Source organism: Paraburkholderia sp. GAS199, from assembly GCF_050436585.1.
GTDB lineage: Bacteria > Pseudomonadota > Gammaproteobacteria > Burkholderiales > Burkholderiaceae > Paraburkholderia.
The window spans coordinates 1-55,271 of record NZ_JBNDMM010000005.1; the positions used below are offsets into that span (position 1 = coordinate 1).

At 63.1% G+C, this 55,271-nt stretch carries 56 protein-coding genes (1 of these 56 running past the window's edge); 19 read left to right on the top strand and 37 right to left on the bottom strand.

The features are described from left to right. Nucleotides 1-325 precede the first annotated feature (325 nt). The 9 genes from P3T18_RS19530 to P3T18_RS19570 form a co-directional block, all read right to left on the bottom strand. Complete coding sequence (locus P3T18_RS19530; RefSeq protein ID WP_429301605.1) at nucleotides 326-886, bottom strand: phosphonate degradation HD-domain oxygenase; 561 nt, start codon at nucleotides 884-886, stop codon at nucleotides 326-328. A 4-nt stretch (nucleotides 887-890) separates the two neighbouring features. After that, nucleotides 891-2,342, bottom strand: a complete 1,452-nt coding sequence (phnY, locus tag P3T18_RS19535) for a phosphonoacetaldehyde dehydrogenase (RefSeq protein WP_429301606.1) — start codon at nucleotides 2,340-2,342, stop codon at nucleotides 891-893. Further along, entirely contained in the window at nucleotides 2,339-3,595 is a 1,257-nt protein-coding gene (phnA, locus tag P3T18_RS19540) for a phosphonoacetate hydrolase (protein WP_429301607.1), read from the bottom strand. The genes phnY and phnA overlap by 4 nt, the downstream gene beginning before the upstream one ends. Before the next feature lie 49 nt (nucleotides 3,596-3,644). Then, nucleotides 3,645-4,391 carry a phosphonate utilization associated transcriptional regulator gene (locus P3T18_RS19545; RefSeq protein ID WP_429301608.1) on the bottom strand — a complete coding sequence of 249 codons (747 nt, stop codon included), beginning with the start codon at nucleotides 4,389-4,391 and terminating at the stop codon, nucleotides 3,645-3,647. Between the two features lie 87 nt (nucleotides 4,392-4,478). After that, nucleotides 4,479-5,342, bottom strand: a complete 864-nt coding sequence (phnV, locus tag P3T18_RS19550) for a 2-aminoethylphosphonate ABC transport system, membrane component PhnV (RefSeq protein ID WP_429301609.1) — start codon at nucleotides 5,340-5,342, stop codon at nucleotides 4,479-4,481. Continuing rightward, nucleotides 5,332-6,273 (bottom strand): 2-aminoethylphosphonate ABC transporter permease subunit, encoded by a 942-nt coding sequence (locus P3T18_RS19555; protein ID WP_429301610.1) that lies wholly within the window; start codon nucleotides 6,271-6,273, stop codon nucleotides 5,332-5,334. Before P3T18_RS19555 ends, phnV begins: the two co-directional genes overlap by 11 nt. Continuing rightward, nucleotides 6,251-7,351: a 2-aminoethylphosphonate ABC transport system ATP-binding subunit PhnT gene (gene phnT / locus P3T18_RS19560; protein ID WP_429301611.1), complete on the bottom strand. Its 1,101-nt coding sequence runs from the start codon at nucleotides 7,349-7,351 to the stop codon at nucleotides 6,251-6,253. Before phnT ends, P3T18_RS19555 begins: the two co-directional genes overlap by 23 nt. 96 nt (nucleotides 7,352-7,447) lie before the next feature. Beyond that, on the bottom strand, nucleotides 7,448-8,539 hold the full coding sequence (gene phnS / locus P3T18_RS19565; RefSeq protein ID WP_429301612.1) for a 2-aminoethylphosphonate ABC transporter substrate-binding protein: 1,092 nt from the start codon (nucleotides 8,537-8,539) through the stop codon (nucleotides 7,448-7,450). Nucleotides 8,540-9,228: 689 nt separating this feature from the next. Next, the gene (locus P3T18_RS19570) at nucleotides 9,229-9,984 is read right to left on the bottom strand and encodes a DeoR/GlpR family DNA-binding transcription regulator (RefSeq protein ID WP_429301613.1); all 756 of its coding nucleotides are present in this window, start codon (nucleotides 9,982-9,984) and stop codon (nucleotides 9,229-9,231) included. A 205-nt stretch (nucleotides 9,985-10,189) separates the two neighbouring features. Here P3T18_RS19570 and P3T18_RS19575 point away from each other — a divergent pair, with 205 nt between their 5' ends. Both P3T18_RS19575 and P3T18_RS19580 read left to right on the top strand, forming a co-directional pair. Further along, nucleotides 10,190-11,749, top strand: a complete 1,560-nt coding sequence (locus tag P3T18_RS19575; protein ID WP_429301614.1) for an ABC1 kinase family protein — start codon at nucleotides 10,190-10,192, stop codon at nucleotides 11,747-11,749. Between the two features lie 168 nt (nucleotides 11,750-11,917). Further along, the gene (locus P3T18_RS19580; RefSeq protein WP_429301615.1) at nucleotides 11,918-12,790 is read left to right on the top strand and encodes a DMT family transporter; all 873 of its coding nucleotides are present in this window, start codon (nucleotides 11,918-11,920) and stop codon (nucleotides 12,788-12,790) included. 46 nt (nucleotides 12,791-12,836) lie between these two features. On the opposite strand, the gene P3T18_RS19585 is transcribed toward P3T18_RS19580, so the two are convergent. Further along, the gene (locus P3T18_RS19585) at nucleotides 12,837-13,946 is read right to left on the bottom strand and encodes a L,D-transpeptidase (RefSeq protein ID WP_429301616.1); all 1,110 of its coding nucleotides are present in this window, start codon (nucleotides 13,944-13,946) and stop codon (nucleotides 12,837-12,839) included. A gap of 272 nt (nucleotides 13,947-14,218) precedes the next feature. Here P3T18_RS19585 and nadE point away from each other — a divergent pair, with 272 nt between their 5' ends. Next, nucleotides 14,219-15,073 (top strand): ammonia-dependent NAD(+) synthetase, encoded by an 855-nt coding sequence (nadE, locus tag P3T18_RS19590; protein WP_429301617.1) that lies wholly within the window; start codon nucleotides 14,219-14,221, stop codon nucleotides 15,071-15,073. A gap of 37 nt (nucleotides 15,074-15,110) precedes the next feature. On the opposite strand, the gene P3T18_RS19595 is transcribed toward nadE, so the two are convergent. The 6 genes from P3T18_RS19595 to P3T18_RS19620 all read right to left on the bottom strand — a co-directional run bounded on the left by P3T18_RS19595 (nucleotide 15,111) and on the right by P3T18_RS19620 (nucleotide 20,370). Further along, the gene (locus P3T18_RS19595) at nucleotides 15,111-15,377 is read right to left on the bottom strand and encodes an RNA-binding protein (RefSeq protein ID WP_429301618.1); all 267 of its coding nucleotides are present in this window, start codon (nucleotides 15,375-15,377) and stop codon (nucleotides 15,111-15,113) included. Nucleotides 15,378-15,382: 5 nt separating this feature from the next. Next, a complete protein-coding gene (locus tag P3T18_RS19600) occupies nucleotides 15,383-15,532 on the bottom strand; it encodes a hypothetical protein (RefSeq protein WP_429301619.1) in 150 nt (49 codons plus the stop codon). Between the two features lie 303 nt (nucleotides 15,533-15,835). Then, nucleotides 15,836-16,186: a hypothetical protein gene (locus tag P3T18_RS19605; protein ID WP_429301620.1), complete on the bottom strand. Its 351-nt coding sequence runs from the start codon at nucleotides 16,184-16,186 to the stop codon at nucleotides 15,836-15,838. 142 nt (nucleotides 16,187-16,328) lie between these two features. Then, the gene (locus P3T18_RS19610; protein WP_429301621.1) at nucleotides 16,329-16,988 is read right to left on the bottom strand and encodes a hypothetical protein; all 660 of its coding nucleotides are present in this window, start codon (nucleotides 16,986-16,988) and stop codon (nucleotides 16,329-16,331) included. A 119-nt stretch (nucleotides 16,989-17,107) separates the two neighbouring features. After that, nucleotides 17,108-18,745: a S10 family peptidase gene (locus P3T18_RS19615; protein ID WP_429301622.1), complete on the bottom strand. Its 1,638-nt coding sequence runs from the start codon at nucleotides 18,743-18,745 to the stop codon at nucleotides 17,108-17,110. 68 nt (nucleotides 18,746-18,813) lie between these two features. Next, on the bottom strand, nucleotides 18,814-20,370 hold the full coding sequence (locus tag P3T18_RS19620) for a S53 family peptidase (protein WP_429301623.1): 1,557 nt from the start codon (nucleotides 20,368-20,370) through the stop codon (nucleotides 18,814-18,816). 358 nt (nucleotides 20,371-20,728) lie between these two features. Between P3T18_RS19620 and P3T18_RS19625 the strand changes: the two genes are divergently transcribed. After that, nucleotides 20,729-21,238: a DUF1993 domain-containing protein gene (locus tag P3T18_RS19625; protein WP_429301624.1), complete on the top strand. Its 510-nt coding sequence runs from the start codon at nucleotides 20,729-20,731 to the stop codon at nucleotides 21,236-21,238. An 84-nt stretch (nucleotides 21,239-21,322) separates the two neighbouring features. Here the strand turns inward: P3T18_RS19625 and P3T18_RS19630 are convergent, their stop codons facing one another. After that, nucleotides 21,323-21,643, bottom strand: coding sequence for a YnfA family protein (locus tag P3T18_RS19630; RefSeq protein ID WP_429301625.1), 321 nt, complete (start codon nucleotides 21,641-21,643; stop codon nucleotides 21,323-21,325). A gap of 131 nt (nucleotides 21,644-21,774) precedes the next feature. On the opposite strand from P3T18_RS19630, the gene P3T18_RS19635 reads away from it, so the two are divergent. Further along, entirely contained in the window at nucleotides 21,775-21,948 is a 174-nt protein-coding gene (locus P3T18_RS19635; protein WP_429302078.1) for a DUF1289 domain-containing protein, read from the top strand. A 74-nt stretch (nucleotides 21,949-22,022) separates the two neighbouring features. On the opposite strand, the gene P3T18_RS19640 is transcribed toward P3T18_RS19635, so the two are convergent. Continuing rightward, the gene (locus tag P3T18_RS19640; protein WP_429301626.1) at nucleotides 22,023-22,652 is read right to left on the bottom strand and encodes a LysE family translocator; all 630 of its coding nucleotides are present in this window, start codon (nucleotides 22,650-22,652) and stop codon (nucleotides 22,023-22,025) included. A gap of 155 nt (nucleotides 22,653-22,807) precedes the next feature. On the opposite strand from P3T18_RS19640, the gene P3T18_RS19645 reads away from it, so the two are divergent. Beyond that, nucleotides 22,808-23,275 (top strand): Lrp/AsnC family transcriptional regulator, encoded by a 468-nt coding sequence (locus P3T18_RS19645; RefSeq protein WP_429301627.1) that lies wholly within the window; start codon nucleotides 22,808-22,810, stop codon nucleotides 23,273-23,275. A gap of 88 nt (nucleotides 23,276-23,363) precedes the next feature. Then, entirely contained in the window at nucleotides 23,364-23,597 is a 234-nt protein-coding gene (locus P3T18_RS19650; RefSeq protein ID WP_429301628.1) for a hypothetical protein, read from the top strand. Between the two features lie 226 nt (nucleotides 23,598-23,823). On the opposite strand, the gene P3T18_RS19655 is transcribed toward P3T18_RS19650, so the two are convergent. Further along, complete coding sequence (locus tag P3T18_RS19655) at nucleotides 23,824-24,300, bottom strand: OsmC family protein (RefSeq protein ID WP_429301629.1); 477 nt, start codon at nucleotides 24,298-24,300, stop codon at nucleotides 23,824-23,826. A 124-nt stretch (nucleotides 24,301-24,424) separates the two neighbouring features. Between P3T18_RS19655 and P3T18_RS19660 the strand changes: the two genes are divergently transcribed. Together P3T18_RS19660 and P3T18_RS19665 are read left to right on the top strand one after the other, a co-directional pair. Beyond that, entirely contained in the window at nucleotides 24,425-25,066 is a 642-nt protein-coding gene (locus P3T18_RS19660; RefSeq protein WP_429301630.1) for a GntR family transcriptional regulator, read from the top strand. Between the two features lie 231 nt (nucleotides 25,067-25,297). Then, entirely contained in the window at nucleotides 25,298-25,669 is a 372-nt protein-coding gene (locus P3T18_RS19665) for a DUF4148 domain-containing protein (RefSeq protein ID WP_429301631.1), read from the top strand. Between the two features lie 154 nt (nucleotides 25,670-25,823). Here P3T18_RS19665 and P3T18_RS19670 read toward each other — a convergent pair whose 3' ends face one another. Then, a complete protein-coding gene (locus P3T18_RS19670; RefSeq protein WP_429301632.1) occupies nucleotides 25,824-26,162 on the bottom strand; it encodes a hypothetical protein in 339 nt (112 codons plus the stop codon). Between the two features lie 146 nt (nucleotides 26,163-26,308). Here P3T18_RS19670 and P3T18_RS19675 point away from each other — a divergent pair, with 146 nt between their 5' ends. The 3 genes from P3T18_RS19675 to P3T18_RS19685 all read left to right on the top strand — a co-directional run bounded on the left by P3T18_RS19675 (nucleotide 26,309) and on the right by P3T18_RS19685 (nucleotide 30,031). Next, entirely contained in the window at nucleotides 26,309-26,962 is a 654-nt protein-coding gene (locus tag P3T18_RS19675) for an HD domain-containing protein (RefSeq protein WP_429301633.1), read from the top strand. A 110-nt stretch (nucleotides 26,963-27,072) separates the two neighbouring features. Then, nucleotides 27,073-29,079, top strand: a complete 2,007-nt coding sequence (locus P3T18_RS19680) for a VTT domain-containing protein (RefSeq protein ID WP_429301634.1) — start codon at nucleotides 27,073-27,075, stop codon at nucleotides 29,077-29,079. Nucleotides 29,080-29,344: 265 nt separating this feature from the next. After that, nucleotides 29,345-30,031: a hypothetical protein gene (locus P3T18_RS19685; protein WP_429301635.1), complete on the top strand. Its 687-nt coding sequence runs from the start codon at nucleotides 29,345-29,347 to the stop codon at nucleotides 30,029-30,031. A 43-nt stretch (nucleotides 30,032-30,074) separates the two neighbouring features. On the opposite strand, the gene P3T18_RS19690 is transcribed toward P3T18_RS19685, so the two are convergent. After that, on the bottom strand, nucleotides 30,075-30,458 hold the full coding sequence (locus tag P3T18_RS19690; protein ID WP_429301636.1) for a nuclear transport factor 2 family protein: 384 nt from the start codon (nucleotides 30,456-30,458) through the stop codon (nucleotides 30,075-30,077). Between the two features lie 84 nt (nucleotides 30,459-30,542). Between P3T18_RS19690 and P3T18_RS19695 the strand changes: the two genes are divergently transcribed. Further along, a complete protein-coding gene (locus P3T18_RS19695) occupies nucleotides 30,543-31,334 on the top strand; it encodes a phytanoyl-CoA dioxygenase family protein (protein ID WP_429301637.1) in 792 nt (263 codons plus the stop codon). 12 nt (nucleotides 31,335-31,346) lie between these two features. Here the strand turns inward: P3T18_RS19695 and P3T18_RS19700 are convergent, their stop codons facing one another. Both P3T18_RS19700 and P3T18_RS19705 read right to left on the bottom strand, forming a co-directional pair. Beyond that, a complete protein-coding gene (locus tag P3T18_RS19700) occupies nucleotides 31,347-31,550 on the bottom strand; it encodes a hypothetical protein (protein ID WP_429301638.1) in 204 nt (67 codons plus the stop codon). A 128-nt stretch (nucleotides 31,551-31,678) separates the two neighbouring features. Next, entirely contained in the window at nucleotides 31,679-32,269 is a 591-nt protein-coding gene (locus P3T18_RS19705) for a hypothetical protein (RefSeq protein WP_429301639.1), read from the bottom strand. Between the two features lie 164 nt (nucleotides 32,270-32,433). Between P3T18_RS19705 and P3T18_RS19710 the strand changes: the two genes are divergently transcribed. Beyond that, nucleotides 32,434-33,240: an alpha/beta hydrolase gene (locus P3T18_RS19710; protein WP_429301640.1), complete on the top strand. Its 807-nt coding sequence runs from the start codon at nucleotides 32,434-32,436 to the stop codon at nucleotides 33,238-33,240. A gap of 45 nt (nucleotides 33,241-33,285) precedes the next feature. Here the strand turns inward: P3T18_RS19710 and P3T18_RS19715 are convergent, their stop codons facing one another. Further along, nucleotides 33,286-34,263 carry an SDR family NAD(P)-dependent oxidoreductase gene (locus P3T18_RS19715; RefSeq protein ID WP_429301641.1) on the bottom strand — a complete coding sequence of 326 codons (978 nt, stop codon included), beginning with the start codon at nucleotides 34,261-34,263 and terminating at the stop codon, nucleotides 33,286-33,288. Between the two features lie 121 nt (nucleotides 34,264-34,384). Here P3T18_RS19715 and P3T18_RS19720 point away from each other — a divergent pair, with 121 nt between their 5' ends. Next, nucleotides 34,385-34,963, top strand: coding sequence for a TetR/AcrR family transcriptional regulator (locus tag P3T18_RS19720; RefSeq protein WP_429301642.1), 579 nt, complete (start codon nucleotides 34,385-34,387; stop codon nucleotides 34,961-34,963). A 37-nt stretch (nucleotides 34,964-35,000) separates the two neighbouring features. On the opposite strand, the gene P3T18_RS19725 is transcribed toward P3T18_RS19720, so the two are convergent. The 6 genes from P3T18_RS19725 to P3T18_RS19750 form a co-directional block, all read right to left on the bottom strand. Next, nucleotides 35,001-35,366, bottom strand: coding sequence for a response regulator (locus P3T18_RS19725; RefSeq protein WP_429301643.1), 366 nt, complete (start codon nucleotides 35,364-35,366; stop codon nucleotides 35,001-35,003). A 202-nt stretch (nucleotides 35,367-35,568) separates the two neighbouring features. Next, nucleotides 35,569-35,907, bottom strand: a complete 339-nt coding sequence (locus tag P3T18_RS19730) for a carboxymuconolactone decarboxylase family protein (protein ID WP_429301644.1) — start codon at nucleotides 35,905-35,907, stop codon at nucleotides 35,569-35,571. Between the two features lie 121 nt (nucleotides 35,908-36,028). Next, nucleotides 36,029-36,640, bottom strand: a complete 612-nt coding sequence (gene gstA, locus P3T18_RS19735) for a glutathione transferase GstA (protein ID WP_429301645.1) — start codon at nucleotides 36,638-36,640, stop codon at nucleotides 36,029-36,031. 83 nt (nucleotides 36,641-36,723) lie between these two features. Next, a complete protein-coding gene (gene yghU / locus P3T18_RS19740; RefSeq protein WP_429301646.1) occupies nucleotides 36,724-37,590 on the bottom strand; it encodes a glutathione-dependent disulfide-bond oxidoreductase in 867 nt (288 codons plus the stop codon). A 56-nt stretch (nucleotides 37,591-37,646) separates the two neighbouring features. After that, a complete protein-coding gene (locus tag P3T18_RS19745) occupies nucleotides 37,647-38,753 on the bottom strand; it encodes an NADH:flavin oxidoreductase (protein ID WP_429301647.1) in 1,107 nt (368 codons plus the stop codon). Nucleotides 38,754-39,010: 257 nt separating this feature from the next. Further along, a complete protein-coding gene (locus P3T18_RS19750; RefSeq protein WP_429301648.1) occupies nucleotides 39,011-42,217 on the bottom strand; it encodes an efflux RND transporter permease subunit in 3,207 nt (1,068 codons plus the stop codon). Between the two features lie 322 nt (nucleotides 42,218-42,539). On the opposite strand from P3T18_RS19750, the gene P3T18_RS19755 reads away from it, so the two are divergent. After that, nucleotides 42,540-43,493: a LysR family transcriptional regulator gene (locus P3T18_RS19755; RefSeq protein WP_429301649.1), complete on the top strand. Its 954-nt coding sequence runs from the start codon at nucleotides 42,540-42,542 to the stop codon at nucleotides 43,491-43,493. Between the two features lie 26 nt (nucleotides 43,494-43,519). On the opposite strand, the gene P3T18_RS19760 is transcribed toward P3T18_RS19755, so the two are convergent. The 5 genes from P3T18_RS19760 to P3T18_RS19780 form a co-directional block, all read right to left on the bottom strand. Further along, a complete protein-coding gene (locus tag P3T18_RS19760) occupies nucleotides 43,520-45,193 on the bottom strand; it encodes an alkaline phosphatase family protein (protein WP_429301650.1) in 1,674 nt (557 codons plus the stop codon). 268 nt (nucleotides 45,194-45,461) lie between these two features. Beyond that, nucleotides 45,462-46,286 carry an SIR2 family NAD-dependent protein deacylase gene (locus P3T18_RS19765; RefSeq protein WP_429302079.1) on the bottom strand — a complete coding sequence of 275 codons (825 nt, stop codon included), beginning with the start codon at nucleotides 46,284-46,286 and terminating at the stop codon, nucleotides 45,462-45,464. A 191-nt stretch (nucleotides 46,287-46,477) separates the two neighbouring features. Next, nucleotides 46,478-49,063, bottom strand: coding sequence for a bifunctional aconitate hydratase 2/2-methylisocitrate dehydratase (gene acnB / locus P3T18_RS19770; protein ID WP_429301651.1), 2,586 nt, complete (start codon nucleotides 49,061-49,063; stop codon nucleotides 46,478-46,480). Nucleotides 49,064-49,413: 350 nt separating this feature from the next. Beyond that, the gene (locus P3T18_RS19775; protein WP_429301652.1) at nucleotides 49,414-50,340 is read right to left on the bottom strand and encodes a threonine/serine dehydratase; all 927 of its coding nucleotides are present in this window, start codon (nucleotides 50,338-50,340) and stop codon (nucleotides 49,414-49,416) included. Beyond that, nucleotides 50,337-51,326 carry a nitrilase-related carbon-nitrogen hydrolase gene (locus P3T18_RS19780; protein ID WP_429301653.1) on the bottom strand — a complete coding sequence of 330 codons (990 nt, stop codon included), beginning with the start codon at nucleotides 51,324-51,326 and terminating at the stop codon, nucleotides 50,337-50,339. The genes P3T18_RS19775 and P3T18_RS19780 overlap by 4 nt, the downstream gene beginning before the upstream one ends. Before the next feature lie 29 nt (nucleotides 51,327-51,355). Here P3T18_RS19780 and P3T18_RS19785 point away from each other — a divergent pair, with 29 nt between their 5' ends. Further along, complete coding sequence (locus P3T18_RS19785; protein WP_429302080.1) at nucleotides 51,356-52,192, top strand: IclR family transcriptional regulator; 837 nt, start codon at nucleotides 51,356-51,358, stop codon at nucleotides 52,190-52,192. A 75-nt stretch (nucleotides 52,193-52,267) separates the two neighbouring features. Here P3T18_RS19785 and P3T18_RS19790 read toward each other — a convergent pair whose 3' ends face one another. Next, a complete protein-coding gene (locus P3T18_RS19790) occupies nucleotides 52,268-52,465 on the bottom strand; it encodes a hypothetical protein (RefSeq protein WP_429301654.1) in 198 nt (65 codons plus the stop codon). A gap of 253 nt (nucleotides 52,466-52,718) precedes the next feature. After that, a complete protein-coding gene (locus tag P3T18_RS19795; RefSeq protein ID WP_429301655.1) occupies nucleotides 52,719-53,636 on the bottom strand; it encodes a LysR family transcriptional regulator in 918 nt (305 codons plus the stop codon). A gap of 122 nt (nucleotides 53,637-53,758) precedes the next feature. Here P3T18_RS19795 and P3T18_RS19800 point away from each other — a divergent pair, with 122 nt between their 5' ends. Next, a complete protein-coding gene (locus P3T18_RS19800; protein ID WP_429301656.1) occupies nucleotides 53,759-54,922 on the top strand; it encodes an alpha/beta fold hydrolase in 1,164 nt (387 codons plus the stop codon). 196 nt (nucleotides 54,923-55,118) lie between these two features. Further along, on the top strand, nucleotides 55,119-55,271 hold the 5' portion of the coding sequence (locus tag P3T18_RS19805) for an ArsR/SmtB family transcription factor (RefSeq protein WP_429301657.1). 150 nt of this gene lie beyond the right edge of the window; the window shows 153 of its 303 coding nt (coding positions 1-153); the start codon lies at nucleotides 55,119-55,121; its stop codon lies off the right edge, out of view.

Genomic DNA, 55,271 nt, shown 5'->3' on the forward strand with positions numbered 1-55,271 from the left:
ACTACCCAAACCGCACCGGAGGACTTCAACCTCACCACCCGGCACCGCTTCGTTCTGCGTCGCTGCATCAGCAGCAGAGAAACGAGATTATGAAGAACTTTCGCTTCGCCGTCAACAGGTTTCTTTAACTTCCCAAACCCGCCCGACTCACCGCAAACCCCCGCCATTGCTGGCTCTCCCGCTTCCCCGTGCCCCGGTATCCGAAGCACGAAAGAGCGAGATTCTAGCGACCCACGACGGGCCTGGCAAGCGTTATTTTGACGCACAGACATCGCGCCGGACTTGGCACGAAGTGTTGGAAACAGACTCGATCGAAGCTCGTTGCTCAGGCCGTCGCGCGACTGGTCATAACGCGTTCGACCACGCTCAAGAAATGGTCCAGATCCGGCGTGGCCCGATTCGCTTCTTTCGCAAGATCGTCCCATCTGCGGAGGCTCAATGCGTCGTTCGCATAGGGCTTCTGCATGAACGTCGCCGCATCTTCCTTGCTGAAGATGCCGCCCTGCAATTCCAGGCTGCGCACGGAGTCGGCGGAAAGCTGGCCGAAATAGGTTTCGTCGATGGCGCACAGGCAGCGCTTTGCGTCGACGTGCAGGCGGATCGGCTCCAGCACCGCGTCCGACAACACCGGCCGCAAAAACGGCAACGCAAAATATTGATGCAGATCGTCGATGCCGCGCTCAGTCGGCGTTTCGCCTTGCAAATTCAGCAGATGGCCGAGGTCGTGCAGAAACGCGGCGGCCACCAGCTCGTCGTTCGCGCCCGCGGCTTCGGCCAATGCGCCGCTTTGCAACGCATGTTCAAGTTGCGTCACCGGCTCGCCGCTATAGGCGAGGTTGCCGTACTGCTCGTATAGCGAGCGGATGTCGCTCAAACTCAATGCCACGTTCTTACTCCCACGGTAATGAAAAGGTCTTCAGATTGGTGAAGCTTTTCATCGCCTCCTGAACACCTTCCTTGTAGCCCAGCCCGGAATCCTTGATGCCGCCGAACGGCGTCAGCTCGGTGCGATAGCCGGGCACTTCCCATACGTTGACCGTCCCCACGCGCAATTCGTTGACGAAGCGCGTGATCGCGTCCTGTCGGTTCGTGCAGACACCCGACGACAACCCGAACGGCGTGCCGTTACTGATCGCGATCGCGTCGTCGAGGGTATCGAAGGCGATGATCGGCGACACCGGCCCGAACGTTTCCTCGCGCACGAGCGTCATCGACGGATCGACGCGGTCGAGCACGGTCGGCGAATAGAGCGCGCCGCGGCGCTGGTTGCCGCACAACAGACGCGCCCCGCTCGCCACCGCCTCGTTGACGCGCGCCTCGAACAGTTCGGCCGCGGCGACGTCGATCACGGTGCCCATCTGATTCGCCGCGTCGAACGGATCGCCGAACGACCACGCACGCGTTTTCTCCACGACGAGTTCCGTGAACTCGTCCACGACGCCGCGCTGCACGAGCATGCGCTTGACCGCCGTGCAGCGCTGCCCGCTGTTCTTGTACGAGCCTTGCACCGCGAGTGTCGCCGCGCGCTCGAGATCGGCGTCGTCGAGCACGATCAGCGGATCGTTGCCGCCGAGTTCCAGCACGACGCGCCGGTATGCCGCCTTCGACGCGATGGCTTTGCCGATCGCCACGCCGCCGGTAAACGTAACGAGTTCGACGAGCGGATGCGTAATCAGCTCGTCGGCGATTTCGCGCGGATCGCCGGTCAACACCTGGAGCATCGGCGCGGGCAAACCGGCTTCGTAGAGAATGTCCGCGAGATAGAAGGCCGACAGCGGCACTTTCTCGGACGGCTTCAGCACGACGCGATTATTCGTCGCGATTGCCGGCGCGATTTTGTGCGCGACCTGGTTCATCGGATGGTTGAACGGCGTGATCGCGACGATCACACCCGCCAGCGGCTCGCGCTGCGAAAACACCCGGCGCTTCTTGCCATGCGGCGTGAGATCGCAGGAAAAACTCTGGGCGTCGTCGCGCAAGGCTTCGATCGACGCGAACTTGAACACGTCGGCCACACGACCGATCTCGTAGCGCGAGTCCTGCTTCGACAAACCCGCTTCGAGCGAAATCAGATCCGACGCTTCCTCGCTGCGCTCGCGCAGCAGCGCTCCGGCCCGTTCGAGAATCTGCGAACGCTCGTAGCGCGTGAGCTTCGCCTGATACGCAACCGCATAATCGAACGCGGCCCGCACGTCGTCGACGCTCGCAAGCGGCGCCGTACCGACACGCGTTCCGCTATACGGATCGAACACGTCGAGCGTGCGTTCGCGCGTGGCGCGCTCGCCTTTGAGCCGCAGTGCTTCCGCGCGAAACGCCGGATGGTCCTGCAGCATCGCGTTCATGATGCCGACACGTGATTCAGCGCGACATCGAAGATATCGAAGTTGCGCAGACGCTTGCCCGGCGACAACCCTTCGATGCGCCGGTTGAACAGCAACGGCACTTCCTGCTCCGAAATACCGCCGTGCGAACGCAGCGGCACCGTCAGGCCGGACAGATCGTGTTCCACGCGACGCGTGCCGAGCACCACGTGCTTCGTGCTCACCACCACGATGTCGCCGACGCGGTCGTTCGGCAACTCGAAGCGTTCGCAAGCGGCGCGATTGTCGAGCACGGTTTCGATGCCCTGCAGCGCGCCGATCCGCTCGATCACTTGCGTAACACTCACGTCGTGCGGCAGATAGATCGTGGCGAACGAACCGAGCGCGCCGTGATGCACCACGTACGGGTCGGTAATCGGCAGAATCACGCGCGCCTTGCCGTGACCGAGCCAGTCGTCGAGTACGTCCTGCAGATAGATCACGTTCGGCTCGCCGGTCTGCGGGTCGTGCTTGGCGTTCATGCCGTGGTCGGCGGTCAGGCCGATCACCCAGCCGAGCGCGTCGAGCTTCGCGAGATAGCCATCCATCATCGCGTAGAAATCGTTCGCGCCTTGCGTGCCGGGCGCCCACTTGTGCTGGATGTAATCGGTGGTGGACAGATACATCAGATCGAGTTGCCGGGTCTGCGCGAGCCGCACGCCGGCGGCAAACACGAACTCGGACAAGCCCGCGCTATAGACGTCCGGCACGGGCAGGCCGACCAGATCGAGCACGTCGTCGATACCGTTTTCTTCGCGCGTCACCTTGTCGGCTTTCTCGGCGGAGAAGCAGATGCCGTTCAGCTGCCAGCCGAGCAACCGGCGCAACTTGTCTTTCGCGGTGACCACGGCGACCTTCGCGCCCGCGTTGGCGGCGGCAGCCAGCAACGTGCCGGCGCGCAGATAGGCCGGATCGTTCATCATGACTTCCGCGCCTTCGCCGCCGTTCGCGTCCGGGTCCCAGAAATAGTTGCCGCAGATGCCGTGGACCGACGGCGGCACGCCGCACACGATCGACAGGTTGTTCGGATTGGTGAACGACGGCACGACGCAGTCGCCCTTGAAGGCCGAACCGCGCTCCAGCATCCTGCCGATGAACGGCGCGACGCCGGCCGCGACCGCGGCTTCGAGATAATCGTATTCGCATCCGTCGACGCACACCACGACTGTAGGTTGCGTGGACAGCCGGTAGCTGCGGCCGTTGACGTCGATCGTGCGTTCGTCTGAATGTGCCATCGTTTCCTTCCATGCATGCCGGGCGTGAGCCCAGTCATCGAAAAACCCGTCAACCGCCCTCGTCGGACGCCGGCGTCAACACGACGCCGAGCGGCCCCGACGGCCCCGCCGTCTCGCACGCTTCGTGCGCGCGCCGCAACCCGCCGTCGACATGCGCCTGCATCAGCGCGGCGGCCTGCTCGGCGTCGCGCGAAGCGAGTGCCGTCAGAATCGCGCGATGCTCGGCGAGCGAACGCTCCATCGCGCCTTCGTGCGCCACCAGCGCGGCACGCCGAAACAGACTCAATTCGCTGACCAGCCTGCGGTACGTCTCGTAGAGCTTGACGTTGCCCGCCGCCGCGACGAGCGCGTCGTGAAACGCCACGTTGGCACGCGCGTAAGCGTCGTGATCCTGCACGTCGAGCGCGGCGCGCATGCCGTCGAGCCATTCGCGCAGCACCGCGAGCCGCTTTGCGTCGATGTTCGGCGCCAGCATCCGGCAAGCCGCTTCTTCGAGCACGGCGCGCACCGCGTAAATCTCGTCGGCCTCCGCCAGCGACACCGTCCGCACGAACACGCCGCGATTCTTCTCGGTGCGCACCAGACCCGCCTGCTCCAGCGCGCGGAACGCCTCGCGCACCGGACCGCGCGACACCTGCAACCGCGCCGCCCAGTCGGCCTCGTTGAGCTTGTCGCCGGGCGCGAGCGCTCCTTCGACGATGTGCCGCTCGATTTCCTCGCGCACCAGCGTCGTGAGCGAATGCCTGCGTACAACCTCAATCGGATCGACAGAAGCAGTGTGCATAAATTCGGTCATTTTGGCAACTTTTGCCACATCGCACATCGAAAGGTGAATGCGTGCGTGCCGTCACAGCACGCCGGCACATTCATCGGAAGTCGCGCGTCAGTCCGCCCGACGGCGTGGCACACGCGCGGCGATCAGCAGCAGCGCGGCGAGCGAGACCAGCAGCAGGATCAGCGAAAGCGCGGACGCCGGCAGGTAATAACCGCGCTCCACCTGTCCGACCACGACGATCGGCACGGTCGCAAAACCCGGCGGATAGACGGTGAGCGTGGCGCCCAGTTCGCCGAGCGAGAGCGCGAAGCCGAGCGCGAGACTGGCGCGGATGGCCGGCACCAGTTGCGGCAGCACGACGCGGCGCAACACCATCGAAGGCGGCGCACCGAGGCTCGCCGCCGCTTCGCGCAGGATGGTCAATTCAGGGCGCAGCGCGGCGGCCGCGCAGCGATAGCAGAACGGCAACACCAGTGCGAGCTGGACGAACACCACGATCGCCGCCGAGCTCGACAGATCGACCGGTCGCTTGTGATACGCGATCAGCACGGCGAGCCCGAGCACGACGCTCGGCACGCCGTTCGGCATCATCGCGATGGTGTCGACGAATGCACCGAGGCCGCGCCGGTCGCGTCCTTCGAGCGCGAGCGCCAGCCACAGGCCGAGGATCGTGCCGAGGACGGCCACACCCATGCCGATTTCGAGGCTCGTGGTGAGCGCGTCGAAGTCGCTGGAGCCGAGACGCTCGAACCAGCGCATGCTGAAACCGTCCGGCAGAATCGTGCCGGACCAGTGCGCGGCCACGCTCGAGAGCGCCACCACCAGCACGGGCAGCACGAACAGCCAGAAGCACAGCAGCGCGGCGAAGCCGAGAAACAGACTGCCGAGCACGCGCACCAGCAGGCTGCGGCGCACCGGCCGCGCCTTCTTGTGCATGACCGGCAGAACGGTCGGGTCGAGTTCAACGGCCATGGCCCGCTCCTTTCACCTTGCGACGGTTGACCTGGCGGTACAACGCGTACAGCGACAAAGACATCAGCAGCATCACGACGGCGCCGGCGGCGGCCGTCGGCAGATCGAGGTCGACGGTGGCGGAACTGTAGATCGCGACCGGCAACGTGATCAGATGCGCGCTGCCGAGCACCAGCAGAATGCCGAACTCGTTGAGCGTCAGCAGAAAACAGAGAATCGTGCCGGCGGCGATGCCCGGCCACGCGAGCGGCAGGATCACCTTGTACGCGACCATCCAGCCGTTCGCGCCGAGGCTGCGCGCGGCTTCGATCAGACGCATGTCGAGCGTGGCGAACGACGCCAGCGTGGGACGCACCACGAAGGGCGCGTAAAACACCACCTCGGCGAGAATCACGCCGCCCACGCCGAACAGGAAGTCGAGCGGCGGCGCCTGCAGATGAAACAGCCGCTGCAATCCGATACTGACCGACCCTTGCGAGCCGTACAGAAAGATCAGCGTGAACGCCACCAGAAACGACGGAAACGCGACGAACAGTTCGAGAAAACGCGTCACCATGCGCGCGCCGGGAAACGGCTTGAAGAACAGCAGCGAAGCCAGCGCGACGCCGAGCAGCGAAGCAAGACCCGCGCTCGCAAAGAGAATCCACAGGGTCGTGCCGACCACGCCGCGCGTCTCCGGATTGCCGAAGAAGTTCGAGTAGGCCTGCACGCTCAAACCGTGCGGCCCGCTCAGGCTCAACAGCACCAGACGCACGAGCGGATAGATCACCAGCGGCCCGAGAATCACGACCGCGATGAACAGCAGATGCCATTGCGCGGCGCGCTCGCGACGCTTCACCGAGGCTGCGTGCGAAGCCGCGCTCGCATCGCGGCGCGCCTGAGCGTCGGCGCCGGACGACGCGGACAGATCAGGGGTTGATAAGGACGACATCGTCAGCCTCGTAACGCAGGGAAACTCGCGCGCCCTTCTCCGGCATCATGCCGTGACCGCGCTGCATGGTGACGAGCACCGGTTCGTTCGGCATCGCGTCGAGCGCGACCGACACCGACAACACCGCGCCATACCATTCCACCGAAGCAATCGCTCCGTGCAACTGGCCTTCGCCGAGCGGCACGATGCGCAGCGCTTCGGGCCGCAGACAGGCGACGCGTTCGCGTTCGTTGTAGCGGGCGTCGCCGAGGCTGAAGGCGACTTTCGGCGGCAGCAGATTGGCCGCGCCCAGATAACGCGCGACGAAGCCGTCGTTCGGCGTGTCGTACAGCTGTTGCGGCGTACCGAGCTGGGCGATGCGGCCTTCGCGCATCAGCAGCGTGCGATCGGACAGCACCAGCGCGTCGTCCTGGTCGTGCGTCACGCACACGATAGTGAGGTTCGGCAGGCGCTCGTGCAGCGCCTTCAACTCAGAGCGCACCGACGCGCGCAGGTTGGCGTCGAGCGCGGAAAGCGGTTCGTCGAGCAGCAGCACGTCCGGCTCGATCACCAGCGCGCGCGCCAGCGCCACGCGCTGTTGCATGCCGCCGGACAGTTGCGCAGGCATTACATGACCGGCGTCGCCGAGTTGAACCAGCTTGAGCGCGTCGGCGACGCGTCGCGCGACGTCTTTGGCCGGCGTGCGACGCGCGCGCAGGCCGAATGCCACGTTATCGAATACGGAGAGATGCGGAAACAGCGCGTAGCTTTGAAACAGCAAGCCGAGATTGCGCTTGTGCGGCGGCACGTGGGTGAGATCGTGACCGGCGACGGTCAGCGTACCCGAGAGCCCGTCCGCTTCGATAAACCCGGCGATGAAACGCAACAGCGTAGTCTTGCCGCAGCCGCTGCGACCGAGCACGGTCAGCAATTCGCCGCGCTGGATGGTCAACGACAGATCGTCGAGCACGGTGCGCGAACCGAAACGCACGGTCAGATGATCGATCTGCACGCCGCCCGGCGTGTTCGAACGCGCGGCATCGAGCGCGTCCGGTGAGGCGCCGAGCGCGCCTGGGTGAGCAAGACTGGCCGTATTCACCGGGTTCATCCTCCAACTGAATTAATGCTGACGCGGCGTCCCACGCTTTCGAGCGGGACGCCGCCTGATTCGACTACCTGAAACTCTGCTGACGGCTTACTTCGGCTTGACGACTTCGATCTGCTTGCCCGACGAACCGATCACGTCGTTCTTCCAGCGCGCGGTCCAGTCCGCCTTCTTCGCCATCACCTGGTTCCAGTCCACCGGAATCAGCTTGACGCCGGCGATCGCCTGCTTGACGGCTTCGCCGTTCTTGCCGGCGAGCGGCACGTCGGTGCGACCCGGAATGCCGAAGATGTCCGGCACCTTGGCCTGCACGTCGGTCGACATCAGATAGTCGATCAGCTTCTTGCCTTCGGCCTGGTTCGGGCCGCCCTTGATCAGGCCGATTGCATACGGCAACTGGAACGTCGTGGGCTGACCGCCCGCGCTGGCGGCGAGGAACACCGGCTTGAGCGACAGGCCGCCGTTGGCTGCGTCGTCGAGGTCCATCTGCAGGTCGCCGTTAGCCACTGCGATTTCGTTGCGCGAGAGCAGCACGTCGAGATAACCCGTGCCCTTGGTGTGGAACTTGGCGCTGTTTTCGAGCTTCTTGAGATAGTCGAACGCCTTGTCTTCACCCATCAGCGACGAGGTCAGGATGATGACGGCCATGCCGTCGCCGGCCGTGGCCGGGTTCGAGTAAGCGATCTTGCCGGTGAAGTCCGGGTGCAGCAGGTCGGCGAAAGTCTTCGGCTGGGTCTTCGTGACTTCCGGGTTGATCGCGAACGAGAAGTAGTTGTTCACGAAGGTCGCCCACGCGCCGTTCGGCGCCTTGGCGATGGCCGGCACGTTCTTGTAGTTGGCGCTCTGGTACGCCTGCAGCAAGCCAGCCTGGTCGGCCTGCTGGATGAACGGCGGCAGCGTGACGAGCACGTCGGCCTTCGGCTGGTCTTTTTCGATGGTGGCGCGGTTCACCACTTCACCGCTACCTGCCGTGACGATGTTGACCTTCACGCCTTCTTTCTTTTCGAAAGCGGGCAGCACGTCCTTGTAGAGGTTTTCGAGGCCATCGGCCGTGTACAGCACCACTGCGTCGGCCGCGTGGGCCTGGACTGCCACGCCGCCGAATGCCGCTGCGGCGACCAGCGCCGGCAACAGCTTGCGTGCGAGGCCAGCCTTGGCGTGAAGGGAATTCGTCTTTGTCATGTCGCTCTCTCCGAAAGGCAAAAAACCAGACGGTCGGGATATCCCGATACCTGTTGTGATTTGAACGGCGGTCGCGCCGCCCCGCTTGCGTGTTGCCCGCAGCCAGCGGCCGTGCATCTGTTTCGCGTTTTGCGGCGCGTCGCCGTGCGTTCGTCGCACCGCGGCGTGGATTGCAGATTGCCGACAACTTTGCTGCCTCTTCCCCAGCCTGACTTACAGCTCACCTACCGCACTCGCGCTGCCTGCCATGCCTGAACGGGCACGGCAAGGATCACAGGTTTCCGTGACAACGCCATGACGATTCTGTCGAATTCCAAAAAATGACACAATTCGCCAATAATATCCAAGTCAAACTTTTCATCAAGCGGTATCAAGCGGTGTCCCGGCGATGAATGTCGACCCGGCTATCGGGCGATGCTACATGGCGAAAATGACGGTCTAAGCGTATCGATTCGAGGCAGCGGCAGATTCGCGCCACGGGCGACGTGGCGGGCCGCTTCCGGACAACGGCGCGTATTGTGCCCGTCCGGTCGGGATATTGCAGGCAAAGAGGATCGCGTGGGTGCGATCGAGGGTGCGACGGATGCCGCGCGAGTGAGGCCGACGCGTCGCGCCGAGCGGCGCGGCCCGATAAGTGGCCCTATGAGTGGCCCAATGCGCGACCTGATGCGCGGTCGAACACGACGGCGCTACGCGATGAGGATTTCCGGACCATGCGCCGTGATCGCCTTGCCGAGCGCCTTGTCGGGCGCGAGCTCGGTGACCAGATAGCGCGCCGCTTCGATACCGTTGATGCGCACCGGCGTCACGCGTCCGAACTTCGAATGGTCCGCGACCACGACGACCGTGTCGGCCGCGGCGATCATCCGGCTGCGCACTTCGGCGGCCATGCGGCTGTAATCGGTCAGATAGCCGTCGGGCGAGATTCCGCCCGCGCCGATGAAGGCGAAGTCGGCGTGATACTGCGTGAGCTGATGCACGGTATCGAGACCGAAGGTGGCGTCTTCGATATCCGACAGCTCGCCGCCCAGCAGCGTGATGCGGTTGTCGTTGCGACGGCCGAGCAGCAGCGCGATGCGCCAGTCGTTGGTATAGACCGAGAGACGATGCCGGTCGAGCAGCGCGCGCGCCACGGCTTGCGTCGTGCTGCCGGAATCGATGATGAGCGACGCGCCGTCCGGCACGAACTCCGCCGCGCGTTCGCCGATCGCCCGCTTGGCGCCCGCGTTGGCCGCTTCGCGCGTGTCGAGGTCGGGCTCGCGGCGGTCGCTGGACAGCGCGCCGCCGTGCGTCGTCACCAGCAGCCCTCGCCCCGCGAGCGCATTGAGATCGCGGCGAATCGTTTCGCGCGACACGTTCAGTTCGCGCACCAGCTCCGCTACGGAGAGCGCGCCGGTTTTGGCGACTTGCGCCAGGATGTATTGGTGACGTTGTTCTGCGAGCATCTGTTGAGAGCCGGAGGCCGGCGTGCCTGGGTTTCGCCACGGTTTAAGAAGGCCGGCGTATTGTAGTACGCGTGGCGCGACGATGCTCCTCTTCGGTGCGCTTCCCTGCTACCCTGACGGCTTGACCGCGCGTTGACCGCAGATTGCCGCGCCGGATCGATCCCGATCCTCTGCTGCAACGCATGGTCCGTCAACCGAACTGCCGATGCCGCCACTGTTTCGCCGCCTACTACTGCTGTTCCACGCGCTGCGTTACGGCGCGCGTCTGATCTGGCTGGCCGCTCCCGCCGATCACAAACTGCACTGGATGATCCAACTGGTGGGACGCGTGCATGCGTCGGAGCGCAGCCGCGACAGTCTGCACGGCGTGCTGCCCGCGCTCGGGCCGCTCGCGGGCCGCTTCGCGCAGGTGCTGGTCGAACGGCCGGAGCTGGCGAGCGGCACGCTGCACGACGCGATCGACGCCATCGATCACCTCGAAACACCGTTGCCGCCGAATGAAGCCGCCATTGCGCTTGCACATGCTTTCAATCGCCCGCTCGCCACGCTCTTCAGCGCCGTCGACCTCGTAGCGGTGCGCGGCGGCTTCGCCGAACAGACGCATTTCGCGCGGCTCCTCTCGCCCGTCAACGGACATGACGAAGTCGCGATCAAACTCGTGCGCGTCGATCTCCTCCAGCAGATCGGCGACGAACTCGCCTTGCTGCGCTGGGTCGCACGCTGGCTGGAAAAACTCTCGGCGAGCGCCCGTCGCCTGCAGTTGCGCGCGCTCGCGCAAAGCTTCTCCGACGACATCCAGCGCCGCTTCGATCTGCGCGCGGAAGCGGCCAACCTCAGCCAGACCGGTCATCACTTCGACGGCGACAAGCGCATCGTGGTGCCCGACGTGATCTGGGACCTGTGCACGAACTACACGCTCACCATGCAGCGCATCAACACGCTGCCTGCCAACGACCTGCCCGGTCTGCATGCGCATCGGGTGAAACTCGCGCCGCTCGCCGCGCATATCGTCGAGGTGGTGACCGAGCAGGCGTTCGAGCACGGCTTTTTTCACGCCACGCTGGACGCCCGCCGGGTACGCGTGAGCATCGAACCGGACACCCTGGGCCGCCTGGTGCTCGCGGAATTCTCGATCATGTCGAGTCTCTCCACGGGCGAGCGCGAATTTTTCGTGCACGGCGCGACCGCTCTCTTCGATCAGGATTACGGGCGCCTTGCGGAACTGCATCGCGATGCAGGCCACGTGCCGCACGACACGCGCGCCGAAATGCTCGAAGCGGAATTGCGCACGCGGGCCGAAGCGCATTTCGCCGCCGAGCCCGAAGACCGTTCGGCGGGTTCGCTGTTTCATCATCTGCTACACGCCGTGCATCCATTCGACGGCGCGGTGCCCGCGCGTCTCGCCACGGCACAGCGTTCGTTTCATCAGGCGGAGATGCTGGCACGGGCGCTGCATCCGGGCGTCGATACGTGGAACATCGCGCGCGGCGTGCTCTCGGGCATCGCCCAGCGCGACGTCGATCATCGCGGCTGGATCAAGCGCATCGCGCGCGAACTGCCGCATCTCGCGCACATGCTGCCGCGCGTGCCGCAACTGGCGGTGCGCTATCTGCAACACGAACACGATCGCGCGCGCACGCCCCGGCAAAACGCGCAATTGATGCTGGACGTCCGGCGCGAATACCGCCGCACACGCGCGCTGTTATGGGCTTGCGCGGTATGCGGCGGCCTGCTGGGCGCGGGCACGGCCTTGCTGTTGCGTTGACGCGTTGCCGGACTGGCTGGCCAGAACTGGCTGACAAGACTCGCGTGGCGGAACGCAATGAACGGCTTCGGCCGACGGTGACAGCGCCTGAACCGCGCTGTGCAGCTTCGAACAAGACGAGCCTTCCGCGCGTCGTCATGATGGCGGTTTTTCCTGGCTCGTTCTTCCATGCTTGCTTCGCTTAGCGCTGTCGTCTTCGTCGTGCTCTGGTCGACCGGCTTCGTGGTCGCCCGCGCGATCACGCCGTACGCCGACCCCAATCTGTTTCTGCTCGCGCGCTTCGGCGGCACGGCGGTGCTGTTCGCACTGGCCGCGTTAGCGGCGCGCGCCGCCTGGCCGCGCGGACGCGATCTCGGCAAACACCTGGTAGCGGGCGCGTTGCTGCAAGGCGTCTACCTGGGCGCAGGCTACTGGGCCGTGGCGCAAGGTTTGAGCGCCGGCGTAATGGCGCTGCTCGGCGCGCTGCAGCCGCTGGCCACTGCGGCGGTCGCGGCACCGCTCTTCGGAGAGCGGCTCTCGAAACGCGGCTGGGCGGGTATGGCGCTCGGTCTGCTCGGCGTCGCGCTGGTGCTCGAGCCGAAGCTCGCCAGCGCGGCACCGCCGACGCCGCATGGCGACGCTCCGCCCTGGCTCGTCGTCCTCATTTCGATCGTCGCGGTCGGCGCGATCACGGCGGGCACCCTGTTTCAGAAGACGTCGCTTGCCAAAGCCGATATTCGCAGCGCGAGCGCCGTGCAGAATTTCGGTGCCGCAGTGGTTGCCGCGACTTTCGCGCTCGCGCTGGGCGAGCATCGCTGGATCGCCTCGCCGACGCTCTGGGCGTCGCTCGCGTGGGGGATCGTGATGCTGTCGGGTATCAGCGTGACGTTGCTGGTGTGGATGGTCAGACGCGGCAATGCGGCGCGCGCCACGGCGCTGGTGTTTCTCGCGCCGCCGCTTGCCGCACTCGAGGGCTATCTGGGTTTCGGCGAAACGCTGCTGCCGGTGCAGCTGGCGGGATTCGTCGCGGCGCTGGTGGGGGTCATGCTGGCGCGTTCGTGAGCGTGGGGATGCGGCGTTTTCGCGGTTTGCTCGGTTTGCTCGCCCGTCAGTCGGCAGTATCCCCACCGGCCGGCATTTTTGCGCGCGCTTTGCTGCCCGGCGCCGGCGACCACGCCGGGCGGCCCTTGCGAGCCGAATCCACCACGACGATGTAGCGCCCCGCCCACGGCATGACCTGCCGATCGCTTTTGAGTAGCCACAACGATTTGCCGGAATCGACCAGCGCGACGTACTCGGCGTCGAGAATGCCGTAGTGGTCGAGAAACGTGTTGAGCGACGCCGGAATCCGCACGCAGCCTTTCGAGTGACGGATGCCGAGCAAGGGTTCGAGGCGGTCCGGATCGGTTGCGTGCATCTGAAAACGCATCTGCGACATGCCACCCTTGCCCCAGCCGCGCTCGCCCTGCGCCCAACCGAGATCGAAGATACGCATGTCGCGCTTGCCGTAGCCGCGAATGCGGTTTTCGTTCAAGGTGCCTTCGGAGCGAAAATCCATGTTCGACGGCGTGTGCTCGAACACGCCGAGCGGCGTGACGAAATGATCGTGCTCGCCGGGACGTCCGGTCGACACCGGCGCCGCGCCGATCATCTGCCAGACGTCGGACGGCGTGGCGCGAAAATAGATGAAGAGCGCCTGCGTGTTCGAATCGCGATCCACCAGCACCACGTACTCGCCCGACAGATCGCCCAAGGTATGCGCGCCGAGTGCGGTTTCCAGACGCTCGCCGTATGCACGCTGCTCGGCGGCCGGCACCTTCAGGCGACGCGTGACGTCCTGCGCAAACACATCGCGCAACAGAAACGCGCGACGCGGATCGACGACACCAGCGGCATCCGGCGCGGCGACCGCGGCGGCATCGAGCGCGGCCGGCGGACGACTGGCCGCGGGCGACGGCGCGGCGCTGGCCGCACCACACGACAATGCCCAAAGCGACGTGCAGAATAAGGTGCAAACGGCAAGGCGCAGCAAACGCGATGCAGGCGATGCAGTTGACGCACGAGTCAAACGGAGCAGCGCAGTCAGTCTGCGCGCGAGGCGCGCGACCCACGCTGCCGCCGCTCGGTCGTCCGGACACGACAATGCATCCCGACGATTCACCGTCGCGGAATCAGGGCGGTCCGAGACAGGCTGGCCAGGCCGATTCGGGTAGTTCATCACTTAATTTGACTAAACCTGTTTATTATTGGCTTTCGCGCGCTTATTGCAGCACTCGGAGCAAAGATGCTACTCAGCGGATTGCAATCTGTCGATCGAAAATCAATGAACCGGATCATCTTGCTGTAATAACGTGTCAGTTTTGACATCGCGCAAGCACGGTGAAAAGGTGTAATGCGAATTAAAGCGGCTTAATTGTTAAATTCTTTGACGCGCAGTCGTCGCGTGCGCAATGCCAGTCCGCAAAACAGTTCGAGGAGAAGGTAATAACCATGACGCAATCCGATCAAGCCGCACGCCAGACCCGCATCGCCGCGGAAATGCATGTCGGCGCAGACTTCAACGCCACGCAGGAAATCGAACGCCGCGTGGCCTTCCTGGCCGATTATCTGCGCAGCAGCGGCCTGAAAACCTATGTGCTGGGAATTAGCGGCGGCGTCGATTCGACAACCGCCGGGCGGCTCGCGCAACTGTCGGTGGAAAAACTGCGCGCTGAACATTACAACGCGCATTTCGTCGCGATACGTTTGCCCTACGGCATACAGAAAGACGAAGCCGATGCGCAACTGGCATTACAGTTTATTCGCGCGGATGAAAATCTTTCCATCGATATTAAACCCGCCGCCGACGCCATGCTTGCCGCACTGGATATCAGCGGCGTTCGTTTCAAGGACGATTTCCAGCAGGATTTCATTCACGGCAATATCAAGGCGCGCCAGCGCATGATCGCGCAATACGCGGTGGCCGGCGCACGCAGCGGCGTGGTGATCGGTACGGACCACGCGGCGGAATCGGTCATGGGATTTTTTACGAAGTTCGGCGACGGCGGCGCTGACATTTTGCCTTTGGCCGGTCTGAACAAGCGCCGCGTACGCGCGGTGGCCAAAGCGTTGGGCGCGCCCGAAGCGCTCGCCCACAAGGTGCCGACGGCCGACCTCGAAATGCTGCGCCCGTTGCGACCCGATGAAGACGCCTACGGCATTCCCTACGACGCCATCGACGACTTCCTGGAAGACAAACCGGTAAGCGACACCGCGCGCGAGACTATCCTGCGCTTCTACGACCTCACGCAACACAAACGCGCGCTGCCGTACACGCCGTTCGACTGGCCGACGCCGCAAAAATAACCCGCGCTGACGCCCGCCGGGCAACGCCCTCGCACGTTCAACCCGCGGCGGGCGGCTCGTCCGAAAACAGGTCCGCGCTCGCTTCGAGCGCGAGTCCGCCGAGTTGCTTGCCGTGGATCTGCCGCGCAATCACGTCGCCCACATACGGCACGTTCGCGTCCAGTTCGACGGCGGCGTAAGCGTCGGGCTTGCCGACGTTCACCACTTCGATATGTTTCGCGTAGTGCCCGAGCTCCTGCTTGAGAAAATCACGCACTTCCTGCTCGCTGCACGATTCCGCTATGTTGCGCACGATCAGGTTCATGCGGCCTACCCTCGGCGCGAGCCGCGGCCATCGTTAGACTGCACGCGCACGGGACGCAGCGCGGCGCGCTGCTTTTCCTGCTGCGCGGCGAGTTCGCGGATTACTGCGGCACCGGCGGCGGCCAATGCGGCCAATGTCAGGTAGAAGGCAATCATTCAAATCTCCCCTTCGAATTTCGTCCTGTTTTCAGGATAGACCTGAATAACAGAGAAAGCGATGTGACACATTGTCGTAAAACAACGAAGCTAAATGCCCGTTAATGCACTGTACCTGAATAAGCGCCGGAAAAAATCGCAAAACACATGTGCAATCCGTGACGCAAACCCGGCATCGACCAAAAACATTCGTTCACGCGCTTTCGTCAGACGCAAAAACCGGGCCGCGCCGTCTACATCGAAACGGGGAAGCGCACTTCGCATCATGCGGAGAGCGCACCTGAAAGCGGGCTGATCAACCGGTCAGTCCGCTGCTTGTACATTGGCCGCGCTGACCCACCACGCATTGTCGCCCTTCGGCAGTCGAACCAGCACGGCGGACGGATCGTCGACGCCGTCGTCCGCGATTTCGCACACGGCGAGCCCGTCCGGCAAACGCTTCACCTGCCCGGCCGCCTGGAACAGCGCGACGCGCTGCGCGTTCAACGGACGCAACTGGCGATACACATCGAAACTGATCGCAGCCGGCACGTCGCCGCGAATCTGCAGCGCGTCGGCGGTGCCGCAGCGCGACGGTTCGGCGGCCAATGCCGCCGTGCTGCCGAACAAAGCGGCACAGGCGCAGGCCAGAGCGGCAAGACGTGAATAGGTCATCGAGATTCTCCGAAAAAATTACAAAGCCGCGCGTCGCGAAGGACGCGCCGCATAACTGGGTGGATGCGTCGAACCAGAGCAACGAAACCCGGCATGCACGTTCGAGCGCACGCGTTCGAGCACAGGACAGCCATCTCGCGCATCAAGGCGCGCCGTCGTGCTCCGCCGGTTCGCGTTCGCCGCCGGCGACATCGAGCCGGCTGACATCGCAGGACGTCTGGCCGAACCCCGAATACACCGCGGACCATTGTCCGACGATGGTTGCTTGCGCCTGAGCGAGACTCAGCTTGCCTTCGCAGACGCAGCGCTTGAGCATGACGGCCGCGCGCGCCTTGCGACGCTCGCCCTGATGGCCCGCCCACGGCAAAAGATCGAGATTGGCCGGCGCATCCGGCGACCCGCCGAGCACGATCGGCACGCGGCGGTCGAGCGCGAGTGCAAGACCGTCCTCGCTGTCCAGACCGCGCGCCGCGAGCAGACGGTCTTTGTGCGCCATGAGTTGATCGAGTGGCGGAGCGACGGTGTCCGCGTAGCCGGGCCGGCAAATCGTTTTGCTGACGGACTGCTCCGTGACGCGCTCGTCGAGCATCGACGCGTCCTGTGCGCACGCGTCGCCCACACGCAGGGTGAAGAGTGCCGCGAGGCCTAGAAGAACCGCGACGCGAGACACGAGGCGCGGCCCGCCGACGCCGCGCACGAAGTCGCGCCGACGCATCCGCGCCGGCGCAATCGCTTCGTCTTTACTGTTGCCCGCAACGCTTCCCGACGGAAAGCGATGCCTGTCTGCCATGCCTGCGTTCATTCGTTGGCGCACCCGAAACGGCGCGCAATGGTTCAATTCGCAGACTAATTAAAACACATTCAATATGAATAGGTAAAAAACTCGCGCTGGCGGCAGGCGCTTGCGGGACGCCAGCCACACTAACTCTTCGACACCCGCGCCTGCAGCGCGCGGATGCGCAACACCGCGTGCGTGTCCGACACGGTCGCTTCGTACATCTTCGCCAGATCGGCCTTGAGCGCCGTGCGCGAGCCACCGTCCAGATAGACCATGTGCCCGGACGGATAGAAGCGCGCCGACAGATTCTGCCGGACCTGCTGGCTGACGAGCGGCATCTGCTGCAGATCCAGCACGGTCTGGTAAAACGGCGTGACCCAGTCGTAGAAGCCGTTTGCCGACAGCACCTTGAGGTCGGGATTGAGCGCCATCACCGCCGCGAGATCGCCCGCGGTGTAGAGGATGATGTTGCCCTTGGCGTCCACGCCCTTCTGCGCGCCGGTCGGGTCGATGTGGCTGAAGTCCCAGTACTGGAACGCCTGGTCATTCAGATCCGTGAACGACGAGTTCGAGGTGTATTTCAGCTGCTCGTTCAGATACACGTTCCACATCGTCGTGTAGACGCCCGTCACCGCCGTCATGGTCGGGTCGTTGCCGCCCGAGTTCGGATCGATCTTGCCGGCGATACCCGTGCTGATGGCCGTGACGCGGCCGTCGTATTCGCCGAGCGCAACGCCTTTGGACTTCAGCAGCGTGGTCAGAAAAAGCGAGTTGCCGCGGCTGTCGTAAGAGGCGATGTCGAGGCTCCACGCCAGCAAGGTGGTTTTGTCGATGCCGGTGTATTCGCTGAGCTTTTCCACCGTGGCGGAATCAGTGGTCGGAAATTTACGCAACGCCGCGAGATAATCGGTGCGCGCGAACTGCGCCACTTCCTCGGCGAACGCGCCGAGGTCGGTGGGACGCGGCGCGATGCCGAGCTTCTTGTGGTACCACGCGTCCGCGGCGGCGGTCGGCAGCGCGCCGACCGGATTGCCCGACTGCGTGTAGTCGAGAATCGACGACTGCAGCGTTATGCCGTTCAGATCGACGCCGTCTTCATGCAAGCGGTAGGCGAGCACGCAACTGCGCGCGGTGCCGTACGACTCGCCGAACAGGTATTTCGGCGAATTCCAGCGGTTGTTCTTCGTCAGGAAGCGCTTGATGAACTGCTTGATCGAGTCCGCGTCCTGGTCGACGCCCCAGAAATCGCGGTTCTTTTTCGGCGCGATGGCGGCCGAATAACCCGTGCCCACGGGATTGATGAACACGAGGTCGCTCTTGTCGAGCAGGCTGTCGGGGTTGTCTTCCATCGAATACGGCGCGGGCGGCGTGAAGCCCGGCATCGACGTCTTTATGCGGCGCGGCGCGAACGATCCCAGCAGCACGAATACCGACGACGAACCCGGACCGCCGTTATAGAAAAACGTCAGCGGCCGTGCTTCTTCTTTCTGGTTGTCCTGCGTGAACGCCACGTAGAACATCTTCGCCTCGGGCTGCGAACTGCTCGGATCGACGATCACGAGATGCCCGACCGTGGCCGTGTAATTGATCTTCTTGCCGCCGATGGTGGCGGCATGATGCGTGATCGCCGCGCTCTCGGAGGTGTCGGTCACGGCGTCATCTGGACCGTTGCCGTACGCCACCGGATCGAAGAACGGCTGATCGCCGGCATGATGCGCGCCGGCGGCCTCGGCTTTATGTGACGACTGCGCACTAACAGAAGCTGAATCGGTATTCGTCATGATCGCTCCATGGGTTCGTGAACGTCCTGCGTTTTTGCCTTGTTCTGCCCTGCCTGCAGCTTTGCAGACTATAGTGCCGCCGCCACCTTCTGACCATTCGGACTACCGAGACCCGTGCAGGCATCCCAGCCGGTCGACGCCGCGAAGCTGCCGTTGTTGCCCTGCGTGATGTCGTTGCAAACTCCCGCCGCCTTGTACAGCTTCGGATTGACGAGACCGGCCGGCTGGCCTTTCGTGGCGTTGATCCGGGCGATCAGCGCGGCCCACAGCGGCGCTACCGCGCTGGTGCCGCCGACCACGGTCTGCGTGCCGTCTATCAGCACGCTGTAGCCGGTCACCGGCGACGCGTCGCCGGCCACGTCGGGCACGCCGCGACCGCTGAGCGCGGTCTTGCCGCCGCCAGTTGCCGTCGCCGACAGGCCCTTCTGCCAGACCGGCACGGGAAACGCCCGGCTGACGCCACCGCCGGTTGCGCCGCCTTGCGCGCCGTCGTTCCAGACCACCTCATGCGAGATCGTATTGCCCGATGCGCTCAGGTTGGTGCCGCCGCACGCCAGCACGTACGGACTCGACGCCGGGAAGTCGACTACGTCGCCGCCGGAGCCGTCGCTCGATCCGCTGTCACCCGATGCCGCGCACACGGTGACGCCGAGCGCCGCCGCCGACTGCAGCACGCCGTTGAATGCCTTGAGCGATTGCGCGGTCCAGTTCGACTCGGGTCCGCCCCAGCTGATCGAAATCACCGAAGGCTTGTTGGCGGTGTCGTGCACCGCGCGGCTGACCGCGTCGATGAAACCGGCGTCGCTGTTCTGCGTGAAGTACACCGCGATGGTCGCGCCGGGCGCAATCGCGCCGACGATCTCGATGTCCAGCGTGACCTCGCCGTCCGGCCCGTTCGGATCGCCGCTCGGCTGATTGCTGCCCTGATCGACACCGACCGCTTTCACCGTGGGCGAGGTCACGCCCAGACTCGCGAAATAGCTCTTGAGATCGCTGGTTTCGTAGCCGCCGCCGAGTTCTATGATGCCGACGCACTCGCCGCTGCCGTCGCCTTGCGGAAACTGGTAGAGCGAAGCGAGTTGCAGCGGTGTGAACGACACCTGATGCCCGCGCGCCGGCTGGAAAGGCGGACGGATGCGGAAATGCGGACGCGCCTGCGGCCGGTTGTCGAGCCCGAGCACCGCCTCGACCACGCCATGCAGATCGTCCGGTACGCTGATCGAACCGGTGCGGCCGCGAAACTGCGCCGCCGTGTGATGCTGGTAATGTTCGAGCTTGACGCCGAACGCCGTCTCGAACTGCGCGATCGTGCCGCTCAGCGCCACGGAGCGCGCCGCCGGGTCTTCCCGCACGACGCTCAGACCATGGGCGGCGGCGAACGCCTTCACTTTGGCAACGTCGTCCGGCGCCGCGCCGTAGTCTTTGGCAAGCGCCTCGCGCGACAGCGGCTTGACGCTCGGGTCGCCGGCCTCGATCCGGCCCATCAGCGCATCGAACTGCGCCTGCTGCTGACGGCGCAGCACCACGAAAACTTCGATCTGTTGCGCGGGATCGCATTGTCCGATCAGCTTCGAACCCTGCTCTACCGTTCGCTCGCTTCCTGGCAGCACATGCTTGTTGGCCATGGTGTCGACTCTCCTGTTAGCGTGACTGCCGGGCTGCGCGTCGACGTAGCTCAATGGCATGTCGATGGCGCATCGGTTGTGTGTCGATTACGCATCGATTACACGAGCCCGGCATGGCACGCAGCTTCGCAACCTCGATGCCTGACAGGCGCCGCAAGTCGCTATTTTTCGAGGACTGCATCCAACCGTCCGACCAATCCATTCGAACACAGTTCCGGCGCGCGCGGGAGTCGTCCGGATGGCCAGGGTCCGCCCACCGATGCGCAGGCGCTCGCGCTATCATGCTGCAGCGGCAATCCAGCCGTTACATTGCCTCGCGCGCTGTCCGCGCGCACGATCCGAGAATCAGAGGAAGCCCATGTCAATTTCGATGTATCAAGCATCAGTGCCCGTGCTGGTGCGTGGCCTGACCAACCTGCAAGCCATCCTCGGCAAGGCCGAAGTTCACGCTGCCGAGAAACAGATCGACCCGTCCGTATTCACGAATGCCCGCCTCGCCCCGGACATGCTGCCGCTCACGCGTCAGGTCTACATTGCAAGCGACACGGCGAAAGGCTGCGTCGCGCGTCTCGCGGACGTCGAAGCACCGAAGTATGAAGACGTCGAACAGACCTTTGAAGAACTGCAAGCCCGCCTTCAAAAAACGATCGACTATCTGAAGGAATTCAACGCACAACAGATCGACGGCTCGGAAACGCGCGCCGTCACGTTGAAGATGCGCAGCGGTGCGGTCGAGTTCACCGGCATGTCGTATCTGCTGGGATTCGTGTTGCCGAATTTTTACTTCCACGTCACGACGGCCTACGACATCCTGCGTCATAACGGCGTGGAACTCGGCAAGCTGGATTACCTGGGCGGCATCAAGTAATACCCGGTGCAGCCGCGCTGAGCAGCGCGCCGTTGGGCATACCGGAGAGGTTGGTGTGCTTTGCGGCGTCTCACCGCCGCGCGTTCACACGCGCGGCTGGAAAGCGATGATCGCCATGCCGGCAAGCGTGAACGCGACCCCGGCGGCGTCCCAAAGCGTGGGTCGCATTTTGTCGACGCACCAGAGCCAGACGATGGCCACCGCCACGTACACGCCGCCGTAAGCGGCATAAACGCGACCCGCGGCAGCGCCATGCAAGGTCAACAGCCACGCGAACAGTGCGAGGCTCAACGCGCCCGGCACGAGCAGCCAGATGGAACCCCCGTCCTTGAGCCAGCGCCACGGTAGATAGCAGCCGAGAATCTCGGCAACGGCGGTTACCACATAAAGCAGAAAAGTTTTCATCGACGGAGAAAAGAGTTGTGTCGCCGCTCTTCGTTCACTGGCGGTCTATCGGCTTTATTAACACAATCACTTGGCGTGCGGGCATGGCACATGCGAGAGTCTTCGCATCTCTCACCTGTCAGCCCTCCGTCATGAGCGTAGATTCTCCCTGCATCGACATCTGCAAGTTCGACAGCAAAACCGGTTTTTGCATCGGCTGCATGCGCACGCGCGACGAATGCAAAAGCTGGAAAAAGATGAAAGACAAGCACCGCCGGAAGATCATCGAAGATCGCTCGCGGCGCGAACACAAGCTCAACAAGTGAGCATGAGCGGCGGCTCGGGCGCCGCGACTCATAACGAGTTCAGATCCCACTCACGACAAAGCCGCAACCGGACTTCAATCGAGTGAAAGCCGCAACGCGAATCCGATCAGCGCTGCTGAAAACGTCCAGCGCTGAAGGGTTTGCGCGAGCGGATGGGCCCGCATCCAGCCCGCGATGCGCGCCGCGCCGATTGCATACATGGCGTCGAAGCATGCGCCGATCAGCAGCAATACCACACCCAGTTCGATCATCTGGAACGCGACGGGTCCCGCTTCGGGCCGCACGAATTGCGGTAGCAGCACGGAGCAGAACAGCAGCGCTTTCGGATTGAGCAGGTTGGTCAGCAAGCCTTTGACGAAGGACGCGCGCAACGAGCTCGCCGCCGTATCCGCCGGTACGCCTGCCGGCAACGCGAACACCGGCGAGCGGAAGATCTGGATGCCGACCCACGCCAGATAGATCGCGCCGCCGTAGCGCACGATCTCGTAGAGCCACGGCGCATTGCGCAACAGCGCGGCGACGCCGCAAGCAGACAGCGTGACGTGCACCGCTCGCGCCACGCCGAGGCCGCCGGCGGCGGCAAAACCGCTGCGCACGCCGCGACCGATACTGGTCTGCAACACCAGCGCCATGTCCGGTCCGGGCACGGCATACACCACGACGAGCGCGGCAATAAATACAACCAGAAGATGGGCGGAAATCATGATGAAACCTCGCTTTCGAGGCCTCTATCTTGCGTTCGTCGACGGAGGTTTTGCTGGCGATTTACCAGCATGACGGCGCACGCTTTAGAGGAATGCGCTAACATTCCGCCTTCGCGAAACGCAATCCACCAACCGTTTGCAGGCGTTCCAGAACGATGACCACCGAGCTCGACAAAACCGACCGCGCCATCCTTGCCGCACTGCAAAACGACGGGCGCATGTCGAATGCGCGCCTGGCGGAAACGGTGGGCTTGAGCGAAACGCCCTGCGCGCGGCGACTCAAGCGGCTGGAGAACGACGGCTATATCGACCGGTATCGCGCCATGCTGTCGCGTTCCGCGCTCGGCTTCGGTGTGGTCGCGTTCGTCTACGTGCGTTTTGCCGTGCACGACCGCGCAGTCGCGACGCGCTTCGAGCGCGAGGTGCAGGCAATCTCGCGCATTCTTAGTTGCCACAATGTGTCGGGAAGCGCCGACTACATTCTGCAAGTGGTGGCGCGCGACCTCGACGATTACGGCACCTTCATGCGCGACGAGTTGCGCGGTCTGCCTGGCGTGACGTCGGTGGAATCGGCGTTGTCGCTGCGCGAAGTCAAGGCGAACAGCGGCCTGCCGCTCACCTGAACGCCGGCACGCGAAGGCGCCGGCAATCGTGGCATAGTTTCATCCAATCGATACGGCGCGAGCCGACCAGACACGCACGGAGTTTTCCATGGATCACGAAAAGGCGCGAGCCGAAGAATCAGCCGCGATGGAGCGGGTTTTGAACGCGACGAAGCGCGTACAGACGGCATTCGCGTCGCTGCAGTCGCAATTCCCACCGGCCGGCGAGGGCAAACCATCGCAGTTCGCCCTGCAAACTTTCGACGCCGCGCTGCAGGAGCTCGAAGACGCGCAAGCCGCTTTCGACGAAATGCTCGGCGATCTGCTTGACGGCAACCGGTAAGTGACCTAGCCGCTCGCCGCGCTGGATAGCGAGGGCGCAGCGGCGCGAGCGGCGCCGTCCGAAGCGGATTGGACGGATGCCGCGCGATTCCAGGACGCCGTCTAGGCTTGACCGTTAGTTGCGAATTTGCAATCGCCCGGATTACGCCGCGACGATCTTTCACATGCGCCCCTCTGCCGCGAAAGCGCTAGTCCAGTAGCGGCGCCGCCGCCGGTTCACACCCCCCTCACACGGCACGGGTCGTGATGACTGGTTCGCACGTAATCGGAAAGTTGAGCGAGTTGGCGACATAGCATTTCTCGTGAGCCGCGTGATGCAGACGCCCGGCCAACTCCGCGTCGCTGCCCGCCTGAACGACCACGTGCGGACGCAGAACGATCTGCGAGAAACGCCCTCCTTCCTTGTTGTCGAGCATCGTGCCTTCGGCTTCATCGCGATACTCCAGCACGACGACACCCGCCTCCGCACACAGATGCAGATACCAGAGTTTGTGGCACGCGCTGGTCGACGCCACCAATAGATCTTCCGGATTCCAGCGGCTCGCGTCGCCGAGAAAGGCTGCGTCTGACGAGCCGGCGATGGGCGGCTTCGTGCCCGCGCTGATGATGTGGTCGCGCCCGTATGCGCGATAAGCGGACGTGCCGGTGCCACGATTGCCGATCCATTGCACCTGTACCGCGTATTTGTGTTCACCCAATGCCATGCCGATCTCCTTTTTTCCGATCTGGTCGATTCCGGTCGAGCAGGATGCGCCGAACCGGAAAGCATTTTATCCAGAGAATGGCATTTTGGTATACCATTATTCCAGATAAACGAAACAGACCGCCATGGAAAACAGACTCGATTCCACCGCCGACGCCATTGCAGTCTCGCTGCGCGAACTGATCGCCGCCGGCGATCTGCAGGACGGCGCAAGACTGGTCGAACGCGAACTGGCCGAACGCTTCGGCGTGAGCCGGGTGCCGATGAGAGAAGCGATCCAGAAGCTCGAAGGCGAAGGCCTGATCGAGTTGCAACGAAATCGCGGCGCAGTGGTGCGCACGCTCACGGAAATCGACGTGGCGGAAATCTACGATTTGCGCTCACTGCTCGAAGGCGACGCGATTTTTCGCGCCGTCAAACGCATGGACAGCGAGACGCTGTCACGCGCGGAACTCGTACACCGCTTGCTCGGCGAGGCGGATACCGCGCAGAAACAGGGCGAACTCAACCGTGAATTTCACGAGTTGCTGTACCGACCTTGCGGAAATGTTCGCCAATTGAAAGCGATTCGCGAGCTGCGCGCGCAGGTGGAACGCTACGAGCGGTTGCAGTCCACCCTGCTCGCCGACACGGCGGCCTTTCAGGACGAACATCTCGACATTCTCCAGGCCTGCGAGGCCGGCAACGCGCGCCTCGCGCGTTCGATGACCGTCGCGCATCTCGCCTCGGCGAAACGCATTGTTCTACAACTGCTGCAAAGCGAATGATGGTCCACGAATAAATATCTGCGAAAAAACGGGAATAACGCGGCGCGACGCTGTGTTTACCGTTCTGTAGACAGCACATCAGGCGACGCGACCGCCGCCGGGATACCCAGCCGCTCAGGCGCTGTTCCCCCGGCTAACGGACACGTCCCACATTGGGCAACACACTCCCTCGCGGGTGTGTTTCTTTCTCGCTGACAACGGTGCAGATTTTAAATTACTTAGGAATCCATCATGAAAACCCGACTCGCTCTCACCCTCTCCATGATCCTTCTCGCCTCTGCCGGCGCAGTGACCAACGCATCCGCGCAGGAAAAAACCCGCGCCGAAGTTCGTCAGGAATTGATCCAGGCCGAGAACAACGGATTGAATCTGGTGACCGACACGTCGTATCCGGAGATCAACCCGATCTACGCGCAACAGGCTGCTCAGGAACAGGCACAAGCGCAAACGCAGGCACAGGCCACGCAATCTCGCGACACCGATGTCGGCGGCAGCATGGCCGGCTCGAGCGCGACAGGTCAGCGCGCACCGGCGCATATGACGATGGACCCCAACAATTGCGTCGGCCCGGTGAGCTTCTGCTCACTGTACTTTGGTAGCTGAATGTTGGCCGCTGCATGTCAGAAGCAAATTGCAACGCGCTTACGCGCAACGCCATGCGCTCGCCCGACCGGACGAGCACACGGCATTGCGCACGTATCGACGATTCGCGAGAGACCAACCCAACTTTTACGCCGCGTGGGCCGTAGCATTCGACCTAGCGCGACGGCGCTCCTCGCCCCGCCACGTTCGGCGCGCGAGGGTCGACGCTCTGATTCAGGCTGGTGCCGTTCGCCCGCATGTCGTTCGGCGCCTGACTGACACCGAGGCCACCGCCTGTCGCACTGTGAGTGCCGCTGCTGGTACCCATGCCGCCGCTCACACCCGGCGTCGCGCCGATGCCGGGCACGGCCGGACTGCTCTGCATGCCGGGTTGCATACCCGCTTGCGCACCATTCGCCGCACCCGCGCCGGGACTCGTCGACTGCGCCTGCGCCCCGTCGATCAGGCCGATTATCAAAACCAACGCCATTACACCGCTCGCCACGATTTTCATAGCCGCTCCGTCGTTCCATCGGGATCGCGCCGTTACTGGGCGCCTGAAGAGTAAGACGTCGACGAACACGCTTTGTTCATGACATCAATCGGGGCTTGATGAGCGATCGGCGATAATCGGCGGCTCTCTTTCGACTCGCAATATCGATGACGTCCACCGCTTTCGCTCCATTCGAAGACCTCGCTCGCACACTGCTGCCGCATGCTTTCAGTCACGACAGCGGCAACCTCGACGGTTCCCACGACACCTCGCATCTGCAGCGCGTCTGGAAAAATGCGTCGGCCATTCAGGCAGAAGAAGGCGGCGACGCGCACGTTCTGTTCGCCGCCACGCTGCTGCACGACTGTGTGACGGTCGAGAAAAACTCGCCGCTGCGTGCGCAGGCTTCGCGTTTGTCCGCGGAGAAAGCCGCACGTGTGCTGACCACATCGGGCTGGTCCGATGCGCGTATCGCCGCGGTGTCGCACGCGATCGAGGCGCACAGTTTTTCCGCCGGCGTCGCGCCGCGCAGTGTCGAAGCCAGAACGCTGCAGGACGCCGATCGGCTCGACGCGCTCGGCATGCTCGGCGTGGCGCGCTGTTTCTACGTGGCCGGCCGTCTCGGACGTCCGCTCTACGATCCCGCCGACCCGCATGCCACGCACCGTCCGCTCGACGATACGCGCTACACGCTGGACCATTTCCACACCAAGCTGCTGAAGCTGTCGTCCGGCTTCCAGACTTCGGCCGGCGCGCGCATGGCGGCGCTCCGTCACGCGCGCCTGCAGCGTTTCCTCGACGAATTCGCCGACGAGATCTGAACCGGCGCGCCGCGCGGCGCGGGGAATGCGTCGAAGCATAAGCAAAACTCGCGCGCGCGTTATGATCGGTCGTTACGCCAACACGGCGCCTACACGGCCGATCGCACACGATGGAGCACGCCTACCTACAGCTGTTGCATCAGCTTGCCGGCCACCCGGCATGGACGCTCACGGTCGTCTTTCTCGCCGCATTTCTCGAAGCGATTGCCGTCATCGGCACCTTCATTCCCGGCAGCACCGCCATGTTCTTCGCCGGCGCGCTGGCCGGCACCGGCTCGCTGAGTCTCGGGTGGGCGCTGGCGTGGGCGGTGGCGGGCGCGATCGCGGGCGACGGCCTGAGCTTCTGGCTCGGCAGCCGCTACAAGGACCGCATCGTCCAGTTGTGGCCGTTCTGCAAACATCCGCAGATACTCGACGCGGGTCATCATTTTTTTCAGAAGCACGGTGCGAAGAGTGTCGTGTTCGCACGTTTCATCGGTCCGCTGCGGGCCATCGTGCCGGTCGTGGCGGGCATGCTGGGCATGTCACCCGCACGCTTTTACGCCATGAACGTGTTGTCCGCGCTGTTGTGGGCGCCCGCGCACATTTTGCCGGGCGTGGTGTTCGGGGCGTCGGTGCTGCTGGCGGGCGCGGTCTCGTTCCGGCTGGTGGTGGTCATCGCGCTGCTGGTGGGCATCGTCTGGCTGAGCTTTCGCGCGGCGGGATTCCTGCTCTCGCATGCCAGCGCGTGGTCGAGCGCGGCCGGCCTGCATCTGGGCGACTGGGCTTGCCGCCATCCGGGTCCGGTCGGGCGGTTCGCCCGCAAAATGCTCGACCCCGAGCAACCGGACGCGAGCAGCGTCGTGGTGACATCGCTGATCGTGCTTGCGTCGGGCGCGCTGTTTTTCGGCGTCGCCAAAGACGTCGTCAGCGGCGACCCGCTCACGCGCGTCGATCTGTCGGTCTATCAGTTTCTGCAATCGGTACGCACGCCGTGGGGCGACACGGTGCTCGCCGGACTGGCGACACTCGGCAGCGTCGCCACGCTGGGCGCGCTGGTCGTCACCGTGGTGATATGGATGCTGTGGGAGCGCCGCTGGCGCACCATCGGCTACTGGCTCGCGGCCGTGGTGTTTTCCCAATTGCTGATTTTCGCGCTGCAATTCGCGATGCACCGCGCGCCGCCCGACGAGATGCTGGCCAACGCCTACGTGTTTCCGAGCAACCACGTCGCGGCCACCGTCATCGTGTACGGTTTTCTCGCATTTTTGCTGGCGCGTCGCGTGGGTACGCTGGAGGGCGTGCTGGTGTCGACCGTCAGCACCGTCGTGGTGATCGTGATCGCGCTGGCGGGTTTGTATTTCGGCCGCTACTGGGTCTCCGACGCGATCGGCGGCGCCGCGCTCGCCTACGTGTGGGTCGCGATCGTCTCGCTCACGGCTATCCTGCGACATCCCGAGCCGCCGCCCACCCGCAGCTTCATGCCGCTCATCATCCTCGCCGTCATGCTGGCGAGCGTGGGCGTGCAGCTCGGCGTGCATCCGCCGGTCCCGCCGCCGCAACAGGTCGCGCGCGCTCAGCCGATGCTCGTCACGCAGACGCAATGGACTCACTCGCTGTGGAAAAGCCTGCCCTGCTACCGATCCGACATGGGCGGCGACCGCAAGGAGCCGATCACCGTGCAATGGATGTCGAATCTCGATTCGATCAAGGGACAACTGCGCGCCCAGGGATGGGTGGAAGGCACCGACCTCTCGGCGCACAGTCTGCTCTCGCTCGCGTCGCCCAACGTGGCGGCCGTGTCGCTGCCGGTGCTGCCGAAGCTGAACAACGGCGTGCCGTCGGCGCTCGTCTTCATGCGTCCGGGCGACACGCGCGACGAACGCGACGTGCTGCGCTTCTGGCCGAGCGGCTATGCCGTCGACAACGGCAGTTCGACGACGCCGCTGTGGATCGGCGCGCTCGCGCACGAGCGTCTGTCGCGCGCATCGTGGCCCATCAATATTCTGCGGATCGAGCGGCCCAAGGCGTCGCATGAGGCACGGAGCGCCGCGGAGGCGGAGCTGGGCGCCTCGCTCGTCGCGCAGGTGAGCTGCCACGGCATGCCGGTGGCCCTGCTGGCGACGCCCGTCGAATAGCGTGTGGCTGACCTTGTGCGCACGGTTACTGAACCGGGCGCGAGAACGGTTTGCGATCAAGTAGTTGGCGCGATTGCCAGGGGGTTGTCCACAGGCTTGCGAACATTTTCTGTGGGTAACTCGGCCGGCTTTCGCCACCCCAAAAAATATCCACAACGCAAGCTCCGTCCCATCTGGTTACGTGCGCAACCTCTCGTTACAGACCTGTGCCGAGCCCTTGACTATCATGCTTCGATCGTATCGATCGAGCATTGGTTGGCCAGTTATGAGGAAAATCGGCAAGACATTGGTGGTCAGCCTCGTGCTGGCGGAAGTTGCGTTCGCGGCCTATTTGCTGTCGCCGAAAAGCGATCCGTCGACGAGCGCGACGGGCGGCGCTGTCAATCACGCCGCCGACCTGCAGTCCAACGCAACGCCGGTGAATTCGCACGACGCGTCGATTGCCGTGCAGAGCAGCGCAGGCGCTACCAATTCGGTCACGCAGGCCGCCATCTCGGGCCAGTCCACTGAGGGTCGCATCGCGCCCGCAGCGAATGTGCCGGCGCAGACGGCCGCTCAAGCCACGCCGCAAGACACCGCGCCTTTGCAAAAAAGCGCGCGACCACGCGAATCCACTGCCGTCGCATCCGTGAACGTCGATACCGCCGCCGCGCCGGGCGTCGCGCAAGGCGCACGCGGACGCGACAATCTCGGCCGACGCGGAGTGAATCCGGTGTCGGTGTCATCGTCGTCTTCGGGATCGTCGTCTGAAACGGATGCGCTCGTCAGGGAATCGGCCAAGCTCGACCCCAACTTGCCGCCACCGCCGGCGGCAGCCACGCCGCTCGTGCACGACGACCAGCCTCATCGCAGTTCGAATACGGTCGCAGCAGCAATGACCGATCAGCTCGTCAGGGAATCGGCGAAACTCGACCCGAACCTGCCGCCGCCGAATCCCGCCGGCGTCCACTAGACGAACGCGGACGCACGCACGCAAAGAATCGGGCGGCGCACGCTCAGGCGATGCGCTGCACCCAGCCGCTTCGCCAGGCCGGCGCCTCGAACGGCTCCGAAAAATACTGCGTCTCACGAACGACCTTGCCGTTCCTGAATTCCATGATGCTCACCGTCAGCGCCGGCCGGCCGCCGTACGTGATGGTGTATTCCGTGACCCACAGGTCGCCCTCTCCCTGCATCCGCCTGACATCGAAACCCGATGGCCTGTCCGGATGATGCCCACGTAGCGCCTGCAAATTCTTTCGCCCGACGATGCGTTCGCCCGATTGCGGATAGTCGCAGACCGCGTCTTCGTCGTAGATGGCGTGCTCGGCGTCGAGGTCGCCCGCCGCCGACGCGCGCCAGTGCGCATTCAGGGCTTCACGTATGGCATCGCTTTGCATGGTTTATCTCGCGCGCGAACAAAGTCACACCAGGTATCATAGGCCGCATCGCCGTCTTATCCATTCGAAAACGAAGGAGACACCGTGCCTGACATCGCTGCCAGTGAACTCGACGCGTACGCCGCGCAATTCGAACGTGACGGGATGGTCGTCCTGAAACGGCACTTCCGCGCGGAGACGCTGCAGGCCTGGCGCGCTGCCTTCGAGCCGCTATTGCGCGGGCGCATTGCCGCTGGCACGACGGCCGTCAGGGGCGACAACCGGCACTACATCACGCTGCCGTTCGCGGGCGTGTTCGCCGACGAAAGCATTTTTTGCGACCCCGCGATTCTCGGTATCGTCGAACGGGTTGCGGGCGAAGACCCGGTGATGTGTCAACTCGCCACCGACACGCCACTCGACGGCTCGACGTATCAGGACATTCATCGCGACACCCCGCCACTCTTCGACGATCAGCCCGAAACGCCCTCGTTTCAACTGGCGGTCAATTTCCCGCTGTGCGACGTCACGCTGGAAAACGGTCCATTCGAAACGACGCTGGGCACGCATCGCATGCGTCCTGACGACGCCATGACAGCATGGCGCGAAAACCGCGTCGAACTGAAAGCAATAGAAATGGAACTCGGCGATGTGATGATTCGCGATGTGCGCGCGCTGCATCGCGGCACGCCGAACCGGACGGATCAGCCGCGCCCGATGGTGGTGATCGGTTATAGCCGGAGCTGGTATTACCGGCCCGAGGTGCACATCGACGTGCCGGCCGACGTGGATGCCCGTCTAAGCGCTCGCGCCAGACGCCTGTTGCGCTCGATGCCGCGCGTGGACAGCGTGCAGTCGCCCGATGCGCCGGAAGCGTACCGGAAGTTCGCTTACTGAAAGCGCCCGCCTTCAGGCCGGCAACTTCCCTTTCCTGCGCAATACGCCAACGATCTCGTCCACGCTCGCGCTCTGCAACAGACGGTTGCCGGCCGCCTGGCGCTCGGCGTTGATTGTGTCGATGCTTCGCTGCATCGCGGACGCCTTCGCCGAAATATAGACGGCCATGCCGTATCCGAAGCGCTCGATCAGATCGTTACAGAGGTAGGTTTTCATAGAATCCGGGCGACGGTGAAGATGCCGGCGGGCATGCCAGCGGTGCTGCCAGCCCGACTCAATTGAGAATCATTCGCAATTATACATAAACAAAAATCGCTGACCACCCCCGCAATCTGAGTGGCCGGTCAGCGATTCGCCACCAGTACGGCCCGCTCGTAAAACCATCGGTTCACTACATCGGGAACCGTCTCGAAGGTCCGGCGCAGCATCGGCGCGAGCGTGCCGTCGATCAACGCCGGGTCGTTCATGGCGTCGACGAGCGCCTGCGCGGCGAATCGGGCGGTCGCCGTCCAGGCATGCTGCACCCGTTGCGAATCGCCGAAACGCTCGAGCACCGACAGCGGCACGGGTTCGAGGCGCCGGCCGTTTCTGCCGTCGAACGTGCCGATCCAGATGTCCGGCGCCGCTTCCGATGTCGCGTCCGTTGCCACATCCATTGCCGCCCCGTCGCCGCAGTCCACACCGAGAAATTGCAGGAGCGAGCGGCAATGCATGGCGGCGACGCAGATCACAGGCCGCGTGTACGCCACCAGTTCCTCGTGACGCACCGCGTTTTCGCCGCGATCGGGCATCACGAGCGCACCGGGATTCGCTTCCAGGTCGAGCGCGGCGAGTCCCGCGCTGACGCCTCGCAACTGATGCGGAACGATCGTATAGCGCACGTCTCGCAGGAGCGAGGGCGCGGGCCGATCGGCGGTGGCTGGTGCGTTGTGCATGGTCTGCGGGACGCCGCGTGAGCAGTTGGAACGGGGACGCGTTGACGGTTTCCGCCGCTGTCTGGACGGGTTCGCACGTCGCGTGGTGCGGATAACGTAGCACGCACGCAAGTGTATTTATACTGGCGCAGAAAACATTCGAAAACCCTCACATGAGATCCGGCATGCGCGTGCTTTCCTACACCGTGAGCTTTGCTGTCGCCGCCTACCTGATCGCCGCGCTGGCACTGTATCTGATGCAGGACGACATGCTGCTGCCGTCCACGCCGAAGGCCGCCGACTTGCGCGACGCCGCGCACACCGGCAGCAGCATCGACCTGTGGCACGTGCGCGGCAACTATGCGGGGTACATCATCACGCCGACGACGCGTCAACCGCGCGGCACCTTCATCGTGTTTCACGGTAACGAAGAGTCGGCGGAAACCAAGCTGCCGCTGGCCGACGTATTCGTTCAGGCCGGCTATCGCGTACTCGTCGTGGAATATCCCGGCCACGGCAACCGGCCCGGCGAGCGCACCATGCAGGCCGCGCTCGATGCGTCGCGCGATGCGCTCGCTGACACTGTCGCCCGTTGGCCCGGACCGGTTTATCTCGCGGGCGAGTCGCTCGGCGCGGGCATGGCGTCGCAGGTGGTTCGCGGTCAGGAAGCGGCCGTCGCCGGCGTCGTGCTGATTACACCGTGGGATTCGCTCGCCAGCGTGGCCGCGGAAAAATATCCGGTCTTCCCGGTTCGACTGCTGCTGCACGATGGCTTCGATTCGGTCGCCGCGCTCTCGCGTTATCACGGGCCGCTCGTGATCATCGGCGCGCAGCAGGACACCTTGATTCCCGTCATGCATGCGCGCCGCTTCGCGGGTCAGCACGACCTCGCGAAGCTCATGCTGCTGCCCAACGCCGATCACGACAGCTGGTTCGACGCCATGACGCCGCAGCGCTGGCAGCAGGTTATGCAGTGGATGGGCGCGGCGTGATTGCCGCCCCGGCGGACTCGCCGTGCGGCGTGTCTCGCGAAACCGTCAGAACGATTCGCCCACCATCTCTTCACTCTTGCGCCAGAGCGCCTCGGCATTCGACGCATCGAGCGCATAGCGCCGCACACCTTCGCTGACCGGCGTGATCACCACATCGTCGCCCACCGTTTCGCTGACGTGACAGTTCTCGCAGTACCGGCCGCCCACGGCGTCGGCGTCCGCCACCACGGCGGTCCACACGGACGTCGCCGCCCCTTGCGGCACGCTCTTGAACTGGAACGGCGCCTTGCCTTCCGATTCGAGTTGACGGTTGATCGTGTCGACCATAGCCGTCAACTGACCGTCGTCCATGTGACGGCCGAGTTCCGTCCGGATGCCGCCCGGATGCACGGCAGCCGCGCGCACCCCGCGCGCCCGATGCCGCTGGTCGAAGGCCACCGCGAAAAGAATATTCGCCGTCTTGGCGCGCCCGTAAGCCACGAACGGCTCGTACGGCGTCCGTTCGAAGCCGGGGTCCTCGAGGTCCACGTTGGCGAAACGATGGCCCGACGAGGCCAGCATCACGACCCGGCCGCCCGAGGGAATCAGCGACGCGATGCGGTTCACCAGCACGAAATGTCCGAGGTGATTCGTGCCGAACTGCGTCTCGAAGCCGTCCGCGGTCTTGCCCAATGGCGCTGCCATCACGCCGGCATTCGCGATCACGACGTCGATCGGTTTGCCCTGCTTCACCAGCGTGTCGGCGCAACGCCTGACGCTCGCCAGGTTGGCGAGATCGAGCTCGACGAGTTCGATGCTGCCGCCCGCCGCCGCGGCTTCGCGGCGCGCGTCGGCGATCGCCTGCGCGGCCTTTTCCAGATCTCTGGCCGCGCCGACTACGCTCGCCCCACGCGCCGCCAGCGCCCGCGCGGTCTCCACGCCCAGCCCCGCCGACACGCCGGTCACGAGAATGCGCTTGCCATGAAGATCGACGCCCGCGAGTACGTCGTCGGTTGTCGAAGTCGCTCCAAAATTCCTAGTCATATCCACCGCTCCAGCAAAATGAGATTGACGTCGTTCCCCGTCCGGGATAAAAACGGAGTCTACCTCCGTTTTTATCGATACTAAACGGAGACACCCTCCGTTTGCAAGCCTGCGAATGTAAATGACCGAGTCCACGCCAAAAGAACGAAAACCCCGGGCAGACGCCCAGCGCAACCGCGAGCGCATCCTGGAACACGCGAAAGCGGCCTTCACGCGTGCCGGCGGAGAGATCAGTCTGGAAGAGTTGGCGCGCCAGGCGGGCGTCGGCGCCGGCACGCTGTACCGGCACTTTCCGACGCGCGACGCGCTGCTGGAAAGCGTCTACCGCGCCGAAGTGGCGAAGCTTGCCGGAGAACAGCACCGGCTGTCCGAATCGCATCCGCCCGCCGAAGCGTTGCGAGAATGGATGCTGCTTTTCGTGGATTACATCGCGACGAAGAAGATCATCGCGCCGGCTTTGAATTCGATGGTTGGCGGACCGACGAAGTTATTCGAATCGTCCGGCACACAGATCAAGGATGCGATTCACGCGCTCGTCACGCGCGCGATCGAGAGCGGCGACATCCGCCCGGATATCGAACCGCTGGATCTGCTGCGCGCGCTGGTCGGTGTGTCGAACGTTGCGTCCGCACCGGACTGGCAACAGAGCGCGAAGCGGCTGGTCGATATTCTTCTGCTCGGCTCACGGCCGACGCAGTAGCACGCGGCTCGTTCGACCGATGCCACCCACTCACCCACTACCGATGCATGACGTGATCCGCGAGCAGCCGCCGCATGGTAGCGAGTAAATTTTGCCCGTCGACAGGCTTGCGAAGGAAGCCGTCGTAGGTAACAAAGGCGGGTGGACTCGGCTCGCCGGAAACGAGTATGAAGACGACGTCGGCCAGTTTCGGCAGCGTACGCAGCCGGTGACATAGCTCGCTGCCCGACATGACCGGCATGCGCCAGTCGGCCACCACGATGTCCACCGGCGATTCGATGAACATGGCGAGCGCCGTGTGGCCGTCGCTTGCAAGTTTTACGTCGAAGCCATCGGCAGCGCAGCATGCTCCCCAGGCAGCCAGAGCTTCCGGATCATCGTCTACCAGCAGTACGCTTACCATGTCCTGTCGTCCGATTCGAGTCATCGTATTGGGCAGCGCGATGGTAGTCAAAGTTCACCGCGCGATGCACTCACACCGGATTTTCGTCGTTTCTGCGAAACCCTGCACTCGTCGAACTCGCCGTCACGACCGACGGCAATTCACGTAAAGAAAACGTTGGCTCGCCCGCGCCTTCGCTCTCGCCGCCACCCGCTACAACCCGTCACGCGCCGGTTGCGCTGTCGAATGCTTCCAGTGCACGCGTCGAATAGACCAGCGCCGCCCCCGCGTTCATTGCAATCGCGACGCCGAGCGCTTCGGCGAGTTCCTCGCGCGTTGCGCCGGCTTTCAGCGCTTCGTTGCTGTGGATCGAAATGCAGCCGTCGCAGCGCGTGGTCACCGCAACCGCGAGCGAAATGAGTTGCCGCGTCTTCTCGTCCAGATGCGCGGTCTTGCGGCCGGCACCGGACGCGATGAGATAGCCCTTCACCGTGTCGGGCGACAGTGCCTGCAGCGTGCCGACATTCACCAGCACGTGATCCCGATTGGCGTTCCAGTCCATTGATGACTCCATTGATTGAGCGCTATGAAAAGCGGTAAAGATAAAAGCCAGTACTTATTTGAAGAGTCGAACGCGCGGCCTTGACTCAAGCCGGCGCCCGACTATAGACAGCGACCCCACGCTATCGCGGTGCGAGTCCTTCCGCTTCCCGGGACGCGCGCACGCTCGGCCGTTGCTCCATGCGCAACATGAATTGCTCTATCGCTGCGTATCGGGACAGGTCGATGCCGACGCGCGGCGGCCAGCAAAGCACGTTGTACAGATAGCCGTCGGCGACTGAAAATCTATCGCCCAGCAAGTACTCGTTTTTCGCCAGATGACTGTCGATATACGCGAATCGCTCAGCCAGATTGCCATTCGCAAAGTCGACTTTCGAAGCCTTGTCGACGAAAGGTGAAAACATCACCGCCATGCCTTTGTGCAGATCGGTGGCCACGTAATTGAGCCACTCCAGAGCGCGATAGCGCTCCGCCGTACCGGCGGCGGGCAGAAGCCTGCCAGCGGAATGCGTATCTGCAATCCATTGCAGGATGACCGCGCCTTCCGTGATGATTTCGCCGTTGTCCAGCTTCAGCGCGGGCACGAAACCCTTCGGCGTCACGTCGAAATAACTCCCTTCGACCGTTCGTTTGGTCTTGAAGTCGACCTCGACCAGATCGAAGTCCTGCCCGGCTTCCCGCAATGCGATCTGCGAAGCGAGTCCGCAGGAACCAGCGGCAAAATACAGTTTCATGCATGCTCCAGAATCAGAAGAAGTTTTCGTATTGCCTTTTTAGAACCCGACGTCGCGAGAACGCGCAGCCGGCAATCCCATCTCTATCGAAGGACGCCATCCAGATCGGACGCGTCGTGGCGCTCGCGCAGAAAGCTGCCCGGCTCGCCCGAGGTACGGTTGACGATTCTTCCGCGCGCCACTGCGGGGCGGGCGGCAATTGCGTTGTACCAGCGCAGGAGATGCGTGTATTCCTCGACAGCAAGAAATTCGTGCGCGGCATACACGCCGTAAAGACTGCCGGGATACCACGGCCACACAGCGATATCGGCGATCGTGTATTCGTCGCCCGCGAGGAACTCGTGCGACGCCAGGTGCGTGTCGAGCACGTGCAACTGGCGTTTCGTTTCCATCGCGTAGCGGTCGATCGCGTATTCGATCCTGAATGGCGCGTACGCGTAAAAATGGCCCAGACCACCGCCGACGAATGGCGCCGATCCCATTTGCCACATCAGCCAGTTGAACGTCTCGGTGCGTGCGCGAGGCTCGGTCGGCAGGAACGCGCCGAACCGCTCCGCGAGGTAGACGAGAATCGAGCCGCTCTCGAATACGCGAGTAGCCGGAGCCGTCGACTGGTCCACGAGCGCGGGAATTTTCGAGTTGGGATTGATCTCCACGAAACCGCTTCCGAACTGGTCTCCCTTGAAGATATCGATCAACCACGCGTCGTATTCGGCGCCCGAATGCCCTGCCGCCAGCAACTCTTCGAGCAGGATCGTGACCTTCTGCCCATTCGGTGTTCCCTGCGAATAAAGCTGCAGTGGATGTTTGCCGACCGGCAGTTCCTGCTCGAACCTGGAACCCGAAACCGGACGATTGATGCCGCCGAACTGGCCACCATATTTATGGTTCGGATGCCAAACTTTATCCGGCACGTAGCCGGCCGGCTGATTTTCAAATTTTTGACTCATCTATTGCTCCTTTAATACTTGCAAAGCCCGATCTGAACCTCGCAGTAACGAAGAACTCACGACGAGCGTGCACGCACACGCTCACTGGACGACACGAAGTTCGGCCATCCACGCATGTGATTGATGAAGCGCTCGCTCAGTCCACCCATGCGCAAGTACTCCGCGGTAACGGGCAGCTTCGGACTGTCGTAGAACGGGTTTGCTTTGACCTGAAGCGGAAAATCGCGCTGAAGAATGCCGGCCCGGCCAATCAGAACGAAATCGCATCCCTCGTCGAGAAGTTGTGCGGCACGTCGGGCGCTCATGATTTTTCCCGCCGTGCCCAGACGCACGCCTCCGCGAGGCAGACTTGTAAAGACGCTCAACATGGTCTGTCCACGGAACGAGCCTTCCTGAACGATCTGGGCGGAGTCCCACAGAGCCAGATCGAGATAGTCGATCAACTCCCGACCGAGAATCTCGCCGGTTATTTCGCGCAACTCCTCCAGACGCAAACCATAACGCTCGACGGATAAGCGCCAGCCAATCTGAAACGCCGGACCACAGGTACGGCGAATGCCTTCGATGACTTCGATGACGAGTCGGGCGCGATTCTCGACAGTGCCGCCGTATTTGTCGGTGCGGTCGTTGAGCAAGGGAGACATGAACTCCGACAGAATCCATCCGAACGCACCGTGAATGGCGACGCCATCGAACCCGGCCAGTTCGGCTCTCTTCGCCGCGGCGATAAAGCTGTCGCGGATTCGTTCGACCTGTTCGGTCGACAAGGCTCTGATGCCCGGCAGCGTGGCGTCCGACGCGGGGGCTGGAACACCGCCCAATTCCGGACGGGCTCGGTGTCCTGCATGATGCAGCTGCACGGCAGACAAGCCACCGCTTTTCCGGATCGACGCGGCCATGCGGGTCAAACCGTCCAGGTGGGCATCGCTATGAATACCCAACTGACGGTCGAATGCGATGCCGCCCGCCTCGACAGTCGTCGCACAGGTCTGGATCAATGCATAACCGCCACGCGCCACCTGCTCGATCCATTCCTGATCGAATCCGGACGCGAAGCCGCCGCGTTCGCTTTGCTGATTGGTAAGCGGCGCCAGCATGAAACGATTGCTCATTGCCGGGCCATGCAAAAGCGTAAGCGGTTCAAATAAATCCGAAACAGACACGAAATAATCTCCCAATCACAATGGTGTCGAAATTGGCCACGAGCCTCGAAGAAGGATGCGGTGTTGCGGCCGCCCAGGAATCGGCATGCTCACGGCGGCGGCTATCACCGGACTCAACAGGAATGACCGCGAAAACCAGTTGTTTTCCAGGTCGAGATCGGCAGACTGGCAGCCGAGCACGCTGATTAGCGAAACCGTTATTGCGAGCGCGTTCCGATAGAATCGCGCCGCCCGCTGGCTCGCCGGTGATGGCCGGGTCATACCTTGCTCTCCGTCCGCCGCACTTCGGCGTGGTGAGGAACAGTCATGGGTGTAGCGTGATGCGCGGCGGAATGCAGCGGCTTGCCTCTGCCCAGCGCCCGGACAACCACGTAAAACAAAGGCGTGAGAAACAGACCGAACAACGTGACGCCAAGCATGCCGAAGAACACGGAAATGCCCATCGCACGACGCATTTCCGCGCCTGCGCCCGTCGACGCCACGAGCGGTATCACGCCCATGATGAACGCGAGCGACGTCATCAGGATGGGCCGCAAGCGCAAACGACATGCTTCGATCACGGCCTTGAGCGTGGACATTCCCGCCATCTCCAACTCCCGTGCGAACTCGACAATCAGGATCGCGTTTTTCGATGCAAGGCCGACAAGCACGATGAGACCGATCTGCGTGAAGATGTTGTTGTCACCTTTGGTCAGCCACACGCCGAGCAGTGCGGAGAACACGCTCATCGGAATGATGAGAATAATGGCGAGCGGAAGCGTCACGCTTTCGTACTGGGCGGCCAGCACGAAGAACACCAGCAGAACGCACAGCGGCAGAATCCACACCGCGCTGTTACCGGCAATGATTTGCTGGTACGTCAGATCCGTCCATTCGTATGTCATGCCCGGCGGCAAGGTCTCGGCCGCGATTCGCTGGATGGCCGCCATGGCCTGATCCGACGAGTAGCCGGGCGCGGGACTGCCGCTCAGGTCGGCGGCGGTGAAACCGTTGTAGCGCACCACCTGATCGGGGCCGTAGGTCTGACTCACCTTCAGCAGCGAAGCGAGAGGCACCATCTGACCGGACTCGTTGCGCACACGCAGTTGCCCGATGTCATCCGGCGTGGAGCGGAATCGGCTGTCGGCCTGCATTCGCACCTGATATACACGCCCCAGAAAATTGAAGTCGTTGACGTAATACGAGCCGAGGAATTGCTGCAGCGTGCCGAACACTGCCGGCGTATCGACACCCAGTTGCTGCGCCTTTGCACGGTCGATGTCGAGTTTCAGTTGAGGCACGTTCACCGTATAGGTGGAAAAGAGCGGACTCAGTTCCGGTGCCGCCGACGCCTTCTTGATGAATGCCTGCGTCACTTTGTAGAGTTCGTCGTACCCGAGGTCCGCGCGGTCTTCGATCTGTAGCTTGAAACCGCCGAGCGTTCCCAGCCCGTACACCGGCGGTGCCGGAAAGACAGCCGTAAAGGCATGACGGATGCTGCCGTACTCGCGATTCAGATCGGCCGCGACCTTGTCGGCGGAAATGCCTTTGCGATCCTTGAACGGTTTGAGCAGGACAAACGTCAGCGCCGTGCTCGAACTCTTCGTGACGCCGTTGATGGAGAGACCGCTGTACGTCACAGTCTCCTGAACGCCCGGATGTTTGAGCGCGACGGCATTCATCTGCTTCATGGTCGCTTCGGTACGATCCAGGGTCGCGCCTTCCGGCAATTGCGCGAGGCTCACCACGTATTCCTTGTCCTGCGCGGGGACGAAACCACCCGGCACGTGACCAGTCAGCCACCAGGTTGCCGCGAGCAGAATCGCGTACACGACCAGCAACGCGCCCTTGTGTTTCAGCAGACCGCCGATGCTTCCGCCGTAGCCTTCCGAAGCGCGATCGAAGGTCTGATTGAAGCGCGCAAAGAAGCGGCCAAATACCTTCTGCGTCGCGCGAGTCAATGCGTCGGGGGCGTCGCCGTGACGCTTCAGCAACATCGCCGACAGCGCCGGAGACAGCGTCAGCGAATTCACCGCGGAGATGAGCGTGGAGATCGCAATGGTGACCGCGAACTGCTTGTAGAACTGTCCAGTCAGGCCGCTGAGAAACGCCAGCGGCAGGAACACGGCGGACAGCGTCAACGCGATGGCGATGATCGGCCCGCTGACTTCGCGCATGGCCTGGTACGTCGCTTCGCGAGGACTCAGACCGCGCGCGATGTTGCGCTCCACGTTCTCCACCACCACGATCGCGTCGTCCACCACGATGCCGATTGCGACCACGAGGCCGAACAACGACAGCGTGTTGATGGAGTAACCCGCGAGCAGCAGGAAGCTGAACGTGCCGACAATCGAAACAGGCACTGCGAGCAGCGGAATGATCGACGCACGCCACGTCTGCAGGAAAAGGAACACGACCAGTACCACCAGTGCCACGGCTTCCAGAAGCGTATGCACGACCGCGTCGATGCCCGCCTGCACTGCGCGGCTCGGTTCATACACGACACGGTAGGTCAGGTCTTTGGGAAACTCCTTCGCGAGTTCCTGCATGACCTGATGCACTTCGCGAGAAAGCTGAAGCGAGTTGGCGCCAGGCGCCTCCTCCACGGCCAGCGCAATCGCGGGCTCGTTGTTCAGCGTGGCGCGAATGCCGTAGTCCTCTGCGCCGAGTTCGACGCGCGCCACGTCACGAAGACGCGTAATCGCCCCGTGCGCATCGGACTTGATGACGATGCTTTTGAATTCTTCGGGTGACTTGAGACGGCCGTCCGCGCTGACGTCGAGCTGGAAGGCCGTATTGGGCGACGTCGGCGCACCGCCGATCGTGCCTACCGCGGCCTGGATATTCTGGCGCCGGATAGCGCTGGCGACATCGTTCGCACTCAGACCGCGCTCGGCCAGCGCGGCCGGGTCCAGCCAGACACGCATGGCATAGCCGCCGGGTCCCCATGGCACCACGTCCCCGACACCAGCGATCCGGGCCAGCCGGTCCTTCACGTGCAGGATGGCGTAATTGCTCAGGTAGTTGCCGTCATAGGTTCCTTTCGGGGAGACCATATGCACGGTGATGCTGATGACGGGCGAACTCTTGATCGCCGTCACGCCGAGACGCTGCACGTCTTCGGGCAGTCGCGGCTGAGCCTGCGACACGCGAGTCTGCACGAGCTGCTGCGCCTTGTTCGGATCGGTGCCCAGCTTGAAGGTCACCGTGAGGTAAAGGTGGCCGTCGCCGCTCGCCTTCGACTCCATGTAAAGCATGTCTTCCACGCCATTGACGGACTGCTCCAGTGGCGCCGCAACGGTCTCCGCGATGGTCTTCGCATTGGCGCCCGGATATTGCGCATGGATGACGACCGACGGCGGGATGACCTGCGGGTATTCGGAGACCGGCATGTGGAACGCCGCGACGATGCCCGCGAGCAGAATCAGCGCGGACAGCACGCACGCAAAGATCGGGCGGTCGATAAAAAACTTCGAGATGTTCATGGCCGGCCTCCCGCTGCGGCCGTGCCGTGAGCTTCGACGTCGCGACTGCGGGGAACACGGCCAGGCGCCGCGAAGACAGCAGTAGAGACTGCCGGGTGATGCAGATTGAGGGCGTTCATACGACTTGAACCAGGTTGACTGGCTCGCAGTCTGCGCCCGCCGCCCATCGGCTTCCAGCATCAAATTTGGCGAACTTTATTGCCTCATTTAGAATAATTGCCGCGCTCTACGGTATCTTGATGGTAATCAAACGCCATTCAGCAGCCAGAATACGTAGCGTTATTGCCCAATCGGCAATAAATTCCCACCGGAGAATGAGGTAATGGATCGCTTCCAGTCGATGCAGATCTTTGCGCGCGTCGTCGATATGCACAGCTTCAGCCGGGCGGCCGAAAGCCTTTCCCTGCCGCCGTCGCGCGTCACGCGCGCGGTCAAGGAACTGGAGACCTTCCTCGGTGTGCGTCTGTTGCAACGGACTACGCGCCACATCAGCCTGACCGCCGACGGCACGCTCTATTACGACCATTGCAGGAGACTGCTGGCGGACATCGAAGCCGTCGAGTCGAGCTTCCCCGGAAGCGCCGGACAGCCTCGCGGCCGCTTGCGGGTCGACATGACGCTCTCACTCGCGCGTCTGGTGGTGCTGCCGTCCATCAAGGATTTTCAGAACCGTTTCCCGGACGTCGAACTGACGTTGACCATGGCCGACCGGACGGTTGAACTCGTGCAGGAAGGTATCGACTGCGTGATCCGAACCGGTACGCCCGAAGACTCGCCGACGCTGGTCGCAAGACGAATCGGCGCGTTCGACTGGGTGACCTGCGCGTCGCCGGAATATCTGGCTCTCCACGGCACGCCGAAGTCGCTGGAGGACCTCGCGGAGCATCAGGCCGTCGGCTACCTGTCGAGCCGGACCGCGCGCCCGCTGGACTGGCACTTCGTGGTGAACGGCGAGGACCGCTCCATCCGCATGCGGGAGCGTCTGATCGTCAATGATATCGACGCGTACGTTGCGTGTGGCGTCGAAGGGCTCGGTCTGATTCGCGCGGGCAGTTATATGGTGCTGCCGCACGTTCTGAGCGGACGCCTTCAGCGCGTGCTCACCGACTTCTCCGCGCCGGCTGTCCCGCTTTCCGTTCTTTACCCGAGGAACCGCCACCTCTCACCCACTGTTCGGGCTTTCGTGGACTGGATTGCCGACGTGATCCGCAAGGCAGAAACGGACTGGCGAATCGACTCGCACGTGATTTCCACGACGCAGCCGCCTGCGTCGTGAGCCTGAGCGATCGCCAGTTTCAGATCTTAAAAGCTGTCGCGCTCGAAACCCGGCAGCGTGCGGGTTCCTTCAAGCGCAACCGAGTGCAAAAGCTCCGGCCGAATTCCGAGCATGCGCAAAATAGTCGGCGCAACTTGCGTGGTCAGCACGGGCTCGTCCACGGTTCGTCCGGATTGACGAACACCTGGAACGGAGACCACGAGACCGAGATGGCTGTCGTCCGGCGCGTTGCCGCCGTGCTCTTCGTCCTTGGACGTGCTCGACGTATAGATAACGCCCGGATTCGGCTGCACGATGATGTCGGGCGTGCGGCCTTGCGCCGGATCGCCGAAACGTGCAGCGATTTGCGGGCCGTACAGAATGTAGGCTTGCGGCCCATCCGCGCAGATACCCGGCGCATTGCACGCGAGGTTGCTCTTCAGCGTTTTGACGACGGCCGCCAGCTGGCTTTGATCGCGCAGCCAGATCAGGCCGACGTCGTCCGACTGAACCATGCCGGTGCCGACGAGACCCGTCCCGTCGTTCAGATTGCCGCTCTTCGTCGCGTTCTGTCCGAAGTTGCCATTCGGATCGAGATAGTTATTGGCTTCCAGAAGCTTCGAGAGCGTGTCGCCGTTCTTGATCAGCTTCGAATGATCGGTCGGCGACTGACCGTGCTTGGCCGTGACGATAATCGCGGTGGACGAATAGAGCCCGCGTTGCTTGAGTTCGGACACGATGCGACCGAGCCTGTCGTCGAGATAGCTGATTGCACCGGCGACTTGCGGGCCCGGCGTGAAGCTCGCGTCCAGATAGCCGCCACCCGTCGCGACAGTCGCCTTCTGCGCAACGCTCAAGGTCTGGAAGTTGGTGCCGAACAGCGTGGGCACGTCGGCGCGAGCCTGACCGGTCGAGTCCTTGCCGTCGATCTCGGCAATCAGTGACTGCACGTGGAAATCGTCGAATTTTTCCGTGTGCGTATAGACGTCGGTGTAATTGGTATTGGTGGCGGGATCGATCGAATTGATCTCCGTACGCGAGAGATCGTCCACGCCGATACCGGAAGGACCGTTGAGCCAATCGTAGCCCCACGCGTGCTTGTCGGCCCATGCCGTGCGAGCGTCGCGTCTGTTTTCCTTGACCACCTCGAAGACGGTATTGGTCTTGATGTAGTTGTGCGGATAAACGGGCTGACAGACGCCGTTGATCAGTGCATGAGGAATGGCTTGAGGATTGAACGCGCCGCCGCCATTGAGATGGACCAGAGCACCGCCATTCTCGCCGTCCACGCCGGTCGTTTCGTCGAATACGACATTCCAGCCTTTGTTGCCCGTGCAACTGGTATCGGATGGCGCGTAAAGCGTTCGATCATAGGAGACATCGTAGAAGAGCCCCGCCGACTTCGGCGATCCGCCCGTCACCAATGCGGCGAGACCAGGAAACGAATCGGACAGACCGGGCGTGTACGCATTGGTATAGGTCGTGCCGGACTTCGCCAGCAAGGCCAGATTCGGACACGCATTCGAACCGATGCAACGCGCGACGTCCTGTTCATGCAAACCGTCGAAGCTGATCAACAGTACATGCCTGACTTTCTCGTGCTCACGCCCATGCTTATCGGCATCATCCGCCGTCGCGGTTGCGGCATGCAGCGCGGCAAACATCGCCACACCGCTTGCCACGGTGTTCTGTACACGGCTCCATCTCCTGATCTTCTTCATGTCCTTTCCTTTGAAAAATGGTGACGAAATATTCAGTAATAGAGCGTCAATGTGGAGTCGAATTAAGTCGTCCTTATGAACCATTTCCTTCGATTGACTAACGACCTTGCGTTCTGGGTCGATATGGAAAAAAGGCCGAATAAGCGCTATTTCTTCAGGTTTTCTTAAGCTTCGTGCGGTGTTATTCGAAGCGGGAAAATTGGACGTGCCGACACGCTCGGCGCAAGTTTCGACATCGCGCCGACACGCGTCTGTCGTACGAGAACATTCAGGTGCCGCTCAACGTTTCGTCCAGCAACCGCAGCGTGTGAAGCGCACCACTTGCGAATCCAACGCCACGATGCGAAGCGATGCCTGAATCACGAGGATTGATACGGATGACCCGCGCGCTGACCCGTTCGCTGAAATTGCGGACGGTCGGAATGGTTTTTCCCGCGCCTAGTTCCACGACAACCGGACGTTCGACAGACCCGAGCCACGCGTTCAGACGCGACTCCTGCGCCTCGGTTCGCAGCGCGATCCAGTCGTAGTCGCCGAACATAAGAATGTTGGGCCTCGCCACGGCGCCGCAATACGGACAAACAGGCAGCGCATTGAGCAGACGGCACTCCACGTCGTCCACTATCGGCTCGAACGCTGCCGCCGACCATATTGCGTCCGTGCAGACTTCGGAGCACTGCATCATGTGGATGGACCCGTGGCACTCCGCGACGAGGTCGTCGCGAAATCCGGCCTTCTGAAACTGACCGTCGACATTGCTGGTGAAAACGGCCGCGCCATTCGGCATCCGGCTGGCCCATCTGCGTAGAACATGAAAACCTTCGTGAGGCTCTGTTCGCCGATAAAGCCGCAGCCGATGACCATAGAAGCCCCAGGACAATGCCGGCGACCTGACGAGCGTGCGCGGATTCGCCATATCCTGGAAGGTCAATTGGTGCCGGCGCAACGCTGGATACGATCGCCAGAACCCGTCCGCGCCACGAAAGTCGGGCAGCCCCGAGTCCACGCCCATCCCCGCGCCCGCGGTGACGAGCAAACCGTCCGCCTCGCGGAGCCACTGAACCGCCCGCTTTAACTTTTCTGTTTCAGTCATGAGTCGATGTGCCTGATAGCCGGTCATGCCTTCGGCGCGGGCAAAGCCCTGCGTAGAAAGCCTCACGCCTAAACAATGATCTGATCCGGCAAAAGTTTCCACACGAAAAAAAGCGCCGCGGGTTCGACACCCGCGGCGCTTCTTCTGCGACAGCTGCAACGTGCAATGCACGCCACAGCTCGCCACAACATTTACATGGTGACGGTGTCGGCCACGTCCTTGAAGTCTTCGATCTGGTCGAAGTTCATGTACTGGTAAATCTTGTCGCCGTTGGCGGTCAGCACGCCCATGTCGGCCATGTATTCCTCTTTGGTCGGAATCTTGCCCAGACGCGAGCAGATTGCCGCCAGTTCAGCCGAACCGAGGTACACGTTCGTATTCTTGCCCAGACGGTTCGGGAAGTTACGCGTCGACGTGGACATGACCGTTGCGCCTTCACGCACCTGAGCCTGGTTGCCCATGCACAGCGAGCAGCCCGGCATTTCAGTGCGTGCACCGGCCGTGCCGAATACGCCGTAGTGGCCTTCTTCGGTCAGTTGCTTCTGGTCCATCTTGGTCGGCGGCGCGACCCACAGCTTGACCGGAATATCGCGCTTGCCTTCCAGCAACTTCGACGCGGCGCGGAAGTGACCGATGTTGGTCATGCAGGAACCGATGAACACTTCGTCGATCTTCGCACCGGCCACGTCGGACAGCGTCTTCACGTCGTCCGGGTCGTTCGGGCAGGCAACGATCGGCTCGTGAATGTCGGCCAGATCGATTTCGATGACCGCTGCGTACTCGGCGTCCGCGTCCGGCGACAGCAGTTGCGGGTCGGCGAGCCATGCTTCCATTGCCTTGATACGGCGTTGCAGGCTGCGCGGGTCCTGATAGCCTTGCGCGATCATCCACTTGAGCAGCGTGACGTTGCTGTTCAGGTACTCGATGATCGGTTCCTTGTTCAGGTGCACCGTGCAACCGGCTGCCGAACGCTCGGCGGACGCATCCGACAGTTCGAACGCCTGCTCCACCTTGAGATCGGGCAGACCTTCGATTTCGAGCACGCGGCCCGAGAAAATGTTCTTCTTGCCCTGCTTGGCGACCGTCAGCGTGCCCTGCTTGATCGCGTACAGCGGGATCGCGTTGACGAGGTCGCGCAGCGTGACGCCCGGCTGCATCTTGCCCTTGAAGCGAACCAGCACCGATTCCGGCATGTCCAGCGGCATCGTGCCGGTGGCTGCGGCGAACGCCACCAGACCCGAACCCGCCGGGAAGCTGATGCCGATCGGGAAGCGCGTGTGCGAGTCGCCGCCGGTGCCGACCGCGTCGGGCAGCAGCATGCGGTTCAGCCACGAGTGGATCACGCCGTCGCCCGGACGCAGCGCGATACCGCCGCGGTTGCTGATGAAGTCCGGCAGCGTCTGGTGCGTCTTCACGTCCACCGGCTTCGGATACGCTGCGGTGTGGCAGAACGATTGCATGACGAGGTCGGCGGAGAAGCCGAGGCACGCCAGGTCTTTCAGTTCGTCGCGGGTCATCGGGCCGGTGGTGTCCTGCGAGCCGACCGAGGTCATCTTCGGTTCGCAGTAGGTGCCCGGACGCACGCCCTGGCCTTCCGGCAGACCGCATGCACGGCCGACCATCTTCTGCGCGAGCGAGAAACCCTTGCCGCTGTTGGCTGGCTGTTGCGGCAGGCGGAACAGGGTGGACGGCGCCAGACCGAGCGCTTCACGCGCCTTGCCGGTCAGGCCGCGGCCGATGATGAGGGGAATCCGGCCGCCCGCGCGCACTTCGTCGAACAGCACGTCGGACTTGACCTGGAATTCGGCGATCACCGCGCCGTTCTTCAATGCCTTGCCTTCGTAGGGACGCAGTTCGACCACGTCGCCCATTTCCATTTGCGACACGTCGAGTTCGATCGGCAGCGCGCCCGCGTCTTCCATGGTGTTGTAGAAGATCGGAGCGATCTTGCCGCCGAGGCACACGCCACCGAAGCGCTTGTTCGGGATGAAGGGGATGTCTTCGCCCGTGAACCACAGCACCGAGTTGGTGGCCGACTTACGCGAGGAGCCCGTGCCGACCACGTCGCCGACGTAGGCGACCAGGTGGCCCTTTTCCTTCAGCGATTCGATGAACTTGACCGGGCCGCGCTTGCCGTCTTCTTCGGGCGTGATGCCGGGACGCGCGTTCTTCAGCATGGCCAGCGCGTGCAGCGGGATGTCCGGGCGCGTGGTTGCGTCCGGCGCCGGCGAGAGGTCGTCCGTGTTGGTTTCGCCCGTCACCTTGAACACGGTGATGGTGAGGCTTTGCGGCACTTCCGGACGGCTCGTGAACCATTCGGCGTCGGCCCAGCTCTGCAACACGGCCTTTGCGTTGGCGTTGCCCTTGTCGGCGAGTTCCTTGACGTCGTGGAACGCGTCGAACATCAGCAGGGTTTTCTTCAGCGCTTCGGCGGCGACCGTGCCCACTTCCGCGTCCGACAGCAAACCGATCAGCGGCTGGATGTTGTAGCCGCCCAGCATGGTGCCGAGCAGTTCCGTGGCGCGAGCGCGCGAAATCAGCGTGCAGACGGTTTCGCCTTGAGCGACGGCGGCGAGGAAGCCGGCCTTCACGCGAGCGGCTTCGTCCACGCCGGCGGGCACACGGTTCGTGATCAGGTCGACCAGGGTTTGCTCTTCGCCTGCGGGCGGGTTGGTGAGGAGTTCCACCAGCTCAGCGGTTTGCTGGGCGGTCAGCGGCAGGGGAGGAATACCGAGCGCGGCGCGTGCGGCTGCGTGAGCGCGAAAGTTTTCAAGCATGAAAGAACCTGCTGATGTTGGCGTTTCAGGGGAGCTTCCCGGCCCGCCGTGGCTGTACCGGGTAGTGTTCTGGGTCAATTTTAAGGGGATTGGCGTCGCTGGTCAAATGTCTTATGTCTTATATAAGAGTTGACGGCGAGAATTTGAACTGGAGAGGCGAAAAGATTGGGCGTATCGGACCGCGCACCCCCGGCTTGCGCGCACAACTTGCACACAGGAAACAGCAGATTAAAAACCGTATTCGTTTTTTACAGGCCAGATGCCGCTTTTTACTCACGGGCAAGGCGGCACCCAGTACGCCGCCCTGCCCTTGATCCGTTTTGCCGACCGCAGTCCGGTCCGCACGCGTCCTAGGCAAACGACGCTGGGTCCGCATTCCCTCCGCAGATCACCACGGCGACTTTCTCGCCGGGCGCGCGGACATAAGCGCCCGACAGCAGCGCCGCGAATGCGGTCGCACCGCCGGGCTCCGACGCGACTCTGAGCCTGTCCCACAGCACGCGTTGCGCGTTGCGAATCTGTTCGTCCGACACCAGCACGGAGTCGCTCACTGTCGGCAGAAGAACCGAAAAAGGCACGCCGCCGATCCGCCTGCAACCGAGCGAGTCGGCGGCAATGCCGCCTGTTTCGACGTCGACGGGCTCGCCGGCCTGCAAGGCACGATTCAACGTGGGACAACGCGTCGGCTCGACCGCGACGACTTTCACGCGGCCACCAAACCACGCCGCAATACCGCCGATGAATCCCCCACCGCCCACGGAGACCAGCACGGTGTCGATGTCCTGCAACTGCGCGTCGAGTTCGACAGCAAGGGTTCCCTGACCCGCCACCGTCGCGGCGTCGTCGAAGGCATGCACTTTCAGCGCACCGGATTCGGCGGCCCGCGCTTCGCTGGCCGCGAGCGCCTCGACATAGGTATTGCCCGCCGTGACGATCTGCGCGCCGAGATCCGTGAGCATCTTGCGCTTGAGCGGGGTTGCGAGGCTCGGCACATAGATTTCTGCGCGGACGCCGAGCTTTTGTGCCGCGTACGCAACGGCGACGCCGTGATTTCCGCCCGACGCCGCGATCACTCCAGCCGGCGGAATGGGCTGGCCGAGCAGACGGTTGAACGCGCCTCGCGGCTTGAACGAGCCCGTCACCTGAAGCGATTCCAGCTTCAGGAACGTATCGCCGGGAATGTCGAACCAGCTGGACTCCAGCTGAATAACCGGCGTGGTGCGAATGTAGGGCGCCACACGCTGCGCAGCGGCGCGGATATCTTCCTGGGTGATCATTTCAGCAGGTCCTCGTCATTCGTTTCATATCGGGTAGTCGAAGAGATGACGGTGACCGGCGACTGACGACGCTCGTCGACCGTCAAACGAAAAACATCCGGGCGGCTGTAATGGCCCGTGACGTCGAAATCGAATTTGCCGCGCGCGATGTTTCGCAGGTCGATTTCCGCGGTAAGAATGGTTTCCTCGCCGAATGCAGGGCCGGCCAGAATCTTGCCGAATGGATCGATGATGCAGCTACCTCCTGCTTGCACCACTGCATCCGGATCGTCGCCGAACAGACTCGGATAGCTCTCGGGAAAGTCGCTTCGCCGGAGGAACTGATTGCTTGCAAGCACGTAGCATCGGCCCTCGACTGCGATGTGCTGCATCGATGCGACCCACGTCGGCCGCGAATCCGCTGTCGGCGCGCAGTAGATCTGAATGCCTTTGGCGTACATGGCCGTGCGCATCATGGGCATGTAGTTCTCCCAACAGATCACGGCGCCGAGTTTTCCGAGTGCGGTGTCCAGCACCGGCATGGTCGAACCGTCACCGTATCCCCAGATGAGGCGCTCGGCTCCCGTCGGCATCAGCTTGCGGTGCTTGCCGAGAAACTCGCCCGCCGGACCGAAAAAGAGCACGCAACAATACAGCGTTCCGCCATCGCGCTCGATCACGCCGATCACCATATGAACCTTGTGGCGCGCCGCAATGGCAGCGAGTTCGTCGACACAGGGACCGGGTACGTCGATAGCCGCTTCCCAGTATTCGCGGTAGGCGTCTCTGCCCTCATCGCTCCGGCCGCCCACGTACGACCCGAATACATGGCCTTTCGGATAGCCGCCCACGAATGCTTCCGGGAACACGACCAGCCTGGCGTTTTGCGACACCGCGGACGCCACCAACTCCTCCACTTTGACCAGCGTAGCCCGCTGATCGAACGGAACGGGGATTCCCTGAATGACCGCGGCGGTCCATGCGGCCTCTTTATTCACCTCATTCACTGACGCCTCCTTGTGTATCTATAGTGAACATGATAGTATCAATAAAGAACATCCTACTCGCTTGCCCGATCCTGGGCAAGCGGTGCTTTTTTGTCTTCAATGAACTTTCGAGGAGAGCGGCTATGGGTGAAATCGCAACGGTCAATAGCGTCGAGCACGCTATCCGTCTCGTCGAGTTGCTAGCCGGGTCGGCGAATGGCCTCGGCGTTAGCCAGATCGCGCAGTCGCTGGATCTGCCGCGGGCCACGGTTTATCGGCTGCTCAAAACCTTGGCGCAGCGAGAGTGGATTATTCAGGATGACAAAACATACCGACTAAGCTTTCGCCTTCCCGGACTTTTCCAGGGCGCTGGTGCGGGTGCGGAAGCGGCTCTGGCCGCGCGAATCACGCCGCTCCTGCATCAACTGGTCAATGAAACGGGAGAAACGGCGCACCTGGCCGCGCTCGACGGCGATCGCGTCGTGTACCTGGCGAAAGTCGATTCGCCGCATCCCATCCGGATGTTTTCCGAGAATGGCTGGCGCGGACCGCTGCATGCAACCGGCGTGGGCAAGGTGCTGCTCGCGTCGACCGAAGCGAAGCTCCTTTCGCAGATTTGCGATCAGGGTCTTGAACGCTTCACGCCGAACACCATCGTCAAGAAAGAGCAGTTGCAGGCAGAACTGGCGCAAATCCGCAAGCAAGGTTATGCGCTGGATGCCGAAGAACTGATCGAAGGATTGACCTGCGTCGCGGTACCGGTGTTCAGCGGAGAAGCGATTCGCGGAGCAATATCCGTTGCCGGCCCAACGGCGCGACTCGGCAATCCAAAAGCATTGGCGAAAATCCTGAAGGCCGCCGTCAAAGGTTTGCAGTCGTCGCTATAGCGAACGGGGATCAAAACATGTGGGCGCACAAACCAACCCTTATGCCGGATCCCGTCCGGCCTGGTTGCATGAACACTAACCAGGCAATTTCATCGACACGTGCGCGGGCGCCGGGTCGGGTGTGTTCGCCGTGACATCCATGCTGTGAATGGCAGCGTAGAGTTCGACCAGCGCTTTTTCCTTTTCGATATCGTGTCCACCGGCGACACGGGCCATATCGGCAGAAGACAAATCCTTCACCTGATGCAGGTCAACGACAGTTAGTGCGCTCATTTGATTCACCCAATAAAAGTAGTGAGACGGAAATCTCTGACTTCGGTCGAGTGGCGCTGTTCTGCCCTCGCCCACTTTGACTCACGATCCGTGCCAACTCGAAACAGGCTCGTGACCTGCGTGAAAGATCCTGTTTTGCCCGCTATTTCGCGCTTCACCGGCCGCGCGAAGCGAAACCGGAGAGCAATCGTGCGCGGTCTCTCCCAACACACAGGTGGTGCATGTTGGGCGGTGACAGACAGTGGCCGCTTCCCTAACCCGCTGGCTTGTGATCCCACGGCGGCTCGTTGCCGAACGCTTCGGCGAGGTAATCGACGAACCGGCGCACTTTGAGCGGAATGCGCTGCGCACTCGGATAAACCGCTTGAATCGTCAGGTCGGCCGCGCGATAGGCCGGTAGCAGTTCGACGAGTTCGCCGCGCCGGAGATGCTCGCCGAACACGAAGGTCGGACCGTACGCAATGCCCGCGCCGGCGACCGTCGCGGCCAGAAGCATCTGCGTATTGTTCGCGGCCATCCGGCAGGGACCATCGATAACGTGCGCGCGGTTTTTCGCATCGAGCAAGGTCCAGTCGCCGGCCGAGACGGCTTCGCTGAAAGCAAGTCTTTGCGCGTGCAGCAGGTCGTTCGGCTTGCGCGGCGTGCCGTGGCGCTCGAGGTAAGCGGGCGATGCACACACCACCATCCGGCACGGCGCGAGCCGGCGCGTCACGAGTCCGGGATCGTCGAGCCGTCCGATCCGGATGGCGACGTCCACGCCCGCATCGACGAGATCGACATAGCGGTCTCCAAGCAGCACTTCCACATTGACCTGCGGATGATCTTCCAGATAGCGCGCCACTACCGCACCAAGATGCATCGCGCCGAACGTGACCGGCGCGGCGACGCGCAGCACGCCGCGCGCGGTGCCCTGCGAATCGCTGGCTTCGCGTCGTGCTTCGTCGAAGGCTTCGAGAATGCGTTTGCAGCGTTCGTAGTAGGTCTGACCGGTATCGGTCAGACTCAGGCGCCGCGTGGTGCGTTGGAGCAGCCGCGCGTTCAGTTCGGCCTCGAGGGCGCTGACATGTTTGCCCGCCATTGCCGCCGACAGTCCGAAGCGCCGCGCCGCCGCGGCCAGGCTGCCCTCTTCGACCGCGGAGACGAATACGCCGAGGCTCGTGAGTCGGTCCATCGCCTTGTTCCTCATCTCCGATTCGATAACAGGATTATCGACTGAAGACACCCGTTCGGCAATTATCAAACTGGAGGCTCGAAACTACCATGTAGCCATCAGCTAGAAACCGAGGGATGAAAATGGAAATCAGGTCGAACGGCACGCGGGTTCACGTCACGCAACGCGGCAGCGGCGAGTTGGCGCTGGTGTTTCTGCACTACTACGGCGGCTCGTCGCGCACATGGGACGGCGTCGTCAGCGCATTGCCCGAGCGGTATCGGATCGTCGCCACCGATCATCGCGGCTGGGGCGACTCGGACGCCCCAGCCGACGGCTACCGCCTTGCCGATCTTGCCGCCGATGCCGAGGGTGTCATCGAAGCGCTCGGACTGCGGCGCTATGTGCTGGTTGGTCATTCGATGGGCGGGAAAGTCGCGCAACTCATCGCATCGCGTCGACCGGCCGGGCTCGAAGGTCTCGTGCTCGTCGCGCCGTCACCGCCGTCGCCGATGCTGCTCTCCGACGAGCAACGCGCGACGCTGAGCGGCGCGTATCAGTCGCGCGAATCGGTCGAGTTCGTGATCGACCACGTCCTGACCGCGAAGCCGCTCGACGCCGCTCGCCGCGAGCAGGTCATCGAAGACAGCCTGCGCGGCGCGCCGCAAGCCAAAGCAGCCTGGCCGGACATCGCCATGCGCGAAGACATTACCGCCGCGACCGCGTCGATCGAGGTGCCGACCGTCGTCATTTCCGGCGAGCTGGACCAGGTGGATCGCGTCGCGACGTTGCAGACGGAATTGCTGCCGCGCATCCCGCACGCGGCGATGCATGTACTGCCTGGCACGGGGCACCTGTCACCGCTGGAGGCGCCGGCCGACGTGGCGCGGCTCATCGCGCGATTCGTCGCGGCGATCGAAGACAAATCAGTCGTGTGCGGCATGCCCGCCCAGGTTCCGGTCGCGTTCGACGCCGCGTTGAATGCGGGCGACCTCGATCTTCTGCTCGCCACGTTCAGCAATCGGGCCACGATGAGGATGACCGATGGCACGGAGGTCGAGGACAACCCCGCCGAATTGCGTGACGCCATGGGCCGGTTGCTTGCACTGCGCCCGCACATCCGCAACGAAGTGCGACGCGTGCTGACCAGCGGCGATATCGCCCTGGTCCTGCTGGACTGGACGCTGCGCGTCACGCTGCCGGACGGCGAAACGCGCGAAGAACTCGGCACCGCGACGCAGGTTATGGAGCTGGGACGCGACGGTGGATGGAGGCTGCGGATCGCGAATCCGCGAGGGCTGGAGTGAGTGGCGAGGGAGCGTGGGACGGGCGTTGGGCCGTCCTGCTTCGCGGCGGTCGATGCCACTAAAACCCCATCCCCAACAATGCCTTCGCACATATCGTTAAATTCCGATATATGATTCGTCTTGTAGCGATTTAAGCATGCAGCCGGCTGCGCCGAATGGCGCTGTCCCTGCCTGCGCGGACCACCCGAACCCACTCATGACGATCGATATCGACGCGATCCACAAAGCGCTTGCCAATCCCGTCCGCCGCGAAATTCTCGGTTGGCTGCGGGAGCCGTACGCGCATTTCGGCGATCAGACACTGCCGCTCGATCACGGCGTCTGCGCCGGCAAGATCGACGCGCGTTGC

Excerpts from the sequence above, each read along its gene's own strand:
- P3T18_RS19555 (WP_429301610.1), bottom strand. The coding sequence starts at position 6,273 with ATGTCGTCCTTATCAACCCCTGATCTGTCCGCGTCGTCCGGCGCCGAC.
- P3T18_RS19750 (WP_429301648.1), bottom strand. The coding sequence starts at position 42,217 with ATGAACATCTCGAAGTTTTTTATCGACCGCCCGATCTTTGCGTGCGTG.
- gstA (WP_429301645.1), bottom strand. The coding sequence starts at position 36,640 with ATGAAACTGTATTTTGCCGCTGGTTCCTGCGGACTCGCTTCGCAGATC.
- P3T18_RS19620 (WP_429301623.1), bottom strand. The coding sequence starts at position 20,370 with ATGGCCAACAAGCATGTGCTGCCAGGAAGCGAGCGAACGGTAGAGCAG.
- P3T18_RS19680 (WP_429301634.1), top strand. The coding sequence starts at position 27,073 with ATGGAGCACGCCTACCTACAGCTGTTGCATCAGCTTGCCGGCCACCCG.
- P3T18_RS19775 (WP_429301652.1), bottom strand. The coding sequence starts at position 50,340 with ATGATCACCCAGGAAGATATCCGCGCCGCTGCGCAGCGTGTGGCGCCC.
- P3T18_RS19690 (WP_429301636.1), bottom strand. The coding sequence starts at position 30,458 with ATGCAAAGCGATGCCATACGTGAAGCCCTGAATGCGCACTGGCGCGCG.
- P3T18_RS19720 (WP_429301642.1), top strand. The coding sequence starts at position 34,385 with ATGACCGAGTCCACGCCAAAAGAACGAAAACCCCGGGCAGACGCCCAG.
- P3T18_RS19610 (WP_429301621.1), bottom strand. The coding sequence starts at position 16,988 with ATGAACGCAGGCATGGCAGACAGGCATCGCTTTCCGTCGGGAAGCGTT.
- P3T18_RS19570 (WP_429301613.1), bottom strand. The coding sequence starts at position 9,984 with ATGCTCGCAGAACAACGTCACCAATACATCCTGGCGCAAGTCGCCAAA.
- P3T18_RS19635 (WP_429302078.1), top strand. The coding sequence starts at position 21,775 with ATGAGCGTAGATTCTCCCTGCATCGACATCTGCAAGTTCGACAGCAAA.
- P3T18_RS19630 (WP_429301625.1), bottom strand. The coding sequence starts at position 21,643 with ATGAAAACTTTTCTGCTTTATGTGGTAACCGCCGTTGCCGAGATTCTC.
- P3T18_RS19650 (WP_429301628.1), top strand. The coding sequence starts at position 23,364 with ATGGATCACGAAAAGGCGCGAGCCGAAGAATCAGCCGCGATGGAGCGG.
- P3T18_RS19665 (WP_429301631.1), top strand. The coding sequence starts at position 25,298 with ATGAAAACCCGACTCGCTCTCACCCTCTCCATGATCCTTCTCGCCTCT.
- P3T18_RS19760 (WP_429301650.1), bottom strand. The coding sequence starts at position 45,193 with ATGAAGAAGATCAGGAGATGGAGCCGTGTACAGAACACCGTGGCAAGC.
- P3T18_RS19605 (WP_429301620.1), bottom strand. The coding sequence starts at position 16,186 with ATGACCTATTCACGTCTTGCCGCTCTGGCCTGCGCCTGTGCCGCTTTG.
- phnV (WP_429301609.1), bottom strand. The coding sequence starts at position 5,342 with ATGGCCGTTGAACTCGACCCGACCGTTCTGCCGGTCATGCACAAGAAG.
- P3T18_RS19580 (WP_429301615.1), top strand. The coding sequence starts at position 11,918 with ATGCTTGCTTCGCTTAGCGCTGTCGTCTTCGTCGTGCTCTGGTCGACC.
- P3T18_RS19625 (WP_429301624.1), top strand. The coding sequence starts at position 20,729 with ATGTCAATTTCGATGTATCAAGCATCAGTGCCCGTGCTGGTGCGTGGC.
- P3T18_RS19595 (WP_429301618.1), bottom strand. The coding sequence starts at position 15,377 with ATGAACCTGATCGTGCGCAACATAGCGGAATCGTGCAGCGAGCAGGAA.
- P3T18_RS19725 (WP_429301643.1), bottom strand. The coding sequence starts at position 35,366 with ATGGTAAGCGTACTGCTGGTAGACGATGATCCGGAAGCTCTGGCTGCC.
- P3T18_RS19730 (WP_429301644.1), bottom strand. The coding sequence starts at position 35,907 with ATGGACTGGAACGCCAATCGGGATCACGTGCTGGTGAATGTCGGCACG.
- P3T18_RS19655 (WP_429301629.1), bottom strand. The coding sequence starts at position 24,300 with ATGGCATTGGGTGAACACAAATACGCGGTACAGGTGCAATGGATCGGC.
- P3T18_RS19755 (WP_429301649.1), top strand. The coding sequence starts at position 42,540 with ATGGATCGCTTCCAGTCGATGCAGATCTTTGCGCGCGTCGTCGATATG.
- P3T18_RS19765 (WP_429302079.1), bottom strand. The coding sequence starts at position 46,286 with ATGACTGAAACAGAAAAGTTAAAGCGGGCGGTTCAGTGGCTCCGCGAG.
- P3T18_RS19600 (WP_429301619.1), bottom strand. The coding sequence starts at position 15,532 with ATGATTGCCTTCTACCTGACATTGGCCGCATTGGCCGCCGCCGGTGCC.
- phnA (WP_429301607.1), bottom strand. The coding sequence starts at position 3,595 with ATGGCACATTCAGACGAACGCACGATCGACGTCAACGGCCGCAGCTAC.
- P3T18_RS19545 (WP_429301608.1), bottom strand. The coding sequence starts at position 4,391 with ATGACCGAATTTATGCACACTGCTTCTGTCGATCCGATTGAGGTTGTA.
- P3T18_RS19660 (WP_429301630.1), top strand. The coding sequence starts at position 24,425 with ATGGAAAACAGACTCGATTCCACCGCCGACGCCATTGCAGTCTCGCTG.
- P3T18_RS19700 (WP_429301638.1), bottom strand. The coding sequence starts at position 31,550 with ATGAAAACCTACCTCTGTAACGATCTGATCGAGCGCTTCGGATACGGC.
- P3T18_RS19800 (WP_429301656.1), top strand. The coding sequence starts at position 53,759 with ATGGAAATCAGGTCGAACGGCACGCGGGTTCACGTCACGCAACGCGGC.
- P3T18_RS19705 (WP_429301639.1), bottom strand. The coding sequence starts at position 32,269 with ATGCACAACGCACCAGCCACCGCCGATCGGCCCGCGCCCTCGCTCCTG.
- P3T18_RS19675 (WP_429301633.1), top strand. The coding sequence starts at position 26,309 with ATGACGTCCACCGCTTTCGCTCCATTCGAAGACCTCGCTCGCACACTG.
- P3T18_RS19785 (WP_429302080.1), top strand. The coding sequence starts at position 51,356 with ATGATAGTATCAATAAAGAACATCCTACTCGCTTGCCCGATCCTGGGC.
- P3T18_RS19790 (WP_429301654.1), bottom strand. The coding sequence starts at position 52,465 with ATGAGCGCACTAACTGTCGTTGACCTGCATCAGGTGAAGGATTTGTCT.
- P3T18_RS19795 (WP_429301655.1), bottom strand. The coding sequence starts at position 53,636 with ATGGACCGACTCACGAGCCTCGGCGTATTCGTCTCCGCGGTCGAAGAG.
- phnS (WP_429301612.1), bottom strand. The coding sequence starts at position 8,539 with ATGACAAAGACGAATTCCCTTCACGCCAAGGCTGGCCTCGCACGCAAG.
- P3T18_RS19685 (WP_429301635.1), top strand. The coding sequence starts at position 29,345 with ATGAGGAAAATCGGCAAGACATTGGTGGTCAGCCTCGTGCTGGCGGAA.
- P3T18_RS19670 (WP_429301632.1), bottom strand. The coding sequence starts at position 26,162 with ATGAAAATCGTGGCGAGCGGTGTAATGGCGTTGGTTTTGATAATCGGC.
- P3T18_RS19615 (WP_429301622.1), bottom strand. The coding sequence starts at position 18,745 with ATGACGAATACCGATTCAGCTTCTGTTAGTGCGCAGTCGTCACATAAA.
- P3T18_RS19640 (WP_429301626.1), bottom strand. The coding sequence starts at position 22,652 with ATGATTTCCGCCCATCTTCTGGTTGTATTTATTGCCGCGCTCGTCGTG.
- P3T18_RS19710 (WP_429301640.1), top strand. The coding sequence starts at position 32,434 with ATGCGCGTGCTTTCCTACACCGTGAGCTTTGCTGTCGCCGCCTACCTG.
- acnB (WP_429301651.1), bottom strand. The coding sequence starts at position 49,063 with ATGCTTGAAAACTTTCGCGCTCACGCAGCCGCACGCGCCGCGCTCGGT.
- nadE (WP_429301617.1), top strand. The coding sequence starts at position 14,219 with ATGACGCAATCCGATCAAGCCGCACGCCAGACCCGCATCGCCGCGGAA.
- P3T18_RS19575 (WP_429301614.1), top strand. The coding sequence starts at position 10,190 with ATGCCGCCACTGTTTCGCCGCCTACTACTGCTGTTCCACGCGCTGCGT.
- P3T18_RS19715 (WP_429301641.1), bottom strand. The coding sequence starts at position 34,263 with ATGACTAGGAATTTTGGAGCGACTTCGACAACCGACGACGTACTCGCG.
- P3T18_RS19645 (WP_429301627.1), top strand. The coding sequence starts at position 22,808 with ATGACCACCGAGCTCGACAAAACCGACCGCGCCATCCTTGCCGCACTG.
- phnY (WP_429301606.1), bottom strand. The coding sequence starts at position 2,342 with ATGAACGCGATGCTGCAGGACCATCCGGCGTTTCGCGCGGAAGCACTG.
- yghU (WP_429301646.1), bottom strand. The coding sequence starts at position 37,590 with ATGAGTCAAAAATTTGAAAATCAGCCGGCCGGCTACGTGCCGGATAAA.
- P3T18_RS19585 (WP_429301616.1), bottom strand. The coding sequence starts at position 13,946 with ATGAACTACCCGAATCGGCCTGGCCAGCCTGTCTCGGACCGCCCTGAT.